53 protein-coding genes (1 of these 53 cut by a window edge) are annotated in these 57,671 nt (G+C 38.0%); 41 read left to right on the forward strand and 12 right to left on the reverse strand.

Annotated elements, in window-relative coordinates; all coding sequences use genetic code 11:
* Positions 1-112 precede the first annotated feature (112 nt).
* Positions 113-1,180 carry a 3-deoxy-7-phosphoheptulonate synthase gene (locus OW492_RS05375; RefSeq protein WP_290038911.1) on the forward strand — a complete coding sequence of 356 codons (1,068 nt, stop codon included), beginning with the start codon at positions 113-115 and terminating at the stop codon, positions 1,178-1,180.
* 10 nt (positions 1,181-1,190) lie between these two features.
* On the forward strand, positions 1,191-2,318 hold the full coding sequence (tyrA, locus tag OW492_RS05380; RefSeq protein ID WP_290038912.1) for a bifunctional chorismate mutase/prephenate dehydrogenase: 1,128 nt from the start codon (positions 1,191-1,193) through the stop codon (positions 2,316-2,318).
* Positions 2,319-2,789: 471 nt separating this feature from the next.
* Here tyrA and raiA read toward each other — a convergent pair whose 3' ends face one another.
* A complete protein-coding gene (gene raiA, locus OW492_RS05385) occupies positions 2,790-3,200 on the reverse strand; it encodes a ribosome-associated translation inhibitor RaiA (protein WP_113817583.1) in 411 nt (136 codons plus the stop codon).
* A gap of 372 nt (positions 3,201-3,572) precedes the next feature.
* On the opposite strand from raiA, the gene OW492_RS05390 reads away from it, so the two are divergent.
* Genes OW492_RS05390 through OW492_RS05410 form a run of 5 tightly spaced genes read left to right on the forward strand, consistent with a single transcriptional unit; the run spans position 3,573 to position 11,019 of the window.
* Positions 3,573-5,336, forward strand: a complete 1,764-nt coding sequence (locus tag OW492_RS05390) for an extracellular solute-binding protein (RefSeq protein WP_290038913.1) — start codon at positions 3,573-3,575, stop codon at positions 5,334-5,336.
* On the forward strand, positions 5,337-6,419 hold the full coding sequence (locus OW492_RS05395; RefSeq protein WP_290038914.1) for a microcin C ABC transporter permease YejB: 1,083 nt from the start codon (positions 5,337-5,339) through the stop codon (positions 6,417-6,419).
* 26 nt (positions 6,420-6,445) lie between these two features.
* On the forward strand, positions 6,446-7,468 hold the full coding sequence (locus OW492_RS05400; protein ID WP_354669223.1) for an ABC transporter permease: 1,023 nt from the start codon (positions 6,446-6,448) through the stop codon (positions 7,466-7,468).
* Positions 7,465-9,057 carry an ABC transporter ATP-binding protein gene (locus OW492_RS05405; RefSeq protein WP_290038916.1) on the forward strand — a complete coding sequence of 531 codons (1,593 nt, stop codon included), beginning with the start codon at positions 7,465-7,467 and terminating at the stop codon, positions 9,055-9,057. Before OW492_RS05400 ends, OW492_RS05405 begins: the two co-directional genes overlap by 4 nt.
* A 39-nt stretch (positions 9,058-9,096) precedes the next feature.
* Positions 9,097-11,019: a transglycosylase SLT domain-containing protein gene (locus OW492_RS05410; protein ID WP_290038917.1), complete on the forward strand. Its 1,923-nt coding sequence runs from the start codon at positions 9,097-9,099 to the stop codon at positions 11,017-11,019.
* A gap of 73 nt (positions 11,020-11,092) precedes the next feature.
* Here OW492_RS05410 and OW492_RS05415 read toward each other — a convergent pair whose 3' ends face one another.
* The gene (locus tag OW492_RS05415; RefSeq protein ID WP_290038918.1) at positions 11,093-11,494 is read right to left on the reverse strand and encodes a type IV pilin protein; all 402 of its coding nucleotides are present in this window, start codon (positions 11,492-11,494) and stop codon (positions 11,093-11,095) included.
* A 224-nt stretch (positions 11,495-11,718) separates the two neighbouring features.
* Positions 11,719-12,171: a transcriptional regulator ArgR gene (gene argR / locus OW492_RS05420; RefSeq protein ID WP_290038919.1), complete on the reverse strand. Its 453-nt coding sequence runs from the start codon at positions 12,169-12,171 to the stop codon at positions 11,719-11,721.
* A gap of 194 nt (positions 12,172-12,365) precedes the next feature.
* Between argR and OW492_RS05425 the strand changes: the two genes are divergently transcribed.
* The 4 genes from OW492_RS05425 (at position 12,366) to cysG (ending at position 16,381) form a co-directional block, all read left to right on the forward strand.
* Positions 12,366-13,130 carry a transporter substrate-binding domain-containing protein gene (locus OW492_RS05425; RefSeq protein ID WP_290038920.1) on the forward strand — a complete coding sequence of 255 codons (765 nt, stop codon included), beginning with the start codon at positions 12,366-12,368 and terminating at the stop codon, positions 13,128-13,130.
* 164 nt (positions 13,131-13,294) lie between these two features.
* Positions 13,295-14,233, forward strand: coding sequence for a malate dehydrogenase (mdh, locus tag OW492_RS05430; RefSeq protein WP_290038921.1), 939 nt, complete (start codon positions 13,295-13,297; stop codon positions 14,231-14,233).
* Between the two features lie 105 nt (positions 14,234-14,338).
* Positions 14,339-14,743 (forward strand): CBS domain-containing protein, encoded by a 405-nt coding sequence (locus tag OW492_RS05435; RefSeq protein WP_290038922.1) that lies wholly within the window; start codon positions 14,339-14,341, stop codon positions 14,741-14,743.
* A 219-nt stretch (positions 14,744-14,962) separates the two neighbouring features.
* Complete coding sequence (gene cysG, locus OW492_RS05440; RefSeq protein WP_290038923.1) at positions 14,963-16,381, forward strand: siroheme synthase CysG; 1,419 nt, start codon at positions 14,963-14,965, stop codon at positions 16,379-16,381.
* A 66-nt stretch (positions 16,382-16,447) separates the two neighbouring features.
* Here cysG and glgA read toward each other — a convergent pair whose 3' ends face one another.
* The 4 genes from glgA to rsmC form a co-directional block, all read right to left on the reverse strand.
* Complete coding sequence (glgA, locus tag OW492_RS05445) at positions 16,448-17,923, reverse strand: glycogen synthase GlgA (RefSeq protein ID WP_290038924.1); 1,476 nt, start codon at positions 17,921-17,923, stop codon at positions 16,448-16,450.
* A 41-nt stretch (positions 17,924-17,964) separates the two neighbouring features.
* Positions 17,965-19,194 (reverse strand): glucose-1-phosphate adenylyltransferase, encoded by a 1,230-nt coding sequence (gene glgC / locus OW492_RS05450; RefSeq protein WP_290038925.1) that lies wholly within the window; start codon positions 19,192-19,194, stop codon positions 17,965-17,967.
* Positions 19,195-19,249: 55 nt separating this feature from the next.
* The gene (gene glgC, locus OW492_RS05455; RefSeq protein WP_290038926.1) at positions 19,250-20,476 is read right to left on the reverse strand and encodes a glucose-1-phosphate adenylyltransferase; all 1,227 of its coding nucleotides are present in this window, start codon (positions 20,474-20,476) and stop codon (positions 19,250-19,252) included.
* Positions 20,477-20,757: 281 nt separating this feature from the next.
* The gene (gene rsmC, locus OW492_RS05460) at positions 20,758-21,807 is read right to left on the reverse strand and encodes a 16S rRNA (guanine(1207)-N(2))-methyltransferase RsmC (RefSeq protein ID WP_290038927.1); all 1,050 of its coding nucleotides are present in this window, start codon (positions 21,805-21,807) and stop codon (positions 20,758-20,760) included.
* Between the two features lie 150 nt (positions 21,808-21,957).
* Between rsmC and OW492_RS05465 the strand changes: the two genes are divergently transcribed.
* Complete coding sequence (locus OW492_RS05465; RefSeq protein WP_290038928.1) at positions 21,958-23,883, forward strand: EAL domain-containing protein; 1,926 nt, start codon at positions 21,958-21,960, stop codon at positions 23,881-23,883.
* A 39-nt stretch (positions 23,884-23,922) separates the two neighbouring features.
* Here OW492_RS05465 and OW492_RS05470 read toward each other — a convergent pair whose 3' ends face one another.
* Positions 23,923-24,864: a pyridoxal-phosphate dependent enzyme gene (locus tag OW492_RS05470; RefSeq protein ID WP_290038929.1), complete on the reverse strand. Its 942-nt coding sequence runs from the start codon at positions 24,862-24,864 to the stop codon at positions 23,923-23,925.
* 383 nt (positions 24,865-25,247) lie between these two features.
* On the opposite strand from OW492_RS05470, the gene OW492_RS05475 reads away from it, so the two are divergent.
* The 4 genes from OW492_RS05475 to OW492_RS05490 all read left to right on the forward strand — a co-directional run bounded on the left by OW492_RS05475 (position 25,248) and on the right by OW492_RS05490 (position 30,227).
* Positions 25,248-26,318 (forward strand): TRAP transporter substrate-binding protein, encoded by a 1,071-nt coding sequence (locus tag OW492_RS05475; RefSeq protein ID WP_290038930.1) that lies wholly within the window; start codon positions 25,248-25,250, stop codon positions 26,316-26,318.
* 86 nt (positions 26,319-26,404) lie between these two features.
* Complete coding sequence (locus tag OW492_RS05480) at positions 26,405-26,908, forward strand: TRAP transporter small permease subunit (protein WP_290038931.1); 504 nt, start codon at positions 26,405-26,407, stop codon at positions 26,906-26,908.
* A gap of 11 nt (positions 26,909-26,919) precedes the next feature.
* Complete coding sequence (locus OW492_RS05485; protein ID WP_290038932.1) at positions 26,920-28,212, forward strand: TRAP transporter large permease subunit; 1,293 nt, start codon at positions 26,920-26,922, stop codon at positions 28,210-28,212.
* A 182-nt stretch (positions 28,213-28,394) separates the two neighbouring features.
* Positions 28,395-30,227 carry a monovalent cation:proton antiporter-2 (CPA2) family protein gene (locus OW492_RS05490; RefSeq protein ID WP_290038933.1) on the forward strand — a complete coding sequence of 611 codons (1,833 nt, stop codon included), beginning with the start codon at positions 28,395-28,397 and terminating at the stop codon, positions 30,225-30,227.
* 64 nt (positions 30,228-30,291) lie between these two features.
* Here OW492_RS05490 and lipA read toward each other — a convergent pair whose 3' ends face one another.
* The 4 genes from lipA to OW492_RS05510 all read right to left on the reverse strand — a co-directional run bounded on the left by lipA (position 30,292) and on the right by OW492_RS05510 (position 33,447).
* Positions 30,292-31,260 (reverse strand): lipoyl synthase, encoded by a 969-nt coding sequence (gene lipA, locus OW492_RS05495; protein WP_290038934.1) that lies wholly within the window; start codon positions 31,258-31,260, stop codon positions 30,292-30,294.
* Entirely contained in the window at positions 31,250-31,903 is a 654-nt protein-coding gene (gene lipB, locus OW492_RS05500) for a lipoyl(octanoyl) transferase LipB (RefSeq protein WP_290038935.1), read from the reverse strand. Before lipB ends, lipA begins: the two co-directional genes overlap by 11 nt.
* A gap of 9 nt (positions 31,904-31,912) precedes the next feature.
* Positions 31,913-32,182, reverse strand: coding sequence for a DUF493 family protein YbeD (ybeD, locus tag OW492_RS05505; protein WP_290038936.1), 270 nt, complete (start codon positions 32,180-32,182; stop codon positions 31,913-31,915).
* A 107-nt stretch (positions 32,183-32,289) separates the two neighbouring features.
* Positions 32,290-33,447: a D-alanyl-D-alanine carboxypeptidase family protein gene (locus tag OW492_RS05510; protein ID WP_290038937.1), complete on the reverse strand. Its 1,158-nt coding sequence runs from the start codon at positions 33,445-33,447 to the stop codon at positions 32,290-32,292.
* Between the two features lie 437 nt (positions 33,448-33,884).
* On the opposite strand from OW492_RS05510, the gene OW492_RS05515 reads away from it, so the two are divergent.
* The 25 genes from OW492_RS05515 to OW492_RS05635 all read left to right on the forward strand — a co-directional run.
* Positions 33,885-34,223 (forward strand): P-II family nitrogen regulator, encoded by a 339-nt coding sequence (locus tag OW492_RS05515; RefSeq protein WP_290039113.1) that lies wholly within the window; start codon positions 33,885-33,887, stop codon positions 34,221-34,223.
* Between the two features lie 33 nt (positions 34,224-34,256).
* The gene (locus OW492_RS05520; protein ID WP_290038938.1) at positions 34,257-35,474 is read left to right on the forward strand and encodes an ammonium transporter; all 1,218 of its coding nucleotides are present in this window, start codon (positions 34,257-34,259) and stop codon (positions 35,472-35,474) included.
* Between the two features lie 193 nt (positions 35,475-35,667).
* A complete protein-coding gene (locus OW492_RS05525; protein WP_290038939.1) occupies positions 35,668-36,246 on the forward strand; it encodes a hypothetical protein in 579 nt (192 codons plus the stop codon).
* Between the two features lie 199 nt (positions 36,247-36,445).
* A complete protein-coding gene (fliE, locus tag OW492_RS05530) occupies positions 36,446-36,772 on the forward strand; it encodes a flagellar hook-basal body complex protein FliE (protein WP_290038940.1) in 327 nt (108 codons plus the stop codon).
* 41 nt (positions 36,773-36,813) lie between these two features.
* Complete coding sequence (gene fliF, locus OW492_RS05535; protein ID WP_290038941.1) at positions 36,814-38,523, forward strand: flagellar basal-body MS-ring/collar protein FliF; 1,710 nt, start codon at positions 36,814-36,816, stop codon at positions 38,521-38,523.
* The gene (gene fliG / locus OW492_RS05540; RefSeq protein WP_290038942.1) at positions 38,516-39,565 is read left to right on the forward strand and encodes a flagellar motor switch protein FliG; all 1,050 of its coding nucleotides are present in this window, start codon (positions 38,516-38,518) and stop codon (positions 39,563-39,565) included. Before fliF ends, fliG begins: the two co-directional genes overlap by 8 nt.
* A gap of 44 nt (positions 39,566-39,609) precedes the next feature.
* On the forward strand, positions 39,610-40,599 hold the full coding sequence (gene fliH, locus OW492_RS05545) for a flagellar assembly protein FliH (protein WP_290038943.1): 990 nt from the start codon (positions 39,610-39,612) through the stop codon (positions 40,597-40,599).
* A complete protein-coding gene (gene fliI, locus OW492_RS05550) occupies positions 40,592-41,923 on the forward strand; it encodes a flagellar protein export ATPase FliI (protein ID WP_290038944.1) in 1,332 nt (443 codons plus the stop codon). The genes fliH and fliI overlap by 8 nt, the downstream gene beginning before the upstream one ends.
* A gap of 11 nt (positions 41,924-41,934) precedes the next feature.
* On the forward strand, positions 41,935-42,393 hold the full coding sequence (fliJ, locus tag OW492_RS05555) for a flagellar export protein FliJ (protein WP_290038945.1): 459 nt from the start codon (positions 41,935-41,937) through the stop codon (positions 42,391-42,393).
* A gap of 72 nt (positions 42,394-42,465) precedes the next feature.
* Positions 42,466-44,331, forward strand: coding sequence for a flagellar hook-length control protein FliK (locus tag OW492_RS05560; protein ID WP_290038946.1), 1,866 nt, complete (start codon positions 42,466-42,468; stop codon positions 44,329-44,331).
* A gap of 107 nt (positions 44,332-44,438) precedes the next feature.
* Entirely contained in the window at positions 44,439-44,942 is a 504-nt protein-coding gene (locus OW492_RS05565; protein ID WP_290038947.1) for a flagellar basal body-associated FliL family protein, read from the forward strand.
* Positions 44,943-44,958: 16 nt separating this feature from the next.
* The gene (gene fliM / locus OW492_RS05570; protein WP_290038948.1) at positions 44,959-45,975 is read left to right on the forward strand and encodes a flagellar motor switch protein FliM; all 1,017 of its coding nucleotides are present in this window, start codon (positions 44,959-44,961) and stop codon (positions 45,973-45,975) included.
* A 36-nt stretch (positions 45,976-46,011) separates the two neighbouring features.
* Positions 46,012-46,404 carry a flagellar motor switch protein FliN gene (fliN, locus tag OW492_RS05575; RefSeq protein WP_290038949.1) on the forward strand — a complete coding sequence of 131 codons (393 nt, stop codon included), beginning with the start codon at positions 46,012-46,014 and terminating at the stop codon, positions 46,402-46,404.
* A gap of 29 nt (positions 46,405-46,433) precedes the next feature.
* On the forward strand, positions 46,434-46,826 hold the full coding sequence (fliO, locus tag OW492_RS05580) for a flagellar biosynthetic protein FliO (protein WP_290038950.1): 393 nt from the start codon (positions 46,434-46,436) through the stop codon (positions 46,824-46,826).
* Complete coding sequence (gene fliP, locus OW492_RS05585) at positions 46,819-47,562, forward strand: flagellar type III secretion system pore protein FliP (RefSeq protein ID WP_290038951.1); 744 nt, start codon at positions 46,819-46,821, stop codon at positions 47,560-47,562. Before fliO ends, fliP begins: the two co-directional genes overlap by 8 nt.
* An 8-nt stretch (positions 47,563-47,570) precedes the next feature.
* Positions 47,571-47,840, forward strand: coding sequence for a flagellar biosynthesis protein FliQ (gene fliQ / locus OW492_RS05590; protein ID WP_290038952.1), 270 nt, complete (start codon positions 47,571-47,573; stop codon positions 47,838-47,840).
* Positions 47,840-48,631, forward strand: a complete 792-nt coding sequence (gene fliR / locus OW492_RS05595) for a flagellar biosynthetic protein FliR (RefSeq protein WP_290038953.1) — start codon at positions 47,840-47,842, stop codon at positions 48,629-48,631. The genes fliQ and fliR overlap by 1 nt, the downstream gene beginning before the upstream one ends.
* Positions 48,632-48,663: 32 nt before the next feature.
* Entirely contained in the window at positions 48,664-49,803 is a 1,140-nt protein-coding gene (flhB, locus tag OW492_RS05600; protein ID WP_290038954.1) for a flagellar biosynthesis protein FlhB, read from the forward strand.
* 254 nt (positions 49,804-50,057) lie between these two features.
* Entirely contained in the window at positions 50,058-52,154 is a 2,097-nt protein-coding gene (gene flhA, locus OW492_RS05605) for a flagellar biosynthesis protein FlhA (RefSeq protein ID WP_290039114.1), read from the forward strand.
* A 12-nt stretch (positions 52,155-52,166) separates the two neighbouring features.
* Positions 52,167-53,618: a flagellar biosynthesis protein FlhF gene (gene flhF, locus OW492_RS05610; RefSeq protein WP_290038955.1), complete on the forward strand. Its 1,452-nt coding sequence runs from the start codon at positions 52,167-52,169 to the stop codon at positions 53,616-53,618.
* A gap of 59 nt (positions 53,619-53,677) precedes the next feature.
* Positions 53,678-54,550: a MinD/ParA family protein gene (locus OW492_RS05615; RefSeq protein ID WP_290038956.1), complete on the forward strand. Its 873-nt coding sequence runs from the start codon at positions 53,678-53,680 to the stop codon at positions 54,548-54,550.
* Between the two features lie 41 nt (positions 54,551-54,591).
* The gene (locus OW492_RS05620) at positions 54,592-55,302 is read left to right on the forward strand and encodes an RNA polymerase sigma factor FliA (RefSeq protein WP_290038957.1); all 711 of its coding nucleotides are present in this window, start codon (positions 54,592-54,594) and stop codon (positions 55,300-55,302) included.
* A gap of 144 nt (positions 55,303-55,446) precedes the next feature.
* Positions 55,447-55,830, forward strand: coding sequence for a chemotaxis response regulator CheY (gene cheY / locus OW492_RS05625; protein WP_290038958.1), 384 nt, complete (start codon positions 55,447-55,449; stop codon positions 55,828-55,830).
* 15 nt (positions 55,831-55,845) lie between these two features.
* Positions 55,846-56,610, forward strand: a complete 765-nt coding sequence (locus OW492_RS05630; RefSeq protein ID WP_290038959.1) for a protein phosphatase CheZ — start codon at positions 55,846-55,848, stop codon at positions 56,608-56,610.
* Between the two features lie 12 nt (positions 56,611-56,622).
* Positions 56,623-57,671: the 5' end (the start) of a chemotaxis protein CheA gene (locus OW492_RS05635; RefSeq protein WP_290038960.1), read on the forward strand. The gene runs 1,219 nt beyond the window's last position; the window shows 1,049 of its 2,268 coding nt (coding positions 1-1,049); it begins with the start codon at positions 56,623-56,625; the stop codon falls past the right edge of the window.

Here is a 57,671-nt window from a genome sequence, read left to right on the forward strand (position 1 = left end):
GAGGCATTAGTTTAATTTAATCCGCATTTATTTGACCTCTGCAGTTTAATCGCATGATCTATTATTTTGCTATGCTATTATGTTTTCACTATTAATTGTCAATGAGAGTAAAATGACTACGCAACAAAATGAAAATATCCACATTCAATCAGAAACTATTTTAATCACACCAGCAGAGCTTAAAGCGTCTTTGCCCGCTTCTGATAGTGTGTATCAATTCATTAATGAATCTCGTCAAACTATATCTAATATCGTACACAAAAAAGACCCGCGTTTTCTTGTTATTTGTGGCCCGTGTTCTATTCATGATATTGAAGCAGCTAAAGATTATGCATCACGTTTGAAAGAGTTACATGAACAATATAAAGATACCCTATATATTGTAATGCGAGTTTATTTTGAAAAACCACGTACTACTGTTGGTTGGAAAGGTTTAATCAATGACCCTCATATGGACGATTCTTTTGATATCGAAACAGGTCTTAAAAAAGCACGTGAATTACTGCTTTGGATCTCTGAATTAGGTCTACCAATTGCAACTGAAGCGTTAGACCCAATTAGCCCACAATACATTGGTGACCTATTTAGTTGGGCTGCAATTGGTGCGCGTACCACTGAATCACAAACTCACCGTGAAATGGCAAGTGGTTTATCAACACCGGTTGGCTTTAAAAACGGTACTGACGGTAGCCTATCAACTGCTGTAAATGCAATGCAATCAGCTTCATCTCCACATCGTTTCATGGGGATTAACCAAGCTGGCCAAAGTGCATTATTACAAACAGCGGGTAACAAAGATGGACACGTGATTTTACGTGGTGGTGGCGGTAAGCCAAACTATGATTCGATCAATGTTGCATTAGCCGAACAGGCGTTAGCAAAAGCGAATATGGAAGAGATCCTAATCGTTGATTGTAGCCATGAAAACTCTAGCAAAAACCATGAATTACAACCGCTAGTTGCAAAAAATGTTTTCCATCAAGTCGTTGAAGGTAATAAATCAATTATTGGTATTATGCTAGAAAGCCACATTAATGCTGGTAATCAGCCTGCTTCGTTATCTGCTGAAAAGTTACAATACGGTGTATCTGTTACTGATGCATGTATTGACTGGCAGACAACATGTGAACTACTTGAGCAAGCGACTGTGTTATTAAAAGACGCTATCAAAACTAGATAAGAAGTAAATTATGCCTTTAAGTAAATTACGAGATCAAATTGATGCTGTTGACCAGCAAATTATTGATCTATTAGCTGAGCGTTTACGCTTAGTAGGTGAAGTTGGTGAAGTAAAAACTAAACATGGTTTACCTATATATGCCCCAGATCGTGAAGCTGCAATGCTGGCTAAACGTCGAGAAGAAGCTGAAGCAAAAGGGGTCCCTGCAAATTTAATTGAAGATATCTTACGTCGTACTATGCGTGAGTCTTACGCTAGTGAAAACGAAACTGGTTTTAAAACAGTTAACCCTGATATGAAACGTATTGTGATTATTGGTGGTAATGGTTTATTAGGACAACGTTTTGTTGAGATGTTTAAGTTATCGGGTTACGAAGTTGACGTATTAGGTCGCACTAACTGGGATCAAGCAGAAGTTATTTGTAGCAAAGCGGGCTTAGTGATTGTTGGTTCACCGATTGATGTAACAACAGATGTAATTAAGCAGCTTAACTTCTTACCTAAAGACTGTATTTTAGCAGATATCACCAGTGTTAAAGATGAACCCTTGACTGAAATGTTAGCGGTGCATGAAGGCCCTGTAGTCGGCTTGCACCCAATGTTTGGTCCTGATATTTCTAGCTTTGCAAAACAAGTGATTGTTTACTGTGATGGACGTGGCGCAGATAAATACCAATGGTTAATTGAGCAGATGAAAATATGGGGTGCACATCTTTATCCTGTTGCTGCACCTACTCATGATGAGTCGATGACGTTAATACAAGCCTTACGTCATTTTACTAGTTTTGTATACGGTGTACACCTGCAAGAAGTGGATGCAGACTTAGAGCAGTTATTAGATCTAAGCTCTCCTATTTATCGTTTAGAGTTAGCAATGGTAGGACGTTTATTTGCACAAGAGCCAGCACTATATGCTGATATTATCCTATCGCAAAAAAATAACTTAACGATGATCAAGCGATACCATAAGCACTTCTCTGATGCTATTGAGCTATTGGAAAATAATAATCGTGAAGAGTTTATTGAGCGTTTTAAGTCTGTGACTAACTGGATGGGCGATTACTCCTCGTTATTCTTAGATGAAAGCCGCGTGATGCTGCAACAGGCACATGATAATCGCCACTACGAGAATAAATAATAATCAGTAAACAGTATACAAGGAGGCATTAGCCTCCTTTTTTATTGCCTAAAGTTTAAAAATATTAGTAAATTCATTAAATAACTACTCTATTTAGGCGTAGCGAAAATGAATGAAAGCAAGAGTTTGATTGCAGTAACTAGTTATTCTAAGACAAAGTGAATAACGCAGCTAGCATATATTTTAACAAGCATAAATAGGTCATATTATCGGAGTTGGTAAAATAGCTATTATATTAAATAAGTGATGTTAACTTTACACAGAGTAAGTAATTTAGTTTGAGGCTCAAATTGAGATATCAAGTCATAGTTCCTTGACCAAGACGAGTGCCAAGAAAATAAACTATTTTATTAAGAAAACAGGGGAAATGACTGCGATTAGTATCAAGCAAGTTGAATCGCAAGATCAAAAAAGGAGGCAATGTGCCTCCTTGTTGTTTTTATAATGGCTTATTTTTTGAAGCCAAAGTCTTTATGCAGCAAATTCTTTATTCATTTTGATTTCAGCATCTGATTCAATTTCAACCTCTGGCTCTTCTATCGGCTCACCTGAAATTTCACCGTTACGACATAACTCTTTACCGTTATTTTTCGCTCGGTTTGCTTCGTCTTTATGAATGTGTTTGTTTAACTGACGCTCGATTTTTTGGAATAGTTGCGTAATGGCAACGTATAAGTCGTCATGCTCTGCATGAGCAAATATTTTACCGTTTGGAACACCGATGGTGCCTTCAATTTTGACGCCTTTAGGTTCCTTGGTAATGATGAAGTGTGGTTTGATTAGTGAAACTTGTAGTTTCTGTAACTTTTCGAAGCGTTCCTCTACTTTTGCGCGCATTGTGTCTGTGATAGTCATTTGTTTGCTAGTAATTTCAATTCTCATATAGGACACCTTTTAGTTATACACTTATTGTGTTCAGTAATAGATTAGGCTTTTCAATCTAATTTAAATGTGATTTTAGTCACATAAAATAAGCCTTATCGATAAACCAATTTAATCTTTGATCTAAGCATATTTTTTAAAAAAAATTGCAATTTTTACTTGCTGAATTGCGATACTTAGTTTGTACAAATCATAAATGAGTTTTATTTGTTTATTTCAGTTTTAATCTCCTGTTTTTGTGTTTAAAAATCTTTCTTTAACTTAATCATTTGATATCTTAAATACTCTTGTGCGATTACTTTATTAGAGCTACTTTGTTTTATGAATCAGATTAAGCATATACACAGTTACATATTTTGCACCCTTTTTACAATGAGTTTTTTTGCTCATAGTGCATCTTGGCATGATGCTATTAGTATGTATGGGGACGTAAAATATGATTTCAAGTTCCAACACTTTGATTATGTGAACCCTGATGCGCCTAAGGGAGGTATTTTTAAACAAGCATCAATTGGTAGTTTTGATTCACTTAATCCATATATTGTAAAAGGAAATGCCGCGGCAGGTGTTTCTTACATCTACGATACGTTATTACAACAGTCTAGTGATGAACCTTTTAGTTTATATCCGTTAGTTGCTGAAAAAGTGAAGGTCGCAGATGACTTCGGTTCTGTGAGTTTTTTAATTAACCCTAACGCAACATTTCAGGATGGTCGGCCAATTACCGCAGAAGATGTTAAATTTAGTTTTGATATTTTAACCACAGAAGGTGCGCCGCATTACCGCTCCTATTATGCTGGTGTGGATAAAGTTGTTGTGGATGATAGATTGAGGGTTACTTTTCAATTCAAAGAGTTAGGAAACCGTGAGCTGCCTTTAATTATTGGGCAAATCCCTATTTTACCTGCGCACTTTTGGAAAGATAAAGACTTCGCTAAAAGTGGTCTCATCATACCTATCGGTTCAGGGCCTTATCGTGTTGGGCATTTTGATGCGGGAAAGCAAGTTGTGTATCAACGTAATGAGGGGTATTGGGCAAAAGATTTACCGGTTAATAAAGGGCGCTATAATTTTGACCAACTAATTTTTGACTATTATCGTGATGATGCAGTGGCTTTTGAGGCATTTAAATCTGGGGCTTTTGATTATCGCTTAGAAAGCTCTTCTAAGCGTTGGGCAACGGGGTATGTAGGGGAACAGTTCGATACAGGCCAAATTAAATTAGAGCAAATTGCTGATAAGAATCCGCAGGGAATGCAAGGTTTTTGGTTCAACTTACGTCGAGATAAGTTTAAAGATCCTCAAGTGCGTAAAGCGATCTCATTATTATTTGATTTTGAATGGGCAAATAAAACTCTATTTTACAATGCTTATACACGTATAGAGAGTTTTTACTCGGGATCTGAGTTAGCAACACAAGCAACGATTAGCGATACTGAGAAAGCTATTTTAATGCCTTATCAAGATCAACTCCCTCGCGCTGTGTTTGCTCCTCTAGTCAAAAATCAAACAAACGCTGATGGCAACGTTAGGCCACAAATGCGTGAAGCAGTGGCGTTATTAGCAGAAGCGGGTTACACCTTAAAAGACAGCAAAATGCAAAATCAACAGGGTGAACAGTTAAGCTTTGAATTTTTGTTATATAGCAATGACTTCGAGCGGATTATTCATCCATTCCGTCGTAATCTTCAGCGAATAGGCATTAAAACAAATATTCGTTTAGTGGATATTTCGCAATTTATTAATCGTTTAAATAATTTTCAGTTTGATCTTGTGTCATTACGTAAAGGGCAATCTATCTCTCCTGGTAATGAGCAAGCGAGTTTTTGGGGGTGTGAAAGTGCTAACCAAGTGGGAACATCCAATTGGGGAGGGATATGTTCACCTGTCATTGATGCATTAACAAATCAACTCATTACCGCGACTACCCGGCAAGAGTTAGTGGAGACCACCAAGGCATTAGACCGAGTATTATTATCGCAGGATATGGTTATTCCACAGTGGTATTTACCAGCTTCGCGCATTGCTTATTGGGATAAATTTGAGCACCCGAAGGTTGCACCCGATTATGAACTTGGTATAGATACTTGGTGGTCAAAGGAAGCGATCTCATCCAATAATGATAAGGAGCAATAGATGCAGCAATATATTTTAAAAAGGTTGCTGTTAATAATTCCTACGTTGTTAGGCATCATGACCTTAAACTTTTTCATTGTACAAGTTGCCCCAGGTGGACCAGTAGAGCAGGCTATTGCTAAGTATCAAGGTATTGATGCAAATGCCAGTTCTCGTATAACTTCAAGTACTGAAAGTGAGATAAAGCAAGGAGCAAACAAGCAAAGTCAATATCGAGGTGCGCAGGGGGTCGATCCTGAATACATTGCAGCCTTGGAAAAGTTGTATGGTTTTGATAAACCTTTACATGAGCGTTATTTTTCCATGTTATGGCGCTATATAAACTTTGATTTTGGGGATAGTTTTTATCGCGATAAAAGCGTCATTGATTTAATTTATGAAAAAATGCCGGTATCCATTTCACTTGGATTATGGACCACTTTATTAGCTTACTTTATCTCGATTCCTTTAGGGATCAAAAAAGCAACTAGCCACGGTAGTCGTTTTGATGTGTGGACCAGTACTGCTGTTACTGTTGGCTATGCTATTCCTGCCTTTATCTTTGCGATTATTTTAGTCGTACTTTTTGCTGGTGGTTCTTATTTTAGTTGGTTCCCATTGCGCGGTTTAACGTCTGATAACTTTGAGCAACTCTCCTGGCTTGGTCAAATTAAAGATTATTTTTGGCATCTAGCCTTACCTATTTTAGCTAGCGTCTTAGCCAGTTTTGCCACTTTAACCATGCTTACCAAAAATTCTTTCTTAGACGAAGTCAATAAACAATATGTGATTACAGCTAGGGCGAAGGGGTGTTCGAAAAATAGAGTTTTGTATGGGCATATTTTTAGAAATGCTATGTTATTAGTATTAGCTGGATTGCCTGCCGCGTTGATTGGTATCTTCTTTACTGGAGCGATGCTGATTGAAGTGATCTTCTCATTAGATGGTTTAGGGTTATTGAGTTTTGAATCAGTTATTTCTCGAGATTATCCGGTTATTTTTGGCTCGTTGTATATTTTTACTTTAGTGGGCTTAGTCTTGAAGTTAATTAGCGACATTACTTATACCTTAATTGATCCACGCATTACATTTGAGGGGCAATAATGTCGTTATTATTAACTTGGCAACGAATGCGAAAAAATCCAAGTAATCATCAACGTTGGGCACAGTTTAAAGCTAACAAACGTGGTTATTATTCGTTGTGGATTTTTAGCTTATTGTTCTTTTTAAGTTTGATTGCCGAGGTGTGGGTAAACGATAAACCGATTATGGTTTCTTACCAGTCGAATTGGTATTTTCCTGTGGTTGAAGATATCCCTGAGCAAGTTTTTGGGGGAGATTTTGATATCACCACAGATTATCGAGACCCTTACATGGCGAATAAAATTAATCAAGAGGGCTGGATGATTTGGCCGGTGATCCCTTTTTATTATGACTCTATCAACTATGAGCTTACTTCAGCTGCTCCTTCTGCACCTGATGCTATGAATTGGTTAGGTACTGATGATCAAGGGCGCGATGTGGTAGCACGTTTAATCTATGGCTTTCGGATATCAGTGGTATTTGCATTAGCGTTAACCATCGCCAGTTCAGTGATAGGTGTGATTGTTGGGGCAATACAAGGTTATTATGGCGGTAAAATAGATTTGATTGGGCAGCGCTTGTTGGAAATTTGGGAAGGGTTACCTATGCTGTTCATGCTGATTATTTTAGCTAGTTTCGTGGAGCCTACGTTTACTTGGTTATTAGGATTAATGATTGTGTTTAGTTGGCCAAGTTTAGTGAGTGTGGTGCGAGCAGAGTTTTTACGCGGACGCCATTTAGATTATGTAAAAGCTGCAAAAGCATTAGGTGTTAAAGATAGTAAAATAATGTTCAAACATATTTTACCTAATGCAATGATTGCGACGCTTACCTTTATGCCTTACTTATTCACAGGTGCATTAACCACTTTGACGTCCTTAGACTTTCTTGGCTTTGGTTTGCCCTTAGGATCAGCCTCTCTCGGTGAAATGATCTCACAAGGTAAAGATAATATGCATGCACCTTGGTTAGCGATTACAGCATTCATTTCACTTTCTAGTATCTTAGTATTATTGGTCTTTATCGGTGAAGCAGCTCGGGATGCCTTTGATCCAAGGAAAACATTATGAGTATGCAAATACCGTTGTTAGCTGTTGAAAACCTTGCTGTTAGTTTTGCTGAGCAGTCCATTTTATCAGATGTTAGTTTTACTTTAGAACAGGGAAAAACATTAGCGATAGTGGGTGAAAGTGGCTCCGGGAAGTCGTTAACAGCATTATCTATCTTACAATTATTACCGTATCCACACGCACATCATCCTGCTGGTCATATTTACTTTCAGGGGCAATCATTAATGGGTGAGCCTGAACAAGTGTTAGAAGCGATTCGTGGGAATAAAATCAGCATGATATTTCAAGAGCCAATGACTTCTTTAAATCCGTTACATAGCATTGAAAAACAAATTGGTGAAACACTATTATTACATAAAGGGTTAACAGGGAAGCAGGCACAGCTACGAACGATTGAACTATTGGAACTAGTGGGCATTGAACGGCCTGAAGAGCGATTGAATGCCTATCCCCACGAGCTCTCAGGAGGACAACGCCAAAGGGTAATGATTGCAATGGCGTTGGCAAATGAACCTAATCTATTAATTGCTGACGAACCTACAACGGCGTTAGATGCAACGATTCAAAAGCAGATATTAGCTTTACTAAAGTCTTTGCAAAAGAAGCTCAATATGGGCATTTTATTAATTACTCATGATTTGAATATGGTTAGGCAGTTTGCTGATGACGTACTAGTGATGTCTAAGGGGCAACAGGTTGAGTATCAAAAAACACAAGATGTATTTACAGCCCCGCAGCATGAATACACTAAAACCTTATTAAATGCAGTACCTACTGGTGAAATGCCTGCATTAGTTGATCCTAAAGTTATCTTAACTGCGTACAAGATGAACGTTAGCTTCCCTATTAAAAATAATTTTTGGGGAAAAGTGATTAAGTCATCACATGTGGTAAAAGATGTCTCTTTAAGCATTCATCAAGGTGAGACGTTAGCTATTGTTGGTGAAAGTGGGTCTGGTAAAAGTACGTTAGCGCAGTCACTATTACAATTAAATAAATATAGTGGCGAAGTGGTTTATTTAGGAGAAATAGTCAGTAAGTTAGACAAAAATAAATTACAGCGAGTACGTCAACAACTACAAATTGTGTTTCAAGATCCTTACTCAAGTTTGAGCCCGAGAATGTCGGTGCGAGATATTGTGGCGGAAGGGTTGCATGTGTTTAATGAACATAACCATCTCAGTGAACAAGCGATAGATGATGAAGTGAAGCAAGTTTTATTAAAAGTTGGTTTGGATAGTGATGCTGGAAATCGCTACCCCCATCAGTTCTCTGGTGGACAACGACAGCGTATTGCTATTGCAAGGGCATTAATTTTAAAGCCTAAATTAATTGTCTTGGATGAGCCAACGTCGGCGTTAGATAGAAGTATTCAGAAACAAATTATTGAATTGTTAAAGTCTTTGCAGCAGGAACTGGGGTTAAGTTACTTGTTTATTAGTCATGATTTATCTGTCGTAAAAGCAATTAGTCATCGAGTATTAGTACTTAAATCGGGAGAAGTTGTAGAGCAAGGCTCGACTTCTGAGATATTTGAAAATGCTAAGCATAGTTATACTCAAGAGTTGCTATCGTCAGTTGTTTTGTGAAATGATGTTTTAATTAGTTATTATTTATGTTGAGGTGTTATGAAAAGATTAATCTTAGGGTGTTTGTTATTTTCAACATCAAGCTTCGCAAGTGCATTAAGTTTAGATGCGCAGCGAGACGTTTTTGCTGAAACCTTAGCATTACAAGAAAAAGAAGAGTGGCAAAAAGCCAATCAAAATATTCAAAAAATAGCTGATTACCCAATAGCTTATCTTGCTGACTATTATTATTTGAAAGCAAATATGGATACGGTGAGTGATCAAGCTGTTCTGGACTTTATTGCAAAAAACAAAGGCAAGATTGCAGCCGATGATCTGCAACGCAGCTACCTATTTCACTTGTCAAAAGAAAAGGACTGGGCTCAATTTATGACCACCTATCCGAGAATGCCTAATAATCGACAGTTGAAGTGTCATTATTTAGAGGCTGCTATTGCGACAGGGAATAGTGAAAAAGCTTGGCCTGATGCTCAGAAATATTGGTTATCGAGTACTTCTTTACCTAACGCATGTGACGATGTGTATGTGTTTTATCAAGACGCTAACCAACTAACTCAAGATGATGTGTGGAAACGTTTTGAGTTAGGCTTTGTGAATAATAAGCGTGGTTTAATGCGCTTTTTAATGGCAAGAATGGATAAAGATAAATTAGCGTTGGCTAAAAACTTGTACGACTTACATGAAAAGCCTGAAACACTATTAAACAGTGACTTATTCCCATCTCGTTCAGCACCAAGTTTTAGCTTTTTAATACCTACGATCAAGCGTCTAGCAAATCAAGATTTAGGTAAAGCCATGGAATACTATAACTTCTATGCGAAAAAAATTGCTTTTACAACTAGTGAAGAGAAACAAGTTAAAACACAGTTTGCACGAATTATTGTACAGCGAGATAAAAGCCAGTATTTTAATTGGTTAGATAATGAGCTAGGTAAATTAGGTAATGTGTCGCTGATTGAGCAACGTATCCGCTATGCTATTAAACGTGATGATTGGAAAAATATTGAATTTTGGATTTCTCAATTACCTGATGATAAACGCAACTCATCGGCTTGGTTATATTGGCAAGCTCGTGTATTAGCCAATAAAGGTAAATCTGAACAAGCAAATGCACTTTTTGAGAAAGTAGCTAAAAACCGAAATTTCCATGGGTTTATGGCAGCTCAAAAGCTTGGCGTCGACTTTTCACTTAACGCACAGGCGATTGTTGAGAAAAAGGGCAGTTTAACTGGTTTAGAGAGTGAGTTATCAGTGATTGAGGAACTGCTTTACCATGAACTTAATGTACCAGCAAAACGACAATGGCAGCGATTACTGAGTAACCAGAGTAAAACAAAACAACAGCAGTTGGGGTTATATGCTTACAATAAAAATTGGCCATATTTATCTGTACTCGCCAGCATTAATTCAAAAAGTTGGAATGCATTAAACATACGTTTTCCTAATGCTAAATCTGAGTTGTTTGTTGAAGCGGCTAAACAATATGATGTTGAGCCAACCTATATTTATGCAATTACTCGTCGTGAAAGTAGTTTTGATCAACATGCAAAATCTCCTGTAGGTGCAAGTGGTTATATGCAATTAATGCCTAAGACAGCAGAGGAAACGGCGAAAAAAATTGGTTTAACGGAATATTCTAACGTAGAGCAATTAAATGAAGGTGAATTAAATGTTCAGTTAGGTACCGCTTATTTTAATGGCTTATTAACACGTTATGACGGTAACCGAGTTTTAGCCACTGCAGCTTACAATGCGGGGCCTCACCGTGTTGAAAGATGGACTAGTGAAGAGAAGAAAAAAGGCAATAAAGGCATTGATATCGATAGCTGGGTAGATACTATCCCATTTTATGAGACTCGCGCTTACGTACAAAATGTACTCGCTTATAATGTGATTTATCAACATGTTTTCGGTAAGCCATTGAAGTTCTTAAAAAGTGAAGAGCTATCAAGCGGGTATTAACCCGTAACAACTTTACTCATTACAATATTAAGTTGTGGCTGTTGCACTAAACACCGCTTTGGGGTAATTAATTTTACCAGCAAGCGGTGTTTTCTTTTTCCCCATCGCTTGTTTTTACATTGCTTTGATTAATATACAGGGTTTGGCAAATCAGCTGGTCATTCGCTTGTGTACTACCATCTTTTATTTGCGCCTTTAAAAGGTATGTGTGGGCTGATGCTGAAACAATACTAAAAGTATAAAAGTCATGTGTCGTTGGTAAGCCTATCTGATTGTTGTCCGTGCTGTAATTTGGTTCAGTGATGCGGTAACTACTCTGTTCTACTTGCGCTTTAATGAGCTCTGTTTGAGCTTCTACTCGTCGAGTTTTTAGCAGAAAATTTTGATATGAAGGATAAGCAATACTGACAATGATGCCAAGAATAACTATCGCAATGAGTAATTCAATTAAGGTAAAACCACGATCCCATTTCATTTCCCTCTCCTTTTGTACTGATTACTGCATTGCCGTAAGCGGTATGAACCTATTTGAGTATAGAAAAATTTTTAAAATTAGCTTGCAGCGGAGTTTAGCTAAGTATTCTATGATGAATGGTTAGTCATATTGCGGGGGAGTAAGTGAAAATGGCACACGTATTGGGCACTATTTAAGTTAATACTCACTGAAGCATTAACTTATTCGTTGGGTTACGTTATTAGTTAATCAAATAATTTATGTACAACCACTAGCGTTTCTTCAATTTTCGCTGTGTTGCTAGGGGCAATATAAATGGTATCGTCTCCGGCGATAGTGCCTAAAATCCCTTCTGCTTTACCCATTGAATCAAGTAAGCGAGCAATTAATTGAGCAGCACCAGGACTGGTTCTAATGACGATTAAGCTATCATTATGGTCGATATCTACAACTAAGTTTTTTAGCGGGCTGGTCGTCGTTGGAATGCCAAGCTCAACAGGTAAACAATACACCATGTCACCGGTTGCATTACGCGTTCGTACAGCGCCGGTTTTACTCAGCATTCGAGATACTTTGGATTGATTAATGTGGGTGAAACCAGCTTCGATTAAAGCGTCCACAATCTCACTTTGTGAGCTTAAATGCTCTTTTTTAAGCAAACATTTAAAAAAGTCCATCAATTCAGAAGCTTTGCGCATTGCTGTTCCCATCTATTTATAATAAAGGGTTTATTTTAATCTAAATTAGTACCTAGTTAATAGATTAAATATCACTTTTTTTGCATATTTATTCGTTTTTTATAAAATAAATGCATTTATTGCAGGATAGCTACTTTCTTAACTGGAGTTCTGCTAACATTTGCTTCAATTAAATCTTATCAGGACGATATATTATGACTTTTTTAACGCGTAAATTTGTGTTTATTAGTATCTTATTGTCAACCTCTCTTTGTGCCCAAGCGTTAGAAAAAATACAAGTTAGATTTGCTACAGATGCCAACTACTACCCCTTTGAATTTTTAACTCCAGATAAAAAAATAGCCGGTTTTGATATCGATATTGCCTATGCTATTTGTGCTGAAATGAATATGAGTTGTAGTTTTGAACATCACCGTTTTGATGGCTTATTGTTAACCCTTCCCTTTGGGCGATATGATGCGGTGATTGCTGCATTAGATATTACTAGTGAGCGATTGGATAAAGTCGATTTCAGTGACAGTTATTATAAAGTACCGCCGGTTTTTGTTAGTAAAGAGCAATTACAAACTGCTTTTTCTCTGAGTGGTAAATTGATTGGCGTGCAAGCAAACACCTCGAACCAAAATTATCTGATTAAGTTTGCCCCCGAAAATAGTTACATTGTCCCTTATTTCTCATCTAAAGCGGCTTTGCAGGATTTACAGCGTCACAAAATCGATGTTGTCTTTGCAGATTTTGAAGTTGTGAATGACTTCTTGAGTAAACAAGTTGAGCAAGAGCAACCTTTGGTGATCAGTAGAACAGAATCTGTGTTTGTTGAGCAGTTTTCGAAAGGTTATGGCATTGCAGTAAAAAAAGGCAATGATGATTTACGTTTACGTTTAAATGAAGGTTTGAAGTTAATTGTTGAAAATGGTACTTATAAACAAATTTATGATCAATATTTTCCTCAAAACTAGTGTTGAACAAAGGAATTTAGTAGTACCCATTCATTTACAAATAAGCTAATCTTTAACATTAGTCACAATTATTTAACATATTTCACACATGCGTATTTATTCACTTTAGAATAGATATGATTACTCTTAAATACTTAAACATTTTTATTTCATTGGAGAAAAATATGAAAGTTGCTGTTCTTGGTGCTGCAGGTGGTATCGGTCAAGCCCTCGCTTTATTACTTAAATTAGATTTACCAGCAGGCTCTACGTTATCACTATACGACGTTGCTCCAGTTACTCCGGGTGTTGCAAAAGATTTAAGTCACATCCCTTCAAGCGTTACTGTTGACGGTGTTGGTGGCGATGATCCAACGGCTGTTTTAGAAGGTGCTGACGTAGTGTTAATTTCTGCGGGTGTTGCACGTAAGCCAGGTATGGACCGTTCAGACTTATTTAATATCAATGCTGGCATCATTAAAACATTAATCGGCAAAGTTGCTGATGTTGCGCCTACTGCATGTATCGGTGTTATTACAAACCCTGTAAATACGACTGTGGCTATCGCTGCTGAAGTGTTAAAAGCAAAAGGTGTTTACAATAAAAACAAACTTTTTGGTATTTCTACGCTAGATGTTATTCGTGCAGAAGAGTTTGTTGGTGAGCTTAAAGGCATCCCATCTGAAGACGTATTTGTGAACGTTATCGGTGGCCACAGCGGTACTACTATTCTTCCTTTATTATCTCAAGTTCAAAATGTTGAATTTACAGACCAAGAAGTTATTGATTTAACTGACCGTATCCAAAATGCTGGTACTGAAGTCGTTAATGCAAAAGCGGGCGGTGGTTCTGCTACATTATCTATGGCGCGTGCAGCTGCCGTATTTGGTGTCAATCTTGTTAAAGCGTTATCAGGTAAGCAAGGTATTATTCAGAATGCTTATGTAGATGGTGGAAACCCAGATTCTCCATTCTTTGCTCAACCTTTATTATTAGGTAAAAACGGTATTGATCGTGTTCTACCTTGTGGTGAGTTAAGTGCATTCGAAGAAGCGAAGAAACAAGAGATGCTATCAGTATTACATGCTGATATTAAACTAGGTGTTGACTTCGTTAATAACTAATCTATTTTTTTGCTATTAAGCGTTTATAATAAGGCCAGTTGTACTGGCCTTTTTTTATATCTAAATGAAAGGCTCTGCGGAAAGTTAAGTACGGTTTAAAAGGGAGTGGGTATGAAAGTTGTAGAAGCAATGACATCAAGAGTTGTCACCGTTACCATGGATGACCGTATTCCTGTTCTTCAAAACATTCTTTCACAGGCTGGCTTTCATCATTTATTAGTAGTGGAAGAGGGGAAGTTACAAGGTGTAATAAGTGATAGGGATGTATTAAGAGTCTTAAGTCCTTTTTTAGATACAGAGGCAGAGCTAATGCGTGACCTTAATACAGCTCAGCGTCCTGCACATCAAGTGATGACTCGCTCTCCAGTCACAGTCGCACCAGATACATCAGTTAAAGATGCATTAACCTTAATGTTAACGCACGATATTAGTTGTTTACCTGTTCTTGACCAAGATGAAATTTTGGGCATATTTACTATTCATGATGGGGTAAGGGCCTTGATCCGTTAATTACTCTTTTGTGTAACGATTGATCTACTTCCTCATATTAGGAGTAATGTAGTTTAATATTCATTGGGTGTATATTTACTGCTTATAAAGCAATTAGTTAAATAAACTAGGATGGTTTATTTATATATGTAATCTTCATAAATAATATATTTTAAGTATTTTATATTACACCCGTTATTCTTTATAGTGTCGACCTCGACTTGTTAACCTGAGATATATATGGATTATCTTCCGATTTTTACCAAATTACAGAACCGTCATTGCCTAGTGGTAGGTGGTGGAGATATTGCTGCGCGTAAAGTGCACCTTTTATTAAAAGCGAATGCCACCATTACTGTCTGTGCCCCTGATATTTGTGATTCGTTATTAGAGAAAGCCAGAAATAAGCAACTATCAGTGATTCAAGCACCTTTCTCAGATGATCTTATGGATGGTAAATGGTTAGTAGTTGCGGCTACCAATCAGCTTCATATTAATGAGCATGTTGCACAACTTGCAGAGCAAAAACAAATCCTAGTTAACGTTGTTGATGAGCCTAAATTATGTAGCTTCATTATGCCTTCAATTGTTGATCGTTCTCCTATTGTTGTTGCTATTTCTAGTGGTGGTAAAGCTCCTGTGTTAGCTCGTTTGATACGTGAGCGTTTAGAAAGCTTATTGCCGATGCACTTAGGACGATTAGCACAGATCTCCGGTGAATTTAGACACCGTGTTAAACAAGTTATTACTAAAGAGTCTTTACGTCGTCGTTATTGGGAAAAATTATTCGGTAATGGCGATTTAGCAAGCTTGCTACAAAAAGGACAAATTGACAAAGCACAGCAATTTATGGAAGACAATTTGACTGATGAAGTGGCTCAGGGTGATGTTGCATTGGTCGGTGCTGGTCCGGGTGACCCATCTTTACTGACGCTTAAAGCATTACAACTAATGCAACAGGCAGATATCGTTTTATATGATCGATTAGTATCAAAAGAGATCTTAGATTTAGTTCGTCGTGATGCTGACCTGATCTCTGTAGGTAAGGCCGCTGGTAAACATGAAGTTGAGCAATCTCGTACTAATCAAATGTTAGTTGAGTTTGCACAGCAAGGTAAGAAGGTGGTGCGCCTTAAAGGTGGTGATTCTTTCATTTTCGGGCGCGGTGGAGAAGAGCTAGAAGAATTAGTTGAAGCTGGCGTTGCTTTTCAAGTTGTCCCAGGGATCACATCCGCTTCAGGGTGTAGCACCTATGCCGGTATTCCATTAACTCATCGAGATTATGCACAATCGGTCACTTTCGTGACAGGGCATAGAAAGCAAGATGGTAAAGCATTGGACTGGAAGTCTTTAGCGACACCACATCAAACCTTGGTTGTGTATATGGGCTTATTACGAGCACAAGAGATTCAAACAAATTTGTTAATTAATGGCCGTGATGCTAATACGCCTGTGGCTTTAATCAATAAAGGGACGACCAATGAACAACAAGTCATTACTGGTGCATTATCTGAATTATCTACTTTAGGTGGTGGTTTAGAAGGTCCAACGATTATGATTATAGGTGAAGTCGTTAATCTATCAACTAAGCTTAATTGGTTCCAAGCTGATAATAATAAGAAGTTATCTCGAGACCCATTCTTAGTTAATTTATCTTAAGTTAAACCGATATAAAAAAACCTGATTAAATCAGGTTTTTTTATATCTATTATTTAGTCTTATTGATTATGACCACTGCGGTCTAATATGCAGAGCACTATGATATAAACGTTCATAATGCTTAGCCGAGTCAGACCAATAAAAGTGCGAACGCATTGCTTGTGTTTTTACACGTAGCATCTCTTCTGGGTGTTCAATATAAAGTAATAAAGCGCGTCTTAAAATATTGAGTAGTTCATTAGCGTTCGGTTCATAAAACATAAAACCATTAGCGTTATCAGGATCTTGATCATAATCGATAACCGTATCTTTTAAACCACCTACTGCACGTACTATAGGTAACGTGCCGTAAGCTAAGCTGTATAGCTGATTTAAACCACAAGGTTCAAAGATCGATGGCATTAAGAAGAAGTCAGAGCCAGCCTCAATAAGGTGTGATAACTCATTACTATAACCGTTAATAAACTTAAAGTTATCCGAGTAATGTGCAGCTAATGCGGTCAAATGTCCTGTTATAGCTGGGTCTCCAGAGCCAACAATTACTAGTTGTACATTATGTCTTAGGAAGCTTTCTAAAATAGGAATGATTAAACCAAACCCCTTTTGATCGGTTAAACGACATACCATGCCAAAAATAGGTGTATCATTGACCGATAATCCGACTTCTTTCTGTAATGCTTCCTTACATTTTTCTTTGCCCGATAAATCGTTGCTATCAAAATGGTAAGGGATTAGTTTATCTGTCTCAGGGCTCCAATCGTTGTAATCACAGCCATTCAAAATACCTTCAAAATCGTGAATACGTTCGATAAAGTGATCTGACATGCCATGTGAACCTAGTGTTGTTAATAGCTCACTGGCGTAGTTAGGGCTAACGGTATTGATTTTGTCTGCATAAATAACACCGACCTTTAAAAAGTTTATATAGCTATAACCTTCTAAAACACGTTCGTCCATGCAAGAACTTACTTCAGGAATTAAATTCAATTGAGACTTTTCGAAAATACCCTGGTAAGCAGAGTTATGGCTCGTAAGTACGGTCTTAGTGTCAATAAAGTGGTTATTATTATGGAATCGTGCTTTTAATAAATAAGGCACCAGTCCGGTGTGCCAATCATTACAATGGACGATGTCTGGAGAAAAATCTTCTGCGATTGCTGTTAATAAGGCTGCGAGACCAAAAAAAGCAAAACGTTCTCCATTATCAGCATAGGCATTATTTTCTTCACCGTATAAACCAGCTCGGTCAAAGTAATGCGCATTATCAATGGCTAATACTTTTATACCATCTAAAGAGAGCGCCTGTACCGAAAAGGGAATATCGGGCCTTGCGTTATCTGTTTTTAAATGGAGTTGATGTACCTGGTGTGCAGTTTCGCGATGCTCGAGAGTACGATAAAATGGGGTAATAATAACAACTTCATGGCCCATATTACGAAGCTCTAATGGTAATGCTTTAGCTACATCTGCAAGGCCACCAGTTTTTGAGAATCCTTCCACTTCAGATGAAATGAATAGGATTTTTAGTTTTTTAGAATCCATTTTAAACGCCTTTATTTTCGCATCAATATGCTGCTTATGGGTTAACTATTAAAGCCAATTCTAGCGCCTTTAGGGATCACAACTATTCCTTCATCGGAGACAGTAAAGCGCTTTCTATCATTGTCTAGGTCTACACCAATCTTAACACCATCTGCGATTTCTACATCTTTATCAATAATCGTTTTGATTATTTGACAGTTTTTACCGATTTTTGTATCACCTAGTAATACGGATTGATAAACATTTGTCCCCTCGTCAAGAAAGCAGTTAAATCCTAATACTGATTTTTCAACGGTTGCACCGATGATCAGCGCTCCATCAGAAATTAAAGATTTGCGTATAGAGCAAGTATTACCATCATGATTTTGAAAGTTAGCTGCGGGTAATGCTGGATAATAGGTATGCATTGGCCACGCTCTATTATAAAAAGAGATGAGTGGTGTCGCTTTAATAAGATCCATATTGGCTTCCCAGTACGATTCAATTGTCCCTACATCGCGCCAATAAGACTCTCCATTTTCATTGGGTATTTTATTGGTGGTGAAGTCATAAACAAAAACATCCTCTGTTTTTAAGAGATGCGGAATAATATCTTTACCAAAGTCATGGCTGGAGTGTTCATTTTCTGCATCACGAATTAACTCTTTTTGTAATGCAACTGAGTTAAAAATGTAATTACCCATTGAAGCGAGTACATGATCAGGATCACCTGGGATTGTTTTAGCATCTTCTACTGCTGGTTTTTCTGCAAATCCAACCATTCTCCCGTTAACATCCACCTCTATAACGCCAAAATGATAGGCTTGTTCTTTGGGCAAGCGGATTGCAGACACGGTAAGGGTTGCTTTTTTCTGTTTATGGAACTCTATTTTTTGGCGGATATCCATTTTATAAATATGATCACTACCGAAAATACAGACAATCTCTGCTTCATCCGCCTCAATAAATTGAATATTTTGATAGATAGCATCTGCAGTACCTGTGTACCAATGTTTGCCTTTATTCATTTGTGCTGGGATCGCATCAATAAAAGTGTCAGTGAAGCTATTTAACTCCCATGCTTTACGTAAATGGTCATTGAGTGATTGTGATTTAAATTGAGTGAGTACGTAAATACGTAATAGATCGGAATTAACAAAATTATTTAATACACAATCAATAAGTCGATAACTACCGCCAAAAGGCACTGAAGGTTTAGTGCGTGATTGAGTAAGTGGGTAAAGACGAGAACCTTCTCCGCCAGCTAAAATCATAGAGAGAACTTTTGCCATGAGTAAACCTCATATAAGTAATAAAAATAGCAATATATATTATGCTGATTAACGCTTACGCAAAGCCTATGCGACTGCCTTTGCCGATTACTACAATACCTTTTTCAGAAACAGTGAACTGTTTACGATCTTCTTCTAAATTTTCACCAATTACCGTATAGGGGGCGACTTCGACATTTTTATCTAAGATAACGTTGGTTAGGCGAGCGCCTTTACCTATTTTGGCATTGCCTAAAAATACACACCCTTTGATTTTTACGTCTCTGCATAAATGACTTCTAAAACCAAGAATAGAGTTTTCTATTTCAGCCCCATTAATATAAGAGCCAGCCCCAATATGAGATTTAAATACACTGCTTTCCGATTCATCTTGGTCTCGGAAAGTGGCTGGAGGTAATGGTGGGTGATAGGTATGTAATGGCCAGTTTTTATTATATAAAGAGATTGGCTGATCATCATTTAATAGATCCATATGCGCTTCCCAGTATGAATCAATTGTACCTACATCTCGCCAATAAGCGTTTTCTGGCTCGCCTGGAATTTGATTATCGTTAAAGTTATAAACAAAGACTTTACCCTGTGGGAATAATTTAGGGATAATATCTTTACCAAAGTCATGGCTAGAGTTTTCATCGAAGGCGTCTTTTTCTAATTCACTGAGCAGCACATCCGTTTTAAAAATATAATTACCCATAGAAGCTAAAACATGGTCGGGATCTCCAGGAATAGTTTTGGCTTTTTCATTAGATGGCTTTTCTTCAAAACCTATCATATGCCCAGCATCATCTATCTCAATAATACCAAAATGATGGGCTTGACTCTTTTGTACTCGTATCGCTGCTACTGTTAACTCTCCACCCGTTTTTTGGTGGTAATCAACCATCTGCTGTACATCCATTTTATAAATATGATCACTACCGAAGATACATACGTGATGAGCCTTACTCTTTTCAATAAAACGATAGTTTTGATAAATGGCATCCGCGGTACCTGAATACCAGTTTTTATTGACTCGTTGTTGCGCAGGGATTGCTTCGATAAAACGATCTGATATACCTGATAATCGCCATGCGCGGCGGAGGTGAATATTAAGAGACTGAGATTTAAATTGGGTCAGTACATAGATTTTCATTAAGTCAGCATTAACGAAGTTATTTAATGCAAAATCAACTAATCTATAATTTCCGCCAAAAGGAACGGCGGGTTTACTTCGATTCTGAGTTAATGGAAAAAGCCGAGAGCCTTCACCCCCAGCAAGTATCATAGCCAAAATATCAGCCATAGAACCTCCACATATCTAAATTTTAAAAAACTATGTCTCTATCAAGCCTACTAATAATGCGCTCTATTTAATGATGGATCAGCTGGTCGTTTTTGAACTTAGAGTTATTAAGGAAAATTCTGTCTACATCAACTGATACTGCAGTTAAATCATTTGTCTTCTAATCATTAAGAGCACACCTTTAATACAATCGATATTGGAATTACATAGCGCCTGTTTATTAATCTATTTAACTTTTGATACTAACAACAAAACACTAAGGTAACAGAGTTACATGATAATTATTTGAGGCAACTCAATACTTTAAATTTATTATTTTGAGCATCTTCACTAAATGTATTGTAAGCCTGTATTAAAAGTGGCTCATAGCGTAGGAATTTATTCGCGACTATCGTTAGCCTGCCTTTTTTCTTTAAAAACTTAGCGGATTCATTGATAAAACCTTCTGCCGCGTCATAGTTAGTCTTTTGACCTGAATGAAAAGGAGGATTGGAAAGCAGTAAATCGTATTCTGTTGTCACTTTTGAAAAAACATCTGATGCAAATACATTAGCTTTTAAGTTATTCTCGGCTAATGTCAATTTAGCGCTAGCTAAAGCATAAACGTTTACATCAATTAAATCTAATGCTAATTGAGGATGTTTTTTGAGTAGGTAACAAGATAGCACGCCAGCTCCACAGCCAAAGTCTAATCCTTTTCCGTGTAATTCATCTGGTAAATTATTTAATAATAATTCACTCCCTTTATCTAGTTCTCCAAAACTAAATACGCCTGGTAAAGAACGAATTGTTAGGCTTACATCATTAACCTTAAGTTGATAGTCTTTGATCCATTGCTGCTGATTAAATACGGCAACAGGCTTGCTTAGTTCTGCATAAATAATGCTACAATGTCGTGCAGAATCAATAGGGTTACTATATTCTGAGTAGGGTTTTAGTAGGCTGGCAACGCTTTTAATACCACATTTTTTTTCACCAACCAGCACAATACCTGCATCCTCTTTTAAATGAGGTGTTAAGTTAGCCAGTAAGTATTCAATTTCTGTTTTGGCTTTAGGAATGTAGATTAATAGTAAGTCAAATTTCTGTTGCTCTTCATTACCTTGGTAATCGGCAGTAAAGTGGACATCTGAATTGGTTAATTGATCTTTTAATTGCTCATAATAACGGTAATCATTAAAACAAAAAGTGCTTGATGATGCTATTGTTTGTAAGTGGATAGGGTAGTGGTCATCAATATTACCTGCAACTAATATTGATTTATCAGTGAATAAAGATTCGTTACGCTGTAAAACTTGGCTTGGATTTGAAAAGGTCGAGTGAAGTGCCATGAAAATTTCCTATTACAGCTTATTATTAGAAGCCTAAATGATGATGAAAATGCCATTATACCAATGGAAGTGGATACTTGGCTCGGTATTATATTGTTATTTTAACTATTACTCACCTTTACCTTTAAAATAGTTTGTCACAGGGATGTTATGAAATTCACTAATAAATTTACGTTTATTACTAGTGCGATTGTATTGACGTGTATTAGCTTGGTCTTAGTCGGAGGCTTGGTTAGTTTACGCTCACTTTCATTAAAATATCATCAGCAAAGAATCGATAGTATTATCGAGGTGATTGAAAAGCAGTTAGATAAGCAAACCACTGAGACTCAGTTTGATCACTGGTTGCCGGATCTGCTTGATGCATCTGGAATTGTACGTTTAGAGGTTAAACGTGATGATATCACTGTCTATCAAAATTACTTTGAAAGCCGTGAATATTACCCAATGCGGTTATTACTTAGTTACTCTTATACGTTAGAGAGGTATCCCAACGTACATTTAATTTTACACACTCGTCAGCCTTTTTCAGAGCTACAGTTTACCTTTTGGCCGTTGATTGGTGTTGGGACTGCGATATTGTTGTCTTTGAGTTTATTATATTTTGCATTACGTTGGATTAAGCGTTCTTTCTATGGGGCTGAGTTATTAGAGCGACGAGCACGTTACTTGTTGCAAAATAATCCAACGGCTCGCTTCGCTCAAAAAGGTGAATGGCCTAAAGCAGCCAGCAAAGCTTTAGATGTGTTATCAGAAAGATTAGAAAATAGCCGTAAAGAGCGCAGCGTATTTGATATTCATATTCGTGGAAAAGCTTTTTTAGATGAAGCAACGGGGATAGGTAATCGCCTAGCATTTGATAATCGACTCGATACCGTTGTAATGGATGAAAGCTTTGCGTCAAGCAGTTTGATTTTAGTTAGTTTAACTGAATTAAGTACCCTGAAATATCGTTTTGGTAGTGCAGAAAGTGAAAAAATAATCTCGCAAATGGTCGATTTATTAAATCATTTTTGTCGCCGTTTTGATGACAGTTTTTATGGTAGAGCAAATAAGTCTGAGTTTGTTATCTTGTTGCCGCAGATGGACTACGATGAGACCAAAGTCGTGGCCAAACAACTCACCCGTTCTTTATTTCAATTACAATTACCTGATCCAGAGATGATTGAAAACTTCTTCCATGTTGGAGTGGTTAACTTTCCTTATGGTAGTAAAACGGATCTCATTATTGATGATGTTAATCGTGCAGTGTTAGTTGCAGAACATCAGAAGGTAAGTGGTTGGCATATATCGGAAGAGAACCTCAAGCATACTGTTATTGCTAAAGGAACGGTGCGTTGGCGTACTTTATTAACAGACGTGCTGGAGAAAAAATCACTATTGTTATATCAGCAGCACGTTATGGAGCGTGATGCTGTCGGGATCGTTTATACTGAATTATGGCCGCGTATCCTGGGTGATGAGCAAGAAGTTATTTCTGCTGGCACATTTATGCCGATGGCTGAAAAGTGTGGGCTACAAGCGCAGATAGATAGACAAATGTTAGAGAAGGTCTTAGCGTTATTGGTACAAAGAGGGGAATCCTCTAAAGCGATTTCAGTCAATGTTTGCTCGCATTTATTAATGAATAAAGAAAACTATAAGTGGTTTTTATTCGAGCTTATGCAAAAATCTAAAAAGTTGCGTAATAATTTAGTGATTGAAATTTCAGAGCATTTGGTTGATAAATATTATTATCCTTTACGAACTGCAGTTGTTCCCTTGCAAAAAATAGGTTGTCAGATAGCAATTGATAATGTGGGTAAATACGTTATTAATACCCAGTATATTTTGGATTTTAATATCGATTATTTAAAACTTCATAGTAGTTTAGTGAGAGATATTCATCTCAGAAGCACCAATCAAGTGGCGGTTCAAAGTCTGCTGGCCAGTTGTTTAAATAGTGATGCAAAAGTGATTGCAGTCGGTATTGAAAGCCAGCAAGAATGGAAGTGCTTACTTCGCTTAGGTGTCTATGCAGGCCAAGGCGGGTTATTTACTTCTCCTAAGCGGATGCGTGCCATAGACATTAGTTAAATGTTGTCGTGCTAATAAACTAAATCCATTGTTATAAATTTAAAATTTTTTAAGCAACTTTAACCCTGCTAAGCCTTGCAACCCTCCTGTGTGTAAGGCGACTATATTTGTTTCTCTTGCAAAATAGTCTTGTTCAATTAATTGCCACAACGCGTAAAACATTTTTCCTGTGTATATAGGCTCTATGGGTATTTGAGTCTCATTACTAAATTGGTGGCAAAAATCAGCTAACGGTTTGGAGATTTTACCGTATCCTCCCTCATGATTTTCAGTATGTAAGTGCCAACTAACTTCATGTTCTGATTTAGCCCATTGTTTTACATTATGTTGTAGATACAGTGCGTTTTTTAATACGGCAATACCATGTACTTGTGTTGTAGGGCTATATTTGGCTGCTCCACTGATTAATCCTGCCAACGTCCCTCCGCTGCCTGTTGCCGTAAATATATGGTCAATAGCAGTAGGATGTTGGTCGGCCAATTCAATTATGATCTCTTCGACACCTGGAACAGCAAAAGCATTACTGCCTCCTTCTGGAATCAGGTAAGCCTCTGGGTATTGCAGTTGTAATTTTAATAAGTATTCAGTCTGTTCTTTTAAACGATAAGTTTGTCGATTAACAAATTGTAATGTCATTCCCCATTGTTGAGCCTGAGATAAGGTAGGATTCGCTGCATAGTGAGCTTCACCTCTGATAATACCTGTTGCTTGAAACTTGAAGTGGTGGCAGGCAGCAGCTAATGCATGGATATGGTTAGAAAACGCACCACCAAAACTGAGTAGGTGTGTTTTTTGTTGTGCTTCAGCTTGTAGCAAATTGTATTTTAACTTTCGCCATTTATTTCCCGCTATTTCTGGATGTAATAAGTCATCTCGTTTAATTGACAATTGGATTGCTTTTTCTGTTAACAAAGGATGGGTAATGGCTTGTAAAGGGCTTGAGTTAATCTGCTGATATAAAATGCTGTCGGTAATACTCATTGATTTCTATGCCCTTTAAAATTGTAATGCAACGAATGTTAAATGTTTTATTTTTTATTACTCACTGTTAAGTGATTGCTAAACCTACATTTTTTACTATGTAAGAGACAGAGTATAAATAAGCGCACTTGGATCGGAGAATGTACTTTTTTAAATTGCTCTTTTATTGCGCGAGCACTGCTTTTTCTTAAAAAAAACAAGCCCCCTGTGATATATGCATCAAATTGACGATTAAACAGATTCATATCTTTTGTGATAGTGGCAGTCTGTTAACAAGCTCATAACACTTTACGTGATATGAGCAAGTGAAAAAGAGTCTTTTCTTAGTTTCACTTTATTGTTTTAAAACAAGACGTTTAACCTAATTTTACATGGAGTTTAACATGCTGAAGTCTTTATATAAAAAAACCTTAGTAGCCGCAGTTGTGATGGTCACAAGTGTGAATGTGTTTGCAGCAGATAAAGTTTATCGTTTGAAGCTCGCTGAATCATGGGGGCCTAATTTTCCCGTTTTTGGTGATTCAGTTAAAAATATGGTGAAGATGGCAGAAGAGATGTCAAATGGCCGTTTAAAAATCCGTGTCGATTCAGCAAATAAGCATAAGTCTGCCTTTGGTGTCTTTGATATGGTAAAAAGTGGCCAATATGATATGGGGCATTCAGCAAGTTATTATTATAAAGGTAAAGTACCTAATACCCTGTATTTTACAACTATGCCTTTTGGGATGACGGCTATGGAGCAATACGCCTGGTTCCAATATGGAGGTGGTCAGGAACTGATGGATGAAGTTTATGCCGATCATAATTTAGTTGCCTTCCCTGGTGGTAATACAGGCGTGCAAATGGGTGGTTGGTTCCGTAAAGAGATCAATAATCTCGATGATTTGAAAAACCTGAAAATGCGTATTCCTGGTTTTGCTGGTGAAGTCTTAGCAAAATTAGGTGCAACACCGGTAAATATACCGCCAGGTGAGTTATACACAGCGTTAGAGCGTAACACGATTGACGCATTAGAATGGGTGGGTCCTTCGTTAGATCTGCGTATGGGCTTCCATAAAATAGCTCCTTTCTACTACATGGGATGGCATGAGCCAGCTACAGAATTAATGTTTATCATTAATAAAAAGAAATTAGACTCATTACCAGCTGATCTACAAGCTATCTTAAAAGTGGCTATGCACAAAGCCTCTTATGATATGTATGTTCAATCCTACGCATCAAGTGCTGAAAACTGGGCAGAAATGACTTCAGAGTTCCCTGATATTAAAGTGAAAACTTTCCCACCTGAAGTATTAGCTGCAATGAAAAAAGCCAACGATGAAATTCTTGCTGAAAAAGCGGCAAGTGATGAAATGGCCGCTAAAATCATTAAATCTCAACAAGATTACTTGAAATTAGTACGAGTATGGACTGATATTTCAGAGTTTGGTTACATTCAAAGTACTAAAGAATAACTGCTTGATTATTAAAAGCGACACTATGGATTGTGTCGCTTTTAATTGTTGCTTATCCACTCTTTATCTATAAGGAATATTATTAGATGGAAAGTCTGCAAAATGTATTTGATCGCTTTTCTGACATCGTTGGAAAAATTGCAGCCACATTAATGATTTTATTATTGGTTAATGTTTTTTACGATGTGGTGGCACGTTACTTTTTTAAATCCAGTTCAATTGGTTTACAAGAATTAGAATGGCACTTATTTGCTTCAATGTTTTTATTAGGCATTGCTTATACCTTAAAAGAAGAGGGGCATGTACGTGTTGATATTATTTATGAAAGATTAAGTGTGAAAGGAAAGGCATGGATTAACTGTTTAGGTTGTTTATTCTTCTTACTTCCTTTTTGTGTTCTGATCATATGGTACGGCTACAGTTTCGCTTTAGAGTCCTACAATCTACAAGAAACCAGTGGTGATCCGGGTGGTTTATCTCATCGTTGGATCATTAAATCAATGATTCCTTTTTCTGCATTCGCGTTAGCATTAAGTGCCTTTGGCGTACTTATAAAAAGTTTACGCAACATAACTAACCACAACATTTAAAGGGAATTTTTATGATTGGCATTATTATGTTTGGAGTCGCTTTATTGCTGCTATTAACGGGTTTTCCTGTGGCTTTTGTGTTTGCAGGTGTTGCCCTGATCTTTGGCATTTTTGCGGAAGGAGTAGAGTTATTCGCTTTCATGCCTTATCGCATTATGAGTATCATGGAAAACTCAATCATGATGGCTGTCCCTATGTTTATCTTCATGGGGAATATTTTACAAAAAACTAAATTAGCAGAGCAGTTGTTAGAAGCAATGGGGCAATTGTTTGGGCGTGTGCGAGGTGGTGTTGCTGTTTCAACCATCTTGGTGGGCTGCTTGTTAGCGGCATCAACGGGTGTTGTTGGGGCCTCTGTTGTGGCAATGGGAGTTATTTCTTTACCTGTTATGTTGAAGTATAACTATGACAAAAAACTAGCCACTGGTGTTATTTGTGCTTCTGGGACATTAGGTCAAATTATTCCTCCTTCAATTATTCTTATTATACTTGGGGATGTAATGGGGGTACCTGTAGGAGATCTATTTAGAGCTGCAATATTCCCTGGAGCAATCTTAGTTGCTGCATTTATTTTATACGTTTTAATTTACGCTTATTTTAAACCTGAATCTGCACCTGCTTTACCTGAGTCAGCGTTGTCTGGAACAGGTGGATTAACGCCTTATTGGATAGCTTTTAAGGCAATTGCACCACCATTAACGCTTATTTTTGCTGTGTTAGGATCTATTTTCTATGGAGTTGCAACACCGACCGAGTCTTCTGCTATTGGTGGGGGGGGAGCAATTCTATTAGCTATGCTATATAGGCAATGCTCTTGGAAAGTTATTTGGGAGTCTTCAATTGAAACTCTTAAAGTAACTTCTATGGTATTTGCTATCTTTATTGGAGCGACTGCGTTCTCGATGGTGTTTTCCTACACTGGTGGCGAAGAGATCATTGAAGAGATCATGTTCAGTTTACCAGGTGAGAAATGGGGCTTTTTAATCATTTCAATGCTGGTTATTTTGGTATTAGGATTCTTTATCGACTTTGTTGAGATATCATTTATTGTGGTCCCTATGTTGTATCCAATTGCAGAAATGATGGGGATTGATTTAACTTGGTTTGCAATATTAATTGCGATGAATTTACAAACTTCCTTTTTAACACCTCCCTTTGGTTTCAGTCTATTTTACCTAAAAGGTGTTGCCCCGCCACAGGTGAAAACCATGGATATCTATAAAGGGGTTGTTCCTTTTATCGGTTTACAGTTATTAGTCTTAGCTTCAATCGTTATATTTCCAGGGTTTTATGGTTTTGAATAATTAATCATTATTAGTTTATGCATATTACTTTAAAGCCTCTTAGATAGAGGCTTTTGTGTATTTAGCAGAAAATTTAAGATTGCAGCTAAATTGAAAATAAGGGATATTTGTTAGGGCTTATCCATTAAACTAATAACCATTATGCTTCATTCTATTTATTTTATTATCACTTAAGGACCCTAATGCTAGAAATTGTTGTCATTTACCTTGCTGCAGCACTTGCTGCTGTTCCTATTGCTAAGCGCCTTGGGTTAGGCTCTGTTTTAGGCTATTTGTTAGCCGGCATTTTAATCGGACCATTTGCACTTGGCTTAGTGGGAGACCAATCTGAGGTGCTGCATTTTGCAGAGTTTGGCGTGGTTATGATGTTATTTTTAATTGGCTTAGAGTTACAACCTAGTCGTTTATGGAAATTGCGTCATTCAATAGTGCTACAAGGTGGTTTACAAGTTGGGTTAAGCACCTTATTAATTTGGGGGGCTTGTTACTTATTATTTGATATGCATTGGCAAACTACATTAGCCTTAGGTTTAATGTTAGCTCTATCATCAACGGCAATCGTATTACAAACGCTAACTGAAAAAGGTTGGATCAAGCAACCAGCAGGGCAAAATACCTTCTCTATTTTACTCTTTCAAGACATTGCAGTGATCCCTATTTTAGCATTGTTGCCATTATTGGCTTTTAGTGATTCAGGCTCTGATATTGAAAGTCATGGTAGTTTGATCGAAGACTTTCCTGCATGGGGGCAGGTAGGTATTTCATTGTTAGTGATCAGTGGTATCTACTTTATTGGTAAATACGTTTCAACGCCTTTGTTCCGTTATATTGCTGATACACGCCTAAGGGAGATCTTTACTGTCTTTACGCTGTTTTTGGTTGTTTCTATTGCATTGATCATGCAAAAGATAGGTCTATCACCGGCATTAGGCACTTTCTTAGCTGGTGTTGTCTTAGCGGAAAGTGAATTCAGGCATGAGTTAGAAACCGATATCGAACCTTTCAAAGGTTTGTTACTGGGCTTATTCTTTATTGCAGTTGGTGCATCCATTGATTTTCAACTGTTATCCGAGCAGTTCCTATTAATCATGGGATTAGTTATTGGCTTAATTGTTCTCAAGGGCCTGGTCTTATATGGGATTGCGCTACTCTTTAAACTTAAGTCTAAGCAGAAAATACTATTTTCATTAGCCTTAGCGCAGGGTGGAGAATTTGCCTTTGTATTGATTTCATTAACCGGTACCTTGAATATACTGACTGCTGAAGAGTCTAAAATTACTACCTTAGTAGTGGCCATTTCTATGTTATTTGCGCCAGTATTATTAATGATATATGAACACCTGTTATTAAAAGATAAGTACACAGCTGCCTATGATGACCCTGAACATTTAGAGTCTACTGACCATGTGATTATCGTGGGTTATGGACGTTTTGGACAAGTGGTAGGGCGTTTATTAACCGCACAGGGCTATCACCTTTCTATTTTAGATCACAGCCCTGCACAGATTGATTTAGTACGTCGTTTTGGTATTAAAGTGTTTTACGGTGATGCTGCTCGCGGTGACTTATTAAAGTCTGCGGGTGCTGATGAAGCGAAGTTATTAGTGATTGCAGTGGATGAAGCTGAAAAGTCTTTACAGATAATCGACATAGCGCAAAAGTACTTTCCTAACTTAAAAATAGTGGTGCGTGCTATTGATAGGACACATGCTTATCGTATTCTTCAAAAAGGCGTACATACCTTCAGACGAGAAAGTTTCGATTCTGCAGTGAATTTAGGTGTAGATGCACTGAAGTTATTGGGTGAATCACCTTCATTTGCAGAAAAAGCGGGTGATCTATTTAAAAAGTACGATGAAAGTGCCTTAGAGGAGTTAGCTGATGTTTGGGGCGACGATAAACATTACGGCGCGGCAGTACGTCAACACTTAGCTGATTTAAAACAAGTCTTAGATAACGATAAGTTACAAAACCAACAACAAGCTGAACAGCAAGAGAAAAGCGACCAAGAATAAATATAAAATATCCACAAAAAAGCCAGCTTGAAAGCTGGCTTTTTTGGCGAGTCATAAAGTAAGTTTATTTAACTTCTTTACCTGAAGCTTGTAAATCAGCATGGTATGAAGAACGCACTAATGGACCACAAGCTGCATGTTCAAAACCAACCGACTTAGCCATTTCACCTAGAGCATCAAACTCTGCTGGTGGAACGTAACGCTCTACCGCAAGATGTTGTAAGCTAGGTTGTAAATATTGGCCAAGTGTCAGCATTGTTACGCCATGATCTGCAAGATCTCGAATGACTGTTTCTATTTGTTCGTTACTTTCACCTAACCCCATCATAACACCAGATTTAGTCGGTACCGTAGGGTGTTGTTCTTTAAATTTTTTCAGCAGTTGTAATGACCATTTATAGTCAGCGCCTGGACGAACCTGCTTGTATAAATGCGGTGCTGTTTCTAAGTTATGGTTAAATACATCTGGTACATCTTTTTCAAAACACGCTAATGCTTTATCCATACGACCTTTAAAGTCAGGTACTAAGATTTCAATCTTAATACTTGGATTTAATAAGCGAATTTCTCGGATACAATCTGCAAAATGTTGTGCGCCACCATCACGCAAATCATCACGGTCAACCGAAGTAATTACCACATATTTTAACTTCATGTCTTTGATGGTTTCTGCTAATTTCTTTGGTTCATCTTTATCGACAGCTAAAGGCTTACCATGGCCAACATCACAGAATGGACAACGACGAGTACAGATATCACCTAGAATCATAAAGGTTGCCGTACCGTGGTTAAAACATTCGTTTAAGTTAGGGCATGAAGCTTCTTCACAAACAGAATGTAATTTATTTTTACGTAAGGCCGCTTTAATTTCACTAACACGTGTATTATCCGCTGCTAATTTTATCTTCATCCACGATGGCTTTTTAAGTACCGTGTGTTTATCTGAAGGAATAACTTTAATAGGGATGTGAGACATTTTATCTGCATCGCGCAGTTTGTTGCCCGCAGTTAATTGACTTGGCTTAGTGTTCATTAATAAAACTCTCTATCTGTGTGTAGTGTAAATTTTGATTCAACTTCTCAATCAATAACGGCGATAACTCCGCAACAGAGGCATTAATACCTAAGTCACAACATTGAGTCATCTCTAATCCTGCATAACCACATGGGTTAATTTGTAAAAAAGGCTTGAGATCCATATCTACATTTAAGGCTAAACCGTGAAATGAGCAACCTTTGCGGATCTTTAATCCTAATGAAGCAATTTTTTTACCATCAACATAAACGCCTGGTGCATCTGGCTTTGCAATAGCAGTAACATTATAGTCTGCTAGCAAATCGATAATAGCCTGTTCTATTATACTTACTAAGCTCCGTACGTTGAAGTCTTTACGACGAATGTTAATCAGTAAATAGGCTATTAATTGTCCGGGTGCATGATGGGTTATTTGTCCACCACGGTCACTTTTAACAACAGGAATATCAGAGGTTCTTAATAAGTGCTCTGCTTTACCGGCAAGTCCTTGGGTAAATACCGGAGTATGCTCTACTAACCAAATTTCATCGATCGTATCTTGATCGCGTTGCTCAGTGAAATCACTCATTGCTTGCCAAGTTTCTTGGTAAGGTGTAACCCCTAAGTAGCGAATGATCAATTTGTCTTGAATTGCAGTCATGTTATCGGCTTATAAAATGTAACGTACAAGATCGAGTTTATTCAAAGCAGTATAAATATCTTCAATTTGCTCTTTACTATTCACAATAACAGGAATAGCTAATGAATGATAAGTACCTTTAGAGCTGGGTTTGACTGTCGGTGCGTAATCACCAGGTGCGATTTTTTGAATAACAGATAACACATCTGGGATAAGTTTTGGGTCAGCAAGGCCCATTACTTTGAATGAGAAGTTACATGGAAAGTCGAGTAATTCATCAAATTTAGTATTCAATGCCATGATTGGTTCCTGAGCAAGTTAGATATTGGAAAGTGAGGACTTGCCTCACTTTTAATTATTTGGGTAATTGTTATACCTAAATGTGAACGGTATATATGGGGACTATTTTAACCAAACCAACCAATAAATAATAATTTAATGTAATCGATGATACGGCTGAAAATACCACCTTCTTCAACGGTTTCTAAGGCAATCAAGTCGTAACTTGCTACCGCTTCATCAGCTAATGTGTAGTTAACTTGACCTACTTTGTCACCTTTTTGAATTGGTGCACGTAGCTCGTTATCGATAACGAAATCCGCTTTTAAGTTTTGAGATTGGTTACGTGGTAGCGTTAATGGTGTATCAACTGGAACACCTAAACGAATGTTTGCTTGTGTACCCATCCAAATACGTTCATTAGCTAATTGGTCATTAGCTTTATAAGGAGTGATGGTTTCAAAGAAACGGAAGCCCCAGTTTAATAACTTTTTGCTTTCAACTTTACGTGCTTCATCTGAGCGAGTTCCCATTACAACACTGATTAAACGCATGCCATCTTTTGTTGCAGAAGATACTAAGCTATAACCCGCAGCGCTAGTATGACCGGTTTTCATACCATCTACATTTAAGCTTTTATCCCATAATAAACCGTTACGATTATATTGTACGATACCATTGTATTTGAATGATTTTTCGCTATAGATTTTGTATTCATTAGGTACGTCAGTGATGATAGCTTTAGCTAATATCGCCATATCTTTAGCCGTTGTATGATGTCCATCTGCATGTAAACCATGACTGTTTACAAAATGTGTATCATTCATACCTAATTGCGCAGCCCATGAGTTCATTAAATCTGCAAAAGCTGATTCACTACCTGCAATATGTTCTGCCATTGCTACACAAGCATCATTTCCAGATTGAATGATGATACCTCTGTTTAAGTCTTCAACTGTTACTTCTTTACCGACTTCGATAAACATCTTTGAAGAATCAGGGAAGTTTTTAGACCAAGCGTTGTTCGAGATAGTTACTTTATCAGTCAACTTTAGGTTACCAGATTTTAACTCTTGTCCGATGATATAGCTGGTCATCATCTTAGTTAAAGAAGCTGGCTCTAATGTTTCTTCACTATTATTTTCAGAAAGGACTTTCCCAGAATCAAAGTCTATTAATAGGTAGCCTTTGGCTGCTATTGATGGAGCTTTAGGAACAATCATTGGAGCGGCTAGCGCGTTAATACTAAGTAAGAAAGTGATAAGCAGTAGGCTTATTTTTTTCATGTTACATACCTTCAAGGTTGTTAAGTCGAAAAATTGTTACGCACTATAGCAGATGAAGCTTTATTTGCTAAGGGCTAAGCAGGTTAGTTGGTTAATTAATTTTTATTTCATGGTCATTTATACCGGAGAGATAAAGGATTAAATGCTCATAAAAGTCACTTTTTTGATGCTCGAAAGTTAGCTTTTATCAACATAAAGGATCATGACAATCAATCATTTACAAAGTTCATTAATTATTTTTGTGACAAATATTTCATCTGATACATATCGGTGCGTTAGCTGGTTTATTGTTGCACTGTTATGGTGCAGAACAAATAAGTAATTAGTGGTGGTTATTTGTTAAGTTATTGTTATTGTTGGTTTATTTTTTTCTGGCACGTTAGTTGTTAATAGATGACTATGAACAAAACGTTTAATACACCTTAAAGGAATATATGATGAAAATGTTAACCGCAATTATTAAGCCATTTAAATTAGATGAAGTACGCGAAGCTGTAATGGGTATTGGTATCGCTGGTGTCACTGTTTCTGAAGTTAAAGGTTTCGGTCGTCAAAAAGGCCACACAGAATTATATCGTGGTGCTGAATACCAAGTTGATTTCTTACCTAAAGTGAAATTAGAAATTGCGGTTAAAGACGAAGATATTGAACGTTTAGTTGAAGCTATTATTAGCGCAGCTAATACAGGGAAAGTGGGTGATGGTAAGATTTTCATTCAGCCATTAGAGCAAGTTGTTCGTATTCGTACTGGCGAATTCGACGAAGAAGCACTTTAAACCACAAGTTTATATAAGTTAAGGATTACTATTATGGAAACAACAGTTACAGAACTAAGATTTGCGTTGGATACCTTTTATTTTTTAATATCAGGTGTGCTAGTTATGTGGATGGCAGCAGGTTTTGCCATGTTAGAAGCAGGTTTAGTTCGCTCTAAAAATACAACTGAAATTTTAACTAAAAATATCGTGTTATATGCAATCGCATGTACTATGTTCTTATTAGTTGGTTACAACATTATGTATGTTGATAACAGCGCTGGTGGTTGGTTACCTTCTTTTGGCTCTCTTATTGGTTCACCTTCTGAAGGTGCAGATCATTCTTTAGAGTCTGATTTCTTCTTCCAAGTGGTATTTGTTGCAACAGCAATGTCTATCGTATCGGGTGCAGTAGCTGAACGTATGAAGCTATGGGCATTCTTAATCTTCTCAGTATTCCTAACTGGTTTTATCTACCCAATGGAAGGTTACTGGACATGGGGCGGCGGTTTCCTAAGTGAAGCTGGTTTCAGTGATTTCGCTGGTTCAGGTATCGTTCACATGGCTGGTGCTGCAGCAGCGTTAGCAGCGGTAATTTTGCTAGGTGCTCGTCGTGGTAAATACGGTAAAGATGGAAGTGTTCACCCAATTCCAGGTTCAAACATGCCACTTGCTACATTAGGTACATTTATCTTATGGATGGGTTGGTTCGGCTTTAACGGTGGTTCTCAATTACTTCTTTCTGATGCAGAAAACGCAACAGCAGTGGGTCAAATCTTCCTAAATACTAATGCCGCAGCAGCAACTGGTGCTATTGCAGCACTATTAGTAAGTAAATTTAAATGGGGTAAAGCAGATTTAACTATGATTCTAAACGGCGCATTAGCTGGTTTAGTTGCAATCACTGCTGATCCACTATCTCCATCACCATTAGCCTCTGCATTTATCGGTCTAGTTGCTGGTGTAATTGTTGTTTACAGCATTGTAGGTCTAGATAAATTGAAAATTGATGATCCAGTAGGTGCTATCTCTGTACACGGTGTGTGTGGTCTATTTGGTTTATTAATTGTACCAATGTCTAACGACGGTGCATCAGTAATGACTCAGCTTTACGGCGCAGCAGTTATCTTCGGATTTGTATTCATCGCATCATGGGTAGTTTGGTCTATCATCAAAGTAACTATGGGTATTCGTGTTACTGCTGAGCAAGAAGATGCAGGTATGGATATGCACGATTGTGGTGTTGAAGCTTACCCTGAATTTAAAAACTAATAATTAATAAGTTACGCATCATTGATGGTGCAAGTTAACTATTAAAATAATTTAAATCCCCATTTTAATGATTAAAATGGGGATTTTTTTATGTAAATAATTTATAAATAACTTAGACTGTTATGAGGGGATGATTGTTATACCAATGACATTAAGCAGTGGTTGGTATTATTATGTTAATTAAGGAATGATAATGTTGAAAATAAAGTCTCTGTTAAGCCTATCTACCATAGTGTTATTGACTGCCTGCTCTTCAAGTGAACCTGTACAAGAAACTGCTGTAGGCGATATTCCTGGATGGATTTTAAACCCACAGATTGACGATGGGATTGCTGTTTCTGAATGTGTTTTGTGGTCTGGCAATATGTCAATCGATAAGCAGCAAGCTGTTGCAAATGCGCGTACTTCTTTAGCACAACGAATTGAAACGCGTGTTAGTGCAATGGATAAAACATACCGTGATAAAATTGAGGCATCTTCCGGTGTTGAATCTGGTACAACTTTCTCAAGTGTTTCTAAACAAGTGACTCAGCAAACCTTAGTGGGTACTAATCCAATTCAAACGGATATTGTGAATATTGCTGATAAAACTAATTTATGTGTATTAGTCGGTATTGGTCAACAATCAACGCAAGCTATTTTCGAACAATTGATCAGCGCATCTGAGCGAACTGTTAATGCACAACAAAAAGATATTTTGTACCAAGAGTTTAAAGCAGAGCGTGCAGATCTTGCTTTAGATAAAGAGATTGAAAAACTAAACGCTCAATAATTAACTTAATGAACTCATGGCATTAATTTAACTTAATGCCATTGTTCACTATCCATTACCCTCTCTCTGCATTTTTTACTATTTTCCTACATTAGAGGTTATCTTCACCTCACCCTTAATATAAATTAATACCTATTTTTAGTTAATGGCATAGTAATTGCTTTTTACAAGTATCAGTGTCAAAAATAGGCTAATCAATATGAATATTAATGCAGCATCAATGTTTAAAGAGTTACAAACACAAAGTGTCGAAGCAAAAGGTTTGAGTCGTGAATTAAACACCTCTTCAGTTAACCCTGCTCCTGCTGACTTCTCTGCCATGCTGAAACAAGCTATTGATAATGTGAATGGTTTACAGCAAAACACCACTGAATTACGCAATGGTTTCGAAATGGGTGATGAAAATGTCAGTTTATCTGATGTGATGATTGCAGCAAACAAATCAAGTTTAGCCTTTGATGCAACCGTACAGGTGCGCAATAAAATGGTTGAAGCTTATAAAGAAGTTATGAGCATGCCTGTTTAATCAGCTTTTGTTTAAAGTCAATTCGTTAAAAAGGAAGTCCTGTGTCTGATTCAGCAAGCAACGCAAATTTATTGCTAGAAGGGAGTGATAGTGAAGTGGTAACCCCGCAAAAAAGCGCGGTTTCATCATTCTTCTCTAATGTAGATGTATTACGACAAATTAGCATGATTATTGGTTTATTAATTGTGTTAGCGATTGTTGTAATCATTTGGTCGTGGGGCAAGGAAGCTGAATATCGCCCATTAGGTACCTATCAAACAGATGAGTTGATCTCTACATTGGATTTTTTAGATCAACAAAAAATTCCTTATAAACTTGAAGGTAATAACGTCTCTGTTATGTCCGATCAATATCAAAAAGTTAAACTGCTGATGACACGTGCAGGTTTAGCAAATGACGATGCAGACAACGGCGATGATATTTTATTACAAGATATGGGCTTCGGTGTAAGTCAACGTGTTGAAAAAGAAAGGTTAAAGCTAAGTCGTGAGCGTCAATTAGCACTCGCGATTAAAGAAATGAAAAACATTACTAATGCACAGGTCTTATTAGCAATTCCTAAAGAAAGTGTGTTTGCTCGTAAAGAAAGACAAGCAAGTGCTACGGTTGTTGTAACTAGTGCACGTTCTTATGCGTTATCAGCACAGGAAGTGGACTCAATTGTTGATCTCGTTGCATCAGCGGTACAAGGACTTTCACCAAACAACGTTACAGTGACAGATCAAAGAGGCCGTTTATTGCATTCAGGTAGCAGTACAGGCAGTTCTGCTCAAACTAGCAAAGAATTTGCAATGCAACGCGAAAGAGAAGACGAATATAAGTCAAAAATTGATGCTATTCTTATACCTGTATTAGGTATTGCAAATTATACTTCTGAAGTTGATTTGGTGATGGACTTCACCGTCGTAGAGGAAACTAAAAAAACGTTTAACCCTTCTAATCAAGCGATTCGCAGTGAAATGTTGATTGAAGATAAATCATCGTTAGGTGCGGTCATTGGCTCTGTCCCTGGGGCGTTGTCTAATCAACCTCCTGCCAATGGTGCAATTCCTGAAGAGTTAGAAGAAGCTGCAGAAAATGCAAAAGCAGAAAATAATGGTGCGTCTCGGACCGAATCGACACGAAACTATGAAGTTGATACCACCATTACGCATACTAAACATAAAGTGGGTAAGGTAGACAGACTAGCGGTTTCAGTAGCATTAGATTATATCAAGTCAACTAATGAAGCTGGTGAAGTCGTTTATACACCACGAAGTGCGGCAGAAGTAGAAAATATCAAGCAACTATTATTAGGTGGCTTAGGGATCAACGTAGCGCGTGGCGACATTTTGGCGCTGGCATCAGTGAGTTTTAATCGTCCTGAATTACCAGTGGAGCCAGAAAAAGCACTATGGGAAACGGAAAGCTTTCAAGGTTACGTAAGATTTGGTGGAAGCTTATTTGTCATTATTTTGACTTTGTTATTAATTGTTCGTCCAATCATGAAAAAACTATTATACCCAGAGTCACTTGAAAGTGCTGAAGAATACGAGTTAGGCGGAGCAATTGGCTCTGTAGAGAATGATAATCTACAAATGTTATCAGATGATGATAATGAGAGTCTTGAATTTGGGATGAGCAATGGTCAGTTTAAATTACCTGACCTACATAAGGATGAAGATCTGTTAACAGCAGTAAGATCTTTAGTGGCCAACGAGCCTGGTTTATCGGCACAAGTAATTAAAGAGTGGTTAATACAAGATGAGTGAGAATGAAAACAACAAAGAATCAACTAAAGTCGCTACTTATGATGTTACTCAGTTAAGCGGTGTAGAAAAATCAGCATTATTAATGTTGAGTTTAACACCTGCTGATGCGGCACAAATATTCAGAAACTTAGAGCCAAAACAAGTACAAAAACTAGGTATGAAGATGGCTGCATTAGAAGATTCTTCTCAGGCGAAAGTGAGTAGCGTGCATCGTGCATTCATCGAAGATATTCAAAAATACAGTAACATCGGCTTAGACAGTGAAAACTTTGTTCGTTCATCTTTAATCGAAGCGTTGGGGGAAGACAAGGCTGGAAATTTAGTGGATCAAATTATTTTAGGCAGTGGATCTAAAGGTCTAGACTCTCTGAAATGGATGGATGCACGTCAGGTTGCAAGTATTATTCAAAATGAGCATCCTCAGATTCAAACCATTGTTTTATCATATTTGGATCCTGAACAATCAGCTGAAATCTTAACGCAATTCCCGGAAAAGGTACGTCTCGACTTAATGATGCGTATTGCAGATTTAGAAGAAGTTCAACCAGCAGCATTGCAAGAATTGAACGAGATCATGGAAAAACAGTTTGCTGGTCAAGCTGGTGCACAAGCTGCGAAAATGGGTGGTGCTAAAGCAGCCGCGAACATTATGAACTACTTAGATACGGCTATCGAAGGTCCATTAATGGATTCTTTACGTGAGTCTGATGAAGATATGAGTCAACAAATTCAAGATCTTATGTTTGTATTTGATAACCTTATCGATGTTGATGACCGTGGTATTCAAACGCTATTACGTGAAGTGCCACCAGAGCAATTACAATTAGCCTTGAAAGGTGCTGATGAATTGCTTAAGAATAAAGTGCTGGCTAATATGTCAAAACGTGCTGCTGAAATGCTTGCTGATGATATCGAAGCGATGGGCCCGATTAGGATCAGCGAAGTTGAAGCTGCGCAAAAAGAGATCCTTAATATTGCTCGTCGATTATCAGATGCAGGTGAATTAATGCTAGGCGGCGGCGGTGGAGATGAGTTCTTATAATCATAAAATAGTAACTCGCACTCGTCGGTTAAAAAGGTAAATGGATGACTTCTAATAACGATAATGATAATGCATTCGAAAAATGGGCAATCCCTGACTTCGAAGAGGATATTTCACTTGGTGAAAATGATACCGATCTATTTGGTCGTCCTGCAAGCTGGTATCAAGATACGCCTGTTGAAGAGAGTGAAACGAAAGAAGAAGGCCCCAAACCATTAACCCTAGAAGATATTGAAGCAATTCGAGCATCCGCTTACGAAGATGGTTTTAATGAGGGAAAGGAAGCGGGTTATAACAAAGGTTTGGAAGAAGGTAAATTGCAAGGCTTAGGCGAAGGTCATAAAGAAGGGCTTGCACAAGGATTACAAGAAGGTCTTACAGAAGGGCAAGTCAAAGTAGATGTACAAACTTTACATTGGCAACAATTAGTTTCACGTCTACATAGGCCATTGGAAAAGTTAGATGAGCATGTTGAATTCCAACTAATCACATTAGCAACAAACCTTGCAGAGCAAATGGTGCGTTGTGAAGTGACGGTGAATCCTCAAGTTGTGTTACAAGCGTTGAAGCAAGGTATTGAAGCGCTTCCTGTCAATGAACAACATATTATTATCAGTTTAAATCCCGAAGACTTAGTTTTTGTACAAGACGCATTTTCTGAAAAAGAATGTGAAAAGCGTGGCTGGGATCTTAGATCTGAACCAACATTATTGCGTGGAGACTGCCAAATTCAAACTCAAACATCGAGTATTGATTACGCTTTTTCAACACGTATTACCCAAGTCTTAAAACATTTTTTAAAAGAAAATTATCAGAATACGCCAGAAGTAAGTAATGATGGTGACTTGAGTAATGAACAGCCTGTAGATTATGAAATGCAAACTGAAGATATGCTAAATAAAGCTGCTGAAGCCGAAGAGGAAGAAAACGAAGCACATATAGACAATGTAGAGCCGTCGATAGAAGACGTTGCTGAAAACCTTATTGAAGAGCCGCAAAAAAATAATAAAACGGCAACTGAAGATAATGAATAGTCTAGCGCAGCGTCTTAACCAGTACCAAGTGGGCGAGTCTATTACTCACCCCGTAGTTGCAGGTAAATTAGTAAGGGTCGTTGGATTAACTTTAGAAGCCGTGGGGTGCAGCGCTGCCGTTGGTAGTATGTGTAAAGTTGAAACCAATGATGGTTATATTGATGCAGAAGTGGTTGGTTTTTCCAGTGATCGCTTATTTTTGATGCCAAGTGAAAGGTTAACAGGAGTGTTACCTGGAGCAAAAGTGATCCCTCAAACAAAAGAGGTGGGTATTCCGGTTGGTATGGAACTGCTTGGCCGAGTACTTGATGGTATGGGCAATCCGATTGATGGAAAGGGCGACGTTAAAACCAATAGCATGAGTGGTTACCAAAATACACGCATCAATCCTCTTTCCCGCAAAGCGATTAAGTCGCCATTAGATACAGGTATTAAAGCGATTAATGCTTTATTAACCGTTGGCCAAGGTCAACGAATGGGCTTGTTTGCAGGCTCTGGCGTTGGTAAAAGTGTGTTATTAGGCATGATGACTCGTGGCACAAATGCTGATGTGGTGGTCGTTGGCTTGATTGGTGAACGTGGTCGTGAAGTTAAAGAGTTTATTGAAGAAATATTAGGCGAAGAAGGTCGATCTAGGGCGGTGGTTATTGCCGCTCCTGCTGATGCATCACCTTTAATGCGTCTAAAAGGCTGTGAAACGGCATTAACTATTGCCGAATACTTTCGTGATCAAGGCTTGAATGTATTATTACTAATGGATTCTTTAACACGTTTTGCACAAGCACAACGTGAGATTGCATTAGCTATTGGTGAACCTCCTGCCACTAAAGGTTATCCACCTTCTGTTTTTGCCAAGCTACCTGCATTAGTTGAGCGAGCTGGTAATGGTAATGACAATCAAGGATCAATTAGTGCCTTTTTCACCGTATTAACTGAGGGTGATGATCTACAAGACCCAATTGCTGATGCGTCTCGCGCCATTTTAGATGGGCATATCGTATTATCTAGAAACCTAGCTGACGCTGGTCATTTTCCTGCCATTGATGTGGCTAAATCAATTAGTCGAGTGATGCCGATGGTCACTTCTGATGAACATCAAACCCTCGCGCGAGTACTAAAACAAGCATATGCACTTTATGAAGAGAACAAAGAGCTGATCACTATAGGGGCTTATTCCCGTGGCAGTGACCCACGTATTGATAAAGCAATTTTAATTAAGCCTAGATTGGATCATTTCTTGCAACAAGGTATGAAAGACAGTATCAGTTACAACGATTGTTTGACACAACTTGCCGTTTTAACGCAGGAGTTTGTGAATAGCTAAAGGATTACATCATGGCCGTGAATGCATTACAGCTTGTATATGAGCAAAGAGAGAAGCAAGTTGATCAAGCGTTAAAAGTTTATCAACAGGCTAAAAACGATCTCTTTGAGCAACGTAATCAGTTGCAAAACCTGCATCAATATCGTCGTCAATATATTGCTCAGTTAAGTGAGAAGGGATCTCAGGGGTTGACGATTTCTACTTTGGGTAAATACCAGCAATTCATTGTTCAAATAGACCAAGGTTTAAGTAATCAACAATCTTCTCTGGTTAAGTTTGAATATGCGGTACGTGAAGCAAAGCGGAAATGGACCGATAGTCAAATAGCACATAAAGCGATGGGGTTATTGTTAGAGAAAAAGGCGCTTGAAAAGACGAAGTTAGAAGATAAAAAAGAGCAACAGTTATTAGACGAATTTGCCACTTTTCAGTTTTTTAGAAATAAACAATCACAACAAGAATATAACTAATCATTAGCTAGAATAGTGATTATAGCGAACTACTTAACAGTAGAAACCGTTTTAATATAGAGAGAGTTTTTTATGGTGCAGCCTTTAATGTTTGCTAGTACTACAACTAGTGATTTAAAAGCACATAAAGAGAATGAAATCTTAGGTAAATCCATTTTATCTGAAGAGCGGAGTGAGCCTGCGCAAAAGCAACAGGGATTTTCTCAATTATTAAATGATAAGATTGAAGAAAATAAAGCACCTACAGTAACAGCGGCTTTAGCTGACGCTAAGAAAATGGTTAACGCCACTGAACGACAAACTATTGAGAGTCAGAGTGATGAAAGTGAGCTCAATGTTCAGGATACTGAGTTTTTATCAGTCTCATCAACGCAAGTGACCGGCCAAGATAATGATGTAGCTGTCTCTACGGATAGTCCTGTTCAAACGCTACTTAGCTCAGATGTTATTGAACAGGATGAGCTAGCAGACAAAAATACTCTCCAATCTACTAATAAAGCTTCTGATGAAAAACTCCCAGAAAAAAGCATAGGTGGGGTAACTGCTGAGCAAACGGCAATGAAACCTTCAACAGTAAACAGTGATTTATTAACGAGTAGTCAATTAAATTCAAAAGACCTTCAAAAAACCAATGATACCGATGAAAGTGACGATAAAGAAGCTGCTTTAGAACAAGGGGGAACTTTTACATTTGATAATGTAGTTACTCAACAAAGTGCATCGCAGGAAAGAGATAGCGAAAGCTTAGATATGGACAAGAGTGAGACTTTCACCTTTGATAATGTGGTTACTCAACAAAGTGCATCGCAGGAAGGTGATAGCGAAAGCTTAGGTATAGATAAGAATGAGACTTTCACTTTTGATAATGTGGTTACCCAACAAAGTATATTGCAGGAAGGTGATGTTGAAAGTTTAGATATAGATAATAAAGCCACTGTTAGATTTGATAATTTGAATGGTCAAGCAACCATCGAAAGATCGAGTATCAGTGATGATTCAGTTGAAGATGCAAATACAACATTAGTAACTGATAATGGACAAGCGACACAGTCTCAGCAGGCGCAACTACTATCTAGTATTCGAGATGCACAGCAAATGAATACTAATGTTAATAATAGCAATGAAAACAGTCTTGATAGTATCGATCAAATAAACGTATTAAGTAAAAAAGCTAACCTTCAAGCTTCCCAGCATACTCTATTACAAGAGCAAAAAATTGGGGTAGAGAGTGATGGCCAAGAAGGTTTATCAACATTAAACAATAAAATATTATCTCTTGCTAAAGACGAGCCACAAATCGCGTTACCAGAGCTTGTAACAGAAGAGGATGGACAATTAGACAATCCAGCTAGTATCTCGACTACATTAAAAGTGGAAGGGCAAGCGGCTGCACAAACTATGGTTGATGTTAATGGCGCTAAACCTATTCAAACTAGTATCATTCAGTCAGATAAACTTGTGTCAATGAATCAACATATGCAAGCCACTAATAATTTACTGCAAGAACCTTTAGATATTCAATCTAAACAGGCCGCCCACTTGATGGGGGAACGCGTGATGATGATGTTATCCGAAGGCAAGCAAGAAGTGCAAATTCGATTAGATCCTGCGGAGTTAGGGTCTATGTTTATTAAGGTGCAGGTTCAGCAGGATCAAGTTCAATTAAATATTCAAACCCAGGCCGGTTTAAGTAAAGATATTATTGAGCAAAATATGCCACGCTTAAGAGAGCAATTAGCACAACAAGGAATTCAATTAAGTGATGCTAATGTTGAACAGCAATCTCAACAGCAACAACAGTCTGGACAGCATCAATCGATGCAGGCTATGAATAGTCGTGGTGCTAATGATGCAGATTTAGTTGAAGATAATAGTACTGCCATTTGGATGCCTTCAAAAATTGCTTCTAATGATCAAGGAATTGATTATTATGCATAATAATTTTTTAAACATCTTGGATTAACGGCGAAATGACAATTAAAATCAGTGTATTATTCCCCTAGATTAAGACGCTATAAACACTGGTTATTTTAAGGAGAGTATAAATGGCTGAAGAAAATGAAGCGTCAGGTGAAGCACCTGCTGGCAAAAAGAAATTAATTATTATCATCGCAGCAGCGGTATTAGTGTTAATCATTGCTGGTGCAGCTGTTTTTTTTCTGTTCTTTAGTAGCGAGCCAGAAAGTGAAGAGGTAGTAAAAGATGCTGCAATGGAAGAGGTACAAAAACTAGAAGCTAATTATGTGCCGATGCCCAGACCCCTTGTATTTAATGTCACTGAAGGGAATCGAAATAGAACGGCACAAATTAAAGTACAGTTAATTGTTGATAACAAAGCTGATACTGTATTAGTACGTAAACATATTCCTTTATTAGAGAGTACGTTGGTGACTGTATTTGGAGAAGCTTCCGTAGAACAATTACGTAGTCCTCAAGGGAAGAATGAGTTACGAATGACCGCGCTTGAAGAGCTTAATAAAGCGACTAATTTGGTTGAGCAACGTGCGTTAATCCATACGGTATTATTTACCGGTTTTGTTTTACAGTAATAGATAAGGGTTAAGCATGGATTTATTATCCCAAGATGAAATCGACGCGCTATTGCATGGTGTTGATGATGTCGATGAGGAAAGTGGTGATAATGGAGAAATGGACTCGGGTGATACCCATGCCCATTTTGACTTTTCATCACAAGATAGGATTGTACGTGGGCGTATGCCAACCTTGGAGTTGGTTAACGAACGATTTGCCCGTCATTTACGTATCAGTTTATTTAATATGTTACGTCATACCGCTGAAGTGTCTATCAATGGCGTGCAAATGCTTAAATTTGGTGAGTATGTTCACACCCTATTTGTCCCTACTAGCCTGAATATGGTGCGTTTTCGTCCGTTGAAAGGAACTGGTTTGATAACTATGGAAGCTCGCTTAGTTTTCATTCTAGTGGAAAATTTTTTTGGTGGAGATGGTCGTTATCACGCCAAAATTGAAGGTAGGGAGTTTACTCCTACTGAGCGTCGTATCATTCAAATGCTATTAAAAATAGTATTTGAAGATTACCATAATGCTTGGGCTCCAGTGATGGATGCAGAGTTTGAATACCTTGATTCTGAAGTGAATCCTGCGATGGCTAATATTGTCAGTCCAACGGAAGTGATTGTAGTTAATTCCTTCCATATTGAGCTAGACGGTGGTGGTGGTGATTTCCATATCGCTATGCCTTATTCGATGCTCGAACCAATTCGTGAATTATTGGATGCAGGTGTTCAAAGTGATAAAGAGGATACCGATCAACGTTGGTCTCAAGCACTTGAAGATGAAATTATGGATGTGGAAGTGGGGGTTGATGCATGTGTTGTGGAAAAAGAGCTATCCTTGCGAGAGATAATGCATTTAAAAAGCGGTGACATTATTCCCATTGATCTTCCTGAAAGTTTGTTAGTATCAGTAGAAGGTCTACCTAGTTTCCGTGCAACTTTGGGGAAAGCCAATGACAATTATGCTTTAAAAGTCACCGAAAAAATTAATCGTCCTGAAGTGCAAAAAACACAAATTCAGTTAGAAGATTTAAGAGAAAAATAGCAAGACCATTGTAGATGCAATAATAGGAAGCAAATAATGAGTACAGAACAAGATATGGCTGATGATTGGGCAGCAGCATTAGAAGAGTCAGAAAATGCTGGTTCCGAAGCAAAAAGCATTGATTTAGATGAGCTCAAAGATACTAAAAAGCCAATGAGTGATGATGAGTTGGAACGTTTAGACAGTATTCTCGATATTCCTGTAACTATTTCCATGGAAGTAGGGCGCAGTAAAATTAATATCCGTAATCTGTTACAGCTTAATCAAGGTTCAGTTGTAGAGCTGGAGCGTATTGCGGGTGAACCACTAGATGTATTAGTTAATGGTACCTTGATCGCCCATGGTGAAGTGGTGGTTGTTAATGATAAATTTGGTATTCGTTTAACCGATGTGATTAGCCAAACCGAACGTATTAAAAAACTAAAATGAAGCCGCTCACATGGATTATAAGTGTTGTAATGGCGACATTAAGTTTGCCTGTAATGGCGCTAGAGGAAACAAGTAAACGCCCAGAATTAGCGATTGGTACTATGCTGGGCTCTTTGATTTTGGTGCTTGCTTGTATCTTCCTATTTGCATTCTTGATGAAAAAGAGCAACTTGATTCGTCATGGTGGTCAGCACAGTCCAATTAAAGTGATTTCCACGCAAGCGCTGACTAATAAAAGTCGGGTGCAAATAATAGAGGTGCGTGGTAAACAATATCTGCTAGGTGTCAGTGAGCATTCTGTTAACTTGCTCGATCAATTAGATCCAGCTCAAGAAGAAGATATTGATATTCCTGAAAATCCTTCATTCAAAACTGCGTTTACTAGCGTACTATCCAAAGTAGGAAAGAAAAATAATGAATAAACTACTCTGGTTATTAGCCTCTGTCCTAATAATGTTTGTACCTCAAGTATTGGCCGATCCTACTGCCTTATCTGCGGTAACAGTGACAACCAGCCCTACAGGCGATCAAGAATACAGTGTTACGCTGCAAGTCTTAGCTTTTATGACGGCATTGAGCTTCCTGCCGGCAATGCTTATTTTAATGACCTCTTTTACTCGTATTGTGGTGGTCATGTCGATTCTGCGTCAAGCTCTAGGCTTACAAAGCTCTCCATCTAATCAGGTGATTAACGGTATAGCACTGTTTTTGACCTTCTTTATCATGGCGCCAGTGTTTAATCGTATTAATGAAACGGCTTTACAACCTTATCTCAATGAAGAAATGACCATTGTGCAAGCATTGGAAGAAGGTAAAAAGCCGATGATGCAATTTATGTTGTCACAAACGCGCCTAAAAGACCTTGAGATGTTCATGGAAATTGCTGATGTTCAAGTAGATACACCTGAAGAAGTGCCAATTACAGTATTGATACCTGCTTTTGTAACTAGTGAATTAAAAACTGCTTTCCAAATAGGCTTTATGTTGTTTATTCCTTTTTTGATTATAGATTTAGTGGTAGCAAGTATCTTAATGGCAATGGGGATGATGATGTTATCACCAATGATTATTTCACTACCCTTTAAATTAATGTTGTTTGTATTAGTAGATGGCTGGAACTTAGTCATGGGCAGTTTAGCTAATAGTTTCGGGTTGTAAGGAGACTTATGGAACCGGAAGTTTTTGTTAATATTTTTAGACAAGCATTATGGTTGGTATTGATTCTAGTCTCTGCGGTGATCATACCCAGCTTGATAGTAGGTTTAGTGGTCGCTATCTTTCAAGCTGCAACTTCAATTAATGAGCAGACACTAAGCTTTTTACCTCGTCTTATTATGACCTTAGTAGCGTTAGCATTTGGCGCACATTGGGGGGTTGGTAAGTTAATGGAGTTCTTTGTATCTATGATTGATCAGATTCCACAAGTGGTTGGCTAATGGTTTTCTCTGCGGATCTTATTTTAGATCTGATTGCCAGCTACCTATGGGCATTTAGTCGTATTGCCGCCATGATGATGGTGATGGTTGCTATTGGCTCTAATACCTTACCTACTCGTATTCGCTTATTTTATGCGCTAACTATTACATTAATCGCCTTGCCTGCTATCCCTGCTGGACCTGATGATATTGAGTTGTTTTCACTTAATAGTTTTATTGTGGTGATGCAGCAAATCCTGATCGGTATTGCGATAGGTACTATTTCTGTTTTTGTTGTGCAAACCTTCGTGATTGCAGGTCAAATTATAGCGATGCAAACCAGTTTAGGGTTCGCATCTATGGCCGACCCTTTAAGTGGCGAAAGTTCACCAGTGGTCGGGCAATTTTATGTGTTGTTAGTGACTCTATTATTTTTGGGAGTAGATGGCCATCTCTTGATGATTGAAATGATCATTAAAAGTTTTAGCACTTTACCCGTTTCTGAAAGCGGGTTATTAGCATTAGATTATTATCATGTAGCTGATTGGCTTTCTACTATGTTTCATGCTGCCTTGGCTTTTTCTATCGCTTCTATGGTGGCGATGTTATTGGTTAATTTATCCTTTGGTATTATGACTAAAGCAGCACCACAGCTAAATATCTTTAGCTTAGGGTTTTCGATTAGTATGGTATTTGGGCTGTTTGTATTATGGATAACTCTGCTAAATGTGCCAATGCATTTTCAAAACCAATGGACAGAAGGGGTAACGAGTATGTGTGAAATGCTTAATAACCCTTGTGCCAAACCTTAGCGGGTTACTTATGTATATTAAGGGGTTAAGTCATGGCTGAAAATGAAAACGGTACCGATAAGTCCGAACAGGCCACGCCCGAAAAAGTACGCAAATCCAAAGAAAAGGGACAAGTTGCTCGATCTAAAGAGTTAGCGACCGCGTCGGTGTTAATTGCTGCTGCGCTATCAATGTTTGTTTTTGGTGATAAGCTCGCTTATGAATTGTCAGTCATGATGAAACGCGCTTTCACTTTTGAACGTGCTGATATCTATTCACCAGAACATATGTGGCATGTGTTAGTTGATGGTTTCAGTGGTTTAGGTATACCAGTTTTTCTTATTCTACTGATGTTATTTATTATCTCTATTCTAGGCAGTTCTTTGTTAGGTGGTATGTTGTTTAGTACTAAAGCAATGATGCCTAAATTTAGTCGAATGAGTCCTAAAGCCGGTTTTAAACGCATGTTTGGTATGCAAGCTTGGGTTGAGCTGATTAAATCTATTTTAAAAGTAACCGTGGTCATGTGCGTTGCCTGGGCGATTTTAGCAGCCACTTTTGAGCACATATTACATCTGTCTATAAGCCAATTACCGGGCAGCGCTTTTGAAGCATTGGATATGCTCAGCTGGATGTTTTTATTGTTGTGTCTTTCGTTATTAGTGATTGTTGCAGTTGATGTTCCTTACCAAATATATAAGCACAATGATGAATTGAAGATGACCAAGCAAGAGGTCAAAGATGAGTTTCGTAACTCTGAAGGGAAGCCCGAAGTAAAACAGCGTATTCGTCAATTACAATATGAGATGTCACAACGAACTATGATGGGAGATGTCCCTGATGCTGATGTGATTGTCACCAATCCAACTCATTACTCTGTAGCGCTTAAATACGATAAAGACGGCGATCGTCCACCTTATGTGGTTGCCAAAGGTGTTGACTTTATGGCTTTGAAAATCCGTGAAGTGGGACGAGAGCATGAAGTCCCTGTGATGCAGTCACCACAATTATGTCGTGCGGTGTATCATACGACTGACATTGGTGAAGATGTTCCTGAGGAGTTATTTATCGCTATTGCTAAGATCTTAGCTTACATCTATCAGTTAGAGCAGTTTAGGAAAGGTAAGTCTGGCCGACCTAAAGCGTTACCAACTGAGATTCCTGTACCGGATGATTTCCTCTATCCGAATTAGTTCCTTTCCTATCCGATCATTCATTGAAAGTTGTTTTTCGCTTATATAATTAATTGGTATTGTATTTGCTTAATACTAAGGTGCAGAAGATAATTTGACACTATTAACATGTATTTAGTCATTATTTCTTCATTTTGAATCGTGCTTATCTCGTATACAAAGCATCCACCACTTTTAATATTTAAATTAGTTGGTTAGAGTAGCCACTATTAGATATTTAATATTAGTTAACATATTTATTTTTAGGTGACACTATTAACGCAATCTTCGCATCATTTTGGTCTAAACGAGCAATTATTTTCGGTGGGTTAGGCACGCCTATTCTGGTCCTTGCAATTTTAGGTATGGTTATTCTACCTATGCCTGTATTGCTATTAGATATCTTATTTACCTTTAATATTGCCTTGGCGTTAATTGTACTTTTAGTTTCTATCTATACTAAACGTCCTCTGGATTTTGCCGCTTTTCCGACCGTGTTATTAATTGCGACTTTATTACGTTTGGCGTTAAATGTTGCTTCAACACGTGTGGTGTTATTAGAAGGGCATGAAGGCGGTAGTGCTGCTGGTAACGTTATTGAAGCTTTCGGTTCAGTGGTGATTGGCGGTAACCTTGCCGTAGGATTAATCGTATTTATTATATTGATGATCATTAACTTCGTGGTTGTTACCAAGGGGGCCGGGCGAATCTCTGAAGTGAGCGCTCGATTTACATTGGATGCGATGCCGGGTAAACAGATGGCCATTGATGCGGATCTAAATGCCGGATTGATTAATCAAGATCAAGCGCGTTTACGACGTGAAGAAGTGACCATGGAAGCAGATTTTTACGGTTCAATGGATGGTGCGAGTAAATTTGTTAAAGGTGATGCCATTGCAGGGATCATGATCTTATTTATCAATATTATTGGCGGTTTTATTATTGGGATGGTGCAGTATGATCTGCCCCTTTCTGAGGCGGCAGAGATATACACACTATTAACCATTGGTGATGGTTTAGTGGCACAAATTCCTTCTTTATTGTTATCGATAGCTGCTGCGATCACAGTAACGCGTGAAAATACTGAAGCGGATATGGGCAACCGTATGCTTGGGCAAATGTTTGATGACCCCAAAGCATTAATGATCACCGCAGGCATTCTGTTAGTGATGGGGGTTGTCCCTGGTATGCCGCACCTAGCTTTCTTAACATTAGGTGCTGTGGCGGCTGGTGGTGCATATTGGCAATTGAAACGTTTGAAAACCAAACAGGAAACTGCATTAGCTTTACAGCAAAGTGGTGCCGCTGCAGATGCAGGTGCTGCTGAAGTCAAAGAGCTAGGTTGGGATGATGTACGCAGTGTTGATACGATCGGTTTAGAGGTTGGTTATCGCTTGATCCCATTGGTGGATAAATCTCAAGGCGGGCAATTATTAGATCGCATTAAAGGCGTGCGTAAAAAGTTATCTCAACAGATGGGCTTTTTAATTCCACCTGTGCATATTCGCGATAACCTCGATTTATCACCTAATCATTACAGTATTTCTTTGATGGGGGTTGGTTGTGGACATGCAGATATTTACCATGATAAAGATATGGCAATTAATCCGGGGCAAGTGTTTGGCCCTATTGATGGTATTGCCGGTATAGATCCTGCCTTTGGATTAGAAGCAGTTTGGATAGATGATTCACAAAGAGAGCAAGCACAAGCATTAGGCTATACTGTAGTAGATACTGCGACGGTAGTAGCAACACATTTAAGTCAAATACTCAGTAATCATGCTGCACAGCTGTTAGGTCATGAAGAAGCGCAAAATCTACTGGATATGTTAGCTAAAAAACATCCTAAACTAGTCGAAGGGTTAGTGCCTGAAGTGCTGTCATTAAGTACGGTAGTAAAAGTGTTACAAGGGTTACTAAATGAAAATGTAGCGATTCGAGATATTCGCTCTATCGTACAGACTTTAGTGGATTATGGACCGAGAAGCCAAGATGCCGAAGTTTTGACAGCAGCCTGTCGAATTTCATTAAAACGCATGATAGTACAGGAAATTATTGGCAGCGAGCCGGAAATCCCTGTTATTACGCTATCTTCAGAGTTGGAACAAATACTGCATAAGTCTATACAAGCTGGTGGAGCTGATGGTGCTGGTATTGAGCCAGGGTTAGCAGAACGCATTCAAAACTCGTTGATCGAAGTGGCTCAGCAACAAGAATTAGTAGGGCAACCGGCGGTGTTATTAACATCCGGTGTATTACGTGGCACATTAGCTCGATTTGTTAAAAATACAATTCCGAGCCTACATATATTGTCTTATCAGGAAATCCCAGATGATAAGCAAATTAAAATAATTAGCTCAGTTGGGCAATAATGGTTGTAATCAATGAAAATTAAACGATTTTTTGCAAAAGACATGCGTACCGCAATGGTTGAAGTTAAGGAAGTATTAGGTCCTGATGCGGTGATTATGTCTAATAAAAAAGTAGTCGGTGGTATTGAAATAGTCGCTGCGGTTGATTACCAATCTCAGGCTGCAGAGCCAAAATCAGAAAAAACAGATAGCTTTTCGCAGCTTAAGGAAGATAGCGTGCAGTTATCTTCAAAAGGAGCTGAAAAGAGTGCTCCTAAAATTAAATTACCCAACAGTATTCGTAGTAATCGTAAAGAAAGTGGTGAGGATTTTGCTAAATCACTTAACTCGTTTTTTGGTAAGGTCAATGCTCAGCAGAATAAAAAGCCTGCACCTAAAAAGCGTAGTGAATTACCGAGTTTCTCTTTTAATGAAGAAATGGAGAAACAAACTAAAAAAGCTGAACCTTCACAACCTCCAACATTAGCTGAACAGCAGAATTGGCATCGTCAAGAATCGCGTCACGCACCGGTAAAACAAACCGCTTCTGCAAATCGCGTTCAAGATAATAAAGGCATGGCAAAAATAAGTGAAGAAGTCGCGTCATTACGTAAGTTATTAGAGCATCAAGTATCTGGTTTAATGTGGCAAGAGATGGAGCGAAAAGAGCCCGTTCGAGCAATGATCATTAAATGGTTAAATAGTGCTGGATTTTCTGACGAAATTGCCGATAACTTAGCAAGTTACGTACCTGAAGATGCTTCTTCTAGTGAAGTGCAACAATATATACAGGCATTATTACAAGATAAAATTTTTATCGGACAAAATGAAATACTGTTAAAAGGTGGTGCGATTGCTCTATTAGGTCCTACTGGGGTGGGTAAAACAACGACAATCGCCAAGTTGGCTGCACAATTTGCCATTAAATATGGGCCAGAACAAGTGGCTTTAATTACTACTGACACATATCGTATTGGCGCACATGAACAGTTAGCGACCTACGGTAAAATCATGGGGTGCGCAGTCAGAGTTGCCAAAGATGCCGATGAATTATCACAAATTTTATATCAGTTTAGAGAAAAGCGTTTAGTGTTGATTGATACTGCTGGCATGGGCCAACGAGATGTTCGTCTTTCAGAACAGCTAGAAACGTTAATGAGTAGCAGTGGCGTGAATATTAAGAGCTACTTAGTGGTTCCATCAACTGCGCAGCGTCGTGTAGTTGAAGAAGCATTACAGCACTTTAAACGCATTCCGTTATCTGGATGTATCTTAACTAAAATTGATGAAAGTCTAGGTTTAGGTGAAGTATTAAGTGTCACAATGAAGCATGCTTTACCGATTAGTTATATCACAACTGGGCAGCGAGTGCCTGAAGATATTGAAATAGCAAAAGTGGAAAGTTTAATCAGTGATACGTTAACAATGATGGAAAACCAGCAACAAGAAGAGTCACATCAATGGTATAGCAATACAGACGATTAATTTCGGTGTTATAGTACATAATATGTTGGTTTAATTAATTTAAATAATGAGTAAGTAAGATGATGGCAGATCAAGCAAGCGGGTTAAGACGAATGGCAAATCACCAAGTGAAAGTTATTGCAGTAACTGGCGGTAAAGGCGGCGTAGGTAAAACTAATGTAACGCTTAATATGGCTGTATCGCTTGCAAAAATGGGTAAGCGAGTAATGATACTTGATGCCGATTTAGGACTAGCAAATGTCGATGTTTTATTGGGTATCCGAGTAATTAAAAATCTTTCTCATGTGTTATCTGGTGAATGTACGTTAGACGAAGTGATTGTTCATGGTCCAGAAGGGGTGATGATCATCCCAGCAACTTCTGGTACGCAATCTATGGTTGAATTAACAGATGTTGAACATGCGGGATTGATTCAAGCATTCAGTTCATTACAAACGCCTATTGATATCTTATTAATTGATACCGCTGCTGGTATTTCAAATATGGTGGTTAGTTTTGCTCAAGCTGCGCAAGATGTGTTGATGGTAGTGTGTGATGAGCCTACTTCTATCACCGATGCCTATGCATTGATTAAGATACTAAGTAAGCAAAATGGTGTGTATCGTTTCAAGATCGTCGCGAATATGGTACGCAGTCTCCGTGAAGGACAAGACCTTTTTACTAAGCTTACCCGAGTAACAGATCGTTTTTTGGATGCTTCTTTAGAGCTGGTTGCTTGTATTCCTTTTGATGGCAATGTGCGTCAAGCTGTTAGAAAGCAAAAAACTGTGGTTGATGCCTTCCCTAAAACCCCTGCATCTTTGGCATTTAAAGCATTAGCAAACCGTGCCACTGATTGGCCGATCCCACATCAACCGGGTGGACATTTAGAGTTTTTCATTGAAAAATTATTATTAAACGATAACGATGAAAGTATTAAAGAACTTTTATAGATAGCTGTTATAGATAATAACTAAAGCGGGAATGTTTATAAGTGATTAAAGCGCAGGGATATCAATCTGATACATCTGATTTGATTGGTCGTCATTCAGAGTTAGTACAAAAAATTGCATACCATTTAATGGCTCGATTGCCTGCTAATGTATTAGTCGATGATCTTGTGCAGTCTGGCATGATCGGTTTATTAGAAGCCGCGCGTAATTTTGATGCAACTAAAGGCGCAAGCTTTGAGACATTTGCCGGTATTCGTATTCGCGGTGCGATGCTTGATGAGATGCGTAAAGGAGATTGGGTTCCTCGTTCCGTTCACAAGAACAGTCGTACCATTGCAGCAGCAATTGATGCGGTAGAAAAGCAAACGGGTGAAAGTGCAACTGAAGTAGAAGTGGCCAATTATTTGCAAGTAACACTGGGTGAATACCAAAAAATGTTACAAGACGTAAATTGTGCCAAATTAGTAGCTTATGAGGATTTGCCCAATCCTAATGATATGTTCGCACAAACTAGTGCAACAGCAGATAGCACTTTTGATAATGTTGCTGAAAACCAATTTACAAAGCAATTAGCTGAGATGATAGAGACTCTTCCACAAAGAGAGGCATTAGTATTATCTCTGTATTACGACGAAGAATTAAATTTAAAAGAAATAGGGTTAATTTTAGAGGTGAGTGAGTCTCGCGTCAGTCAAATTCTTAGCCAAGCTTTGCATAAACTGAAATCTAAAGTTAACTCTGCTAAAATGTAACTATTAAGGGGTAATTATCTGTAGTGGCTCACATTATCGTGTTGAGCTAAAGATAATTTAAAAAATTAATGTATTTTTTTGCAATTTTTATCTATATATAACATATATATAGATATAGGTAGATTTTTGTTCTAGGGGAATATTTTGAATAAAGAAATGAAGGTTTTAATTGTTGATGATTTTTCGACAATGAGAAGGATAATTAAAAACTTATTAAGGGACTTAGGTTTTACCAATACATTTGAAGCAGATGATGGTCACACGGCGTTGCCGATGTTAAAAAACGGTGACTTCGAGTTTGTTGTAACTGATTGGAATATGCCAATTATGGAAGGGATCCAACTGTTAAAAGAGATCCGTAAAGACCCTAATTTAAAACATCTTCCAGTATTAATGGTAACTGCAGAAGCAAAGCGAGAGCAAATCATTGAAGCTGCACAAGCTGGTGTTAACGGTTACATAATTAAGCCGTTTACTGCAGGTACATTGAAAGAAAAATTAGACAAAATCTTTGAGCGTTTAGCTTAATTTAAGGAGTTAAGTATGGCAAATAATGTAATGCCACACCTATCACTTTCAGAAGCTAAAGCCTTAGTTGCACATTTAGAAGCAGACCAAATAGAAGATGCTAATAAAATTGTAGAAAGTGTTAAACATTTTAATACCACTGAAAGCGTCTTGTTTGGGCAAGTGGGCGAGTTAACCCGTGAGTTACATGAAGCATTACTAAGTTTTCATAATGATACGCGTTTATTAGATTTAGCTGGTCATGATTTACCTGATGCAAAAAATCGTTTGAATTACGTTATTGAAATGACTGACAAAGCAGCCAATACCACTATGGATGCAATTGATCATTGTTTACCTGTGACTGATAAGTTGATTAATGACTTGGATGAGGTTATGCCAAGTTGGAGCAATCTAATGACTCGTGATTTAGCTTTAGGTGAGTTTAAATTAATGTGTCATTCAGTGGATGATTTTTTAAATTATTCGAAACAGAGTGCAAATCAGTTACGCGATAAATTAACTGAAATTTTAATGGCACAAGAGTTCCAAGATTTAACTGGTCAAATTATTAACCGCGTGATCGAACTAGTACAAGAAATTGAATCGAAATTAGTGGTTATTCTAAAAGTATGCAGTAAACAAAGTGAGTTAGATTCTTCTGTTGAAAAACAAAGTTCAGTTAAAGAAACGAAGAATACTATTAAAACGGAAGGGCCAATTATTGATGCCGAATCCCGTACTGACGTTGTCAACGGACAAGACGACGTAGATGACCTGCTTTCAAGCTTAGGATTTTAAAGGAACTAGGAAATGACATTTGAAGTAGATGATGAGATCCTGCAGGATTTTTTAGTTGAAGCAGGAGAGATTCTAGAGTTACTCTCAGAACAACTTGTTGAATTAGAAAATAATCCAAATGATGTTGAATTATTAAATGCAATCTTCCGCGGCTTTCATACCGTTAAAGGAGGAGCAGGCTTTCTATCATTAACTGAGCTGGTTGAAACATGCCATGGTGCTGAAAATGTATTTGATGGATTACGTCAAGGAGCCCGTTCAGTTGATTCTGAGTTAATGGATACCATTTTAGCTGCATTAGACATTATCAATGAACAGTTCTCTGCGGTACAAAATGGTGAAGCTGCAGAAAAAGCCTCTTCAGATATTTTAGAGTCATTACACCGATTAAGTAAGCCTGAAGCAGAAACTGCTGAGTCTATTGTCGATGAAGTTCCTGAACCTGTTGCAGAAACGGTGCAAGCTACTGGAAGTAGTATTGACGACATTAACGAAGCTGAATTCGAAAGTCTATTAGATGAATTACACACTAAACCTGACGCTGATTCCCCTGCACAGGCAGTAAGTGATGAAATTACAGAAGATGAGTTCGAAAGCTTATTAGATGATTTACATGGAGCAGGCAAACATTCCCCTACTCCTGTGGTTTCAACACCAGAAAATCAAGCCACTAGTGATGAGATTACAGAAGATGAATTTGAATCACTGCTAGATGAGCTTCATGGTAGCGGTAAGCATGGAGATAAACCTGCAAAGGCTGATAAAGCTCCAGAAAACGTTGCCAGTGATGAAATTAGTGAGGATGAGTTTGAGAATTTACTAGACGAACTTCATGGTAAAGGAACTCATAGTGGTGCTCCTAAGGTTGAAAAACCAGCACCTGTTTCTGATGAAATTACAGAAGATGAATTTGAGTCTCTCTTAGATGAATTACATGGTGTAGGTAAAATGAATACGGCTGCTCCTGTTATACAGGAAACAGTCAAACAAACACCTAAAACTACTCCTTCAGTTACTCAGTCTGAACCTGTTAAAGCGGCACCCACTCCAGCAGCAGTTAA

The organism is Psychromonas sp. 14N.309.X.WAT.B.A12, assembly GCF_030397575.1.
Taxonomy (GTDB): Bacteria; Pseudomonadota; Gammaproteobacteria; order Enterobacterales; family Psychromonadaceae; genus Psychromonas.

What these genes read in the sequence shown, in the direction of transcription:
- OW492_RS05615 (WP_290038956.1), top strand. Translation starts at nt 53,678, where the DNA reads ATGATGGCAGATCAAGCAAGCGGGTTAAGACGAATGGCAAATCACCAA.
- OW492_RS05525 (WP_290038939.1), top strand. Translation starts at nt 35,668, where the DNA reads ATGTTGAAAATAAAGTCTCTGTTAAGCCTATCTACCATAGTGTTATTG.
- fliE (WP_290038940.1), top strand. Translation starts at nt 36,446, where the DNA reads ATGAATATTAATGCAGCATCAATGTTTAAAGAGTTACAAACACAAAGT.
- fliJ (WP_290038945.1), top strand. Translation starts at nt 41,935, where the DNA reads ATGGCCGTGAATGCATTACAGCTTGTATATGAGCAAAGAGAGAAGCAA.
- OW492_RS05375 (WP_290038911.1), top strand. Translation starts at nt 113, where the DNA reads ATGACTACGCAACAAAATGAAAATATCCACATTCAATCAGAAACTATT.
- lipB (WP_290038935.1), bottom strand. Translation starts at nt 31,903, where the DNA reads ATGACTGCAATTCAAGACAAATTGATCATTCGCTACTTAGGGGTTACA.
- fliQ (WP_290038952.1), top strand. Translation starts at nt 47,571, where the DNA reads ATGGAACCGGAAGTTTTTGTTAATATTTTTAGACAAGCATTATGGTTG.
- OW492_RS05485 (WP_290038932.1), top strand. Translation starts at nt 26,920, where the DNA reads ATGATTGGCATTATTATGTTTGGAGTCGCTTTATTGCTGCTATTAACG.
- OW492_RS05470 (WP_290038929.1), bottom strand. Translation starts at nt 24,864, where the DNA reads ATGAGTATTACCGACAGCATTTTATATCAGCAGATTAACTCAAGCCCT.
- OW492_RS05390 (WP_290038913.1), top strand. Translation starts at nt 3,573, where the DNA reads ATGAGTTTTTTTGCTCATAGTGCATCTTGGCATGATGCTATTAGTATG.
- fliH (WP_290038943.1), top strand. Translation starts at nt 39,610, where the DNA reads ATGACTTCTAATAACGATAATGATAATGCATTCGAAAAATGGGCAATC.
- fliI (WP_290038944.1), top strand. Translation starts at nt 40,592, where the DNA reads ATGAATAGTCTAGCGCAGCGTCTTAACCAGTACCAAGTGGGCGAGTCT.
- OW492_RS05415 (WP_290038918.1), bottom strand. Translation starts at nt 11,494, where the DNA reads ATGAAATGGGATCGTGGTTTTACCTTAATTGAATTACTCATTGCGATA.
- OW492_RS05565 (WP_290038947.1), top strand. Translation starts at nt 44,439, where the DNA reads ATGGCTGAAGAAAATGAAGCGTCAGGTGAAGCACCTGCTGGCAAAAAG.
- rsmC (WP_290038927.1), bottom strand. Translation starts at nt 21,807, where the DNA reads ATGGCACTTCACTCGACCTTTTCAAATCCAAGCCAAGTTTTACAGCGT.
- tyrA (WP_290038912.1), top strand. Translation starts at nt 1,191, where the DNA reads ATGCCTTTAAGTAAATTACGAGATCAAATTGATGCTGTTGACCAGCAA.
- argR (WP_290038919.1), bottom strand. Translation starts at nt 12,171, where the DNA reads ATGCGCAAAGCTTCTGAATTGATGGACTTTTTTAAATGTTTGCTTAAA.
- fliR (WP_290038953.1), top strand. Translation starts at nt 47,840, where the DNA reads ATGGTTTTCTCTGCGGATCTTATTTTAGATCTGATTGCCAGCTACCTA.
- raiA (WP_113817583.1), bottom strand. Translation starts at nt 3,200, where the DNA reads ATGAGAATTGAAATTACTAGCAAACAAATGACTATCACAGACACAATG.
- OW492_RS05425 (WP_290038920.1), top strand. Translation starts at nt 12,366, where the DNA reads ATGACTTTTTTAACGCGTAAATTTGTGTTTATTAGTATCTTATTGTCA.
- fliM (WP_290038948.1), top strand. Translation starts at nt 44,959, where the DNA reads ATGGATTTATTATCCCAAGATGAAATCGACGCGCTATTGCATGGTGTT.
- OW492_RS05405 (WP_290038916.1), top strand. Translation starts at nt 7,465, where the DNA reads ATGAGTATGCAAATACCGTTGTTAGCTGTTGAAAACCTTGCTGTTAGT.
- OW492_RS05510 (WP_290038937.1), bottom strand. Translation starts at nt 33,447, where the DNA reads ATGAAAAAAATAAGCCTACTGCTTATCACTTTCTTACTTAGTATTAAC.
- cysG (WP_290038923.1), top strand. Translation starts at nt 14,963, where the DNA reads ATGGATTATCTTCCGATTTTTACCAAATTACAGAACCGTCATTGCCTA.
- OW492_RS05520 (WP_290038938.1), top strand. Translation starts at nt 34,257, where the DNA reads ATGGAAACAACAGTTACAGAACTAAGATTTGCGTTGGATACCTTTTAT.
- OW492_RS05465 (WP_290038928.1), top strand. Translation starts at nt 21,958, where the DNA reads ATGAAATTCACTAATAAATTTACGTTTATTACTAGTGCGATTGTATTG.
- OW492_RS05395 (WP_290038914.1), top strand. Translation starts at nt 5,337, where the DNA reads ATGCAGCAATATATTTTAAAAAGGTTGCTGTTAATAATTCCTACGTTG.
- glgC (WP_290038925.1), bottom strand. Translation starts at nt 19,194, where the DNA reads ATGGCAAAAGTTCTCTCTATGATTTTAGCTGGCGGAGAAGGTTCTCGT.
- OW492_RS05515 (WP_290039113.1), top strand. Translation starts at nt 33,885, where the DNA reads ATGAAAATGTTAACCGCAATTATTAAGCCATTTAAATTAGATGAAGTA.
- fliP (WP_290038951.1), top strand. Translation starts at nt 46,819, where the DNA reads ATGAATAAACTACTCTGGTTATTAGCCTCTGTCCTAATAATGTTTGTA.
- OW492_RS05410 (WP_290038917.1), top strand. Translation starts at nt 9,097, where the DNA reads ATGAAAAGATTAATCTTAGGGTGTTTGTTATTTTCAACATCAAGCTTC.
- glgC (WP_290038926.1), bottom strand. Translation starts at nt 20,476, where the DNA reads ATGGCTGATATTTTGGCTATGATACTTGCTGGGGGTGAAGGCTCTCGG.
- OW492_RS05475 (WP_290038930.1), top strand. Translation starts at nt 25,248, where the DNA reads ATGCTGAAGTCTTTATATAAAAAAACCTTAGTAGCCGCAGTTGTGATG.
- fliG (WP_290038942.1), top strand. Translation starts at nt 38,516, where the DNA reads ATGAGTGAGAATGAAAACAACAAAGAATCAACTAAAGTCGCTACTTAT.
- flhB (WP_290038954.1), top strand. Translation starts at nt 48,664, where the DNA reads ATGGCTGAAAATGAAAACGGTACCGATAAGTCCGAACAGGCCACGCCC.
- OW492_RS05560 (WP_290038946.1), top strand. Translation starts at nt 42,466, where the DNA reads ATGGTGCAGCCTTTAATGTTTGCTAGTACTACAACTAGTGATTTAAAA.
- lipA (WP_290038934.1), bottom strand. Translation starts at nt 31,260, where the DNA reads ATGAACACTAAGCCAAGTCAATTAACTGCGGGCAACAAACTGCGCGAT.
- ybeD (WP_290038936.1), bottom strand. Translation starts at nt 32,182, where the DNA reads ATGGCATTGAATACTAAATTTGATGAATTACTCGACTTTCCATGTAAC.
- flhF (WP_290038955.1), top strand. Translation starts at nt 52,167, where the DNA reads ATGAAAATTAAACGATTTTTTGCAAAAGACATGCGTACCGCAATGGTT.
- OW492_RS05490 (WP_290038933.1), top strand. Translation starts at nt 28,395, where the DNA reads ATGCTAGAAATTGTTGTCATTTACCTTGCTGCAGCACTTGCTGCTGTT.
- fliO (WP_290038950.1), top strand. Translation starts at nt 46,434, where the DNA reads ATGGCGACATTAAGTTTGCCTGTAATGGCGCTAGAGGAAACAAGTAAA.
- OW492_RS05480 (WP_290038931.1), top strand. Translation starts at nt 26,405, where the DNA reads ATGGAAAGTCTGCAAAATGTATTTGATCGCTTTTCTGACATCGTTGGA.
- fliN (WP_290038949.1), top strand. Translation starts at nt 46,012, where the DNA reads ATGAGTACAGAACAAGATATGGCTGATGATTGGGCAGCAGCATTAGAA.
- OW492_RS05400 (WP_354669223.1), top strand. Translation starts at nt 6,446, where the DNA reads ATGCGAAAAAATCCAAGTAATCATCAACGTTGGGCACAGTTTAAAGCT.
- OW492_RS05630 (WP_290038959.1), top strand. Translation starts at nt 55,846, where the DNA reads ATGGCAAATAATGTAATGCCACACCTATCACTTTCAGAAGCTAAAGCC.
- mdh (WP_290038921.1), top strand. Translation starts at nt 13,295, where the DNA reads ATGAAAGTTGCTGTTCTTGGTGCTGCAGGTGGTATCGGTCAAGCCCTC.
- glgA (WP_290038924.1), bottom strand. Translation starts at nt 17,923, where the DNA reads ATGGATTCTAAAAAACTAAAAATCCTATTCATTTCATCTGAAGTGGAA.